General features: G+C 72.8%; 51 protein-coding genes, 3 tRNA genes and 2 rRNA genes. 27 read left to right on the top strand and 29 right to left on the bottom strand.

Annotated elements, in window-relative coordinates; translation table 11 throughout:
- Positions 1-23: 23 nt before the first annotated feature.
- Genes ABIB53_RS05300 through ABIB53_RS05290 form a run of 3 tightly spaced genes read left to right on the top strand, consistent with a single transcriptional unit; the run spans position 24 to position 2,919 of the window.
- Positions 24-1,277 (top strand): CitMHS family transporter, encoded by a 1,254-nt coding sequence (locus ABIB53_RS05300; protein WP_354587407.1) that lies wholly within the window; start codon positions 24-26, stop codon positions 1,275-1,277.
- Positions 1,274-2,599, top strand: a complete 1,326-nt coding sequence (locus ABIB53_RS05295) for an acyclic terpene utilization AtuA family protein (protein ID WP_354587406.1) — start codon at positions 1,274-1,276, stop codon at positions 2,597-2,599. The genes ABIB53_RS05300 and ABIB53_RS05295 overlap by 4 nt, the downstream gene beginning before the upstream one ends.
- A complete protein-coding gene (locus ABIB53_RS05290) occupies positions 2,596-2,919 on the top strand; it encodes an AtuA-related protein (protein WP_123091459.1) in 324 nt (107 codons plus the stop codon). Before ABIB53_RS05295 ends, ABIB53_RS05290 begins: the two co-directional genes overlap by 4 nt.
- 88 nt (positions 2,920-3,007) lie before the next feature.
- Here the strand turns inward: ABIB53_RS05290 and ABIB53_RS05285 are convergent, their stop codons facing one another.
- Positions 3,008-3,859 carry a class I SAM-dependent methyltransferase gene (locus ABIB53_RS05285; RefSeq protein WP_354587405.1) on the bottom strand — a complete coding sequence of 284 codons (852 nt, stop codon included), beginning with the start codon at positions 3,857-3,859 and terminating at the stop codon, positions 3,008-3,010.
- A 140-nt stretch (positions 3,860-3,999) separates the two neighbouring features.
- Between ABIB53_RS05285 and ABIB53_RS05280 the strand changes: the two genes are divergently transcribed.
- The 8 genes from ABIB53_RS05280 (at position 4,000) to ABIB53_RS05245 (ending at position 13,621) form a co-directional block, all read left to right on the top strand.
- Positions 4,000-7,020, top strand: a complete 3,021-nt coding sequence (locus ABIB53_RS05280) for a M36 family metallopeptidase (RefSeq protein ID WP_354587404.1) — start codon at positions 4,000-4,002, stop codon at positions 7,018-7,020.
- 142 nt (positions 7,021-7,162) lie between these two features.
- Positions 7,163-7,960, top strand: coding sequence for a GNAT family N-acetyltransferase (locus tag ABIB53_RS05275; RefSeq protein WP_354587403.1), 798 nt, complete (start codon positions 7,163-7,165; stop codon positions 7,958-7,960).
- A 464-nt stretch (positions 7,961-8,424) separates the two neighbouring features.
- Positions 8,425-9,156 carry a response regulator transcription factor gene (locus ABIB53_RS05270; RefSeq protein ID WP_354587401.1) on the top strand — a complete coding sequence of 244 codons (732 nt, stop codon included), beginning with the start codon at positions 8,425-8,427 and terminating at the stop codon, positions 9,154-9,156.
- A complete protein-coding gene (locus tag ABIB53_RS05265; RefSeq protein WP_354587400.1) occupies positions 9,153-10,604 on the top strand; it encodes a sensor histidine kinase in 1,452 nt (483 codons plus the stop codon). The genes ABIB53_RS05270 and ABIB53_RS05265 overlap by 4 nt, the downstream gene beginning before the upstream one ends.
- 42 nt (positions 10,605-10,646) lie before the next feature.
- Complete coding sequence (locus ABIB53_RS05260) at positions 10,647-11,051, top strand: TOBE domain-containing protein (protein ID WP_068272616.1); 405 nt, start codon at positions 10,647-10,649, stop codon at positions 11,049-11,051.
- Positions 11,048-11,806 (top strand): molybdate ABC transporter substrate-binding protein, encoded by a 759-nt coding sequence (gene modA, locus ABIB53_RS05255; protein ID WP_354587399.1) that lies wholly within the window; start codon positions 11,048-11,050, stop codon positions 11,804-11,806. Before ABIB53_RS05260 ends, modA begins: the two co-directional genes overlap by 4 nt.
- Entirely contained in the window at positions 11,763-12,578 is an 816-nt protein-coding gene (locus tag ABIB53_RS05250) for an ABC transporter permease (RefSeq protein ID WP_354587398.1), read from the top strand. The genes modA and ABIB53_RS05250 overlap by 44 nt, the downstream gene beginning before the upstream one ends.
- Positions 12,575-13,621, top strand: a complete 1,047-nt coding sequence (locus ABIB53_RS05245) for a sulfate/molybdate ABC transporter ATP-binding protein (RefSeq protein ID WP_354587397.1) — start codon at positions 12,575-12,577, stop codon at positions 13,619-13,621. Before ABIB53_RS05250 ends, ABIB53_RS05245 begins: the two co-directional genes overlap by 4 nt.
- A 17-nt stretch (positions 13,622-13,638) precedes the next feature.
- Here the strand turns inward: ABIB53_RS05245 and ABIB53_RS05240 are convergent, their stop codons facing one another.
- Positions 13,639-14,139 carry a hypothetical protein gene (locus tag ABIB53_RS05240; protein ID WP_354587396.1) on the bottom strand — a complete coding sequence of 167 codons (501 nt, stop codon included), beginning with the start codon at positions 14,137-14,139 and terminating at the stop codon, positions 13,639-13,641.
- Positions 14,140-14,323: 184 nt separating this feature from the next.
- Here ABIB53_RS05240 and ABIB53_RS05235 point away from each other — a divergent pair, with 184 nt between their 5' ends.
- Together ABIB53_RS05235 and ABIB53_RS05230 are read left to right on the top strand one after the other, a co-directional pair.
- A complete protein-coding gene (locus ABIB53_RS05235; RefSeq protein WP_354587395.1) occupies positions 14,324-16,405 on the top strand; it encodes a glycosyltransferase family 39 protein in 2,082 nt (693 codons plus the stop codon).
- Positions 16,402-17,652, top strand: coding sequence for a bifunctional glycosyltransferase family 2/GtrA family protein (locus tag ABIB53_RS05230; RefSeq protein ID WP_354587394.1), 1,251 nt, complete (start codon positions 16,402-16,404; stop codon positions 17,650-17,652). The genes ABIB53_RS05235 and ABIB53_RS05230 overlap by 4 nt, the downstream gene beginning before the upstream one ends.
- A gap of 77 nt (positions 17,653-17,729) precedes the next feature.
- Here the strand turns inward: ABIB53_RS05230 and ABIB53_RS05225 are convergent.
- The 5 genes from ABIB53_RS05225 to ABIB53_RS05205 form a co-directional block, all read right to left on the bottom strand.
- A tRNA-Ser gene (locus ABIB53_RS05225) sits at positions 17,730-17,819 on the bottom strand.
- A 48-nt stretch (positions 17,820-17,867) separates the two neighbouring features.
- The gene (locus tag ABIB53_RS05220) at positions 17,868-19,406 is read right to left on the bottom strand and encodes an LCP family protein (protein WP_354587393.1); all 1,539 of its coding nucleotides are present in this window, start codon (positions 19,404-19,406) and stop codon (positions 17,868-17,870) included.
- A 129-nt stretch (positions 19,407-19,535) separates the two neighbouring features.
- Positions 19,536-19,739 (bottom strand): cold-shock protein, encoded by a 204-nt coding sequence (locus ABIB53_RS05215; RefSeq protein WP_068272603.1) that lies wholly within the window; start codon positions 19,737-19,739, stop codon positions 19,536-19,538.
- Positions 19,740-19,937: 198 nt separating this feature from the next.
- Entirely contained in the window at positions 19,938-20,420 is a 483-nt protein-coding gene (gene aroQ / locus ABIB53_RS05210) for a type II 3-dehydroquinate dehydratase (protein ID WP_191564821.1), read from the bottom strand.
- Positions 20,421-20,429: 9 nt separating this feature from the next.
- Positions 20,430-21,851, bottom strand: a complete 1,422-nt coding sequence (locus ABIB53_RS05205; RefSeq protein ID WP_354587392.1) for a protealysin inhibitor emfourin — start codon at positions 21,849-21,851, stop codon at positions 20,430-20,432.
- Between the two features lie 81 nt (positions 21,852-21,932).
- Between ABIB53_RS05205 and ABIB53_RS05200 the strand changes: the two genes are divergently transcribed.
- A complete protein-coding gene (locus ABIB53_RS05200; protein WP_354587391.1) occupies positions 21,933-23,465 on the top strand; it encodes an MFS transporter in 1,533 nt (510 codons plus the stop codon).
- A complete protein-coding gene (locus ABIB53_RS05195; RefSeq protein WP_191681640.1) occupies positions 23,465-24,040 on the top strand; it encodes a TetR/AcrR family transcriptional regulator in 576 nt (191 codons plus the stop codon). Before ABIB53_RS05200 ends, ABIB53_RS05195 begins: the two co-directional genes overlap by 1 nt.
- A 29-nt stretch (positions 24,041-24,069) precedes the next feature.
- Here ABIB53_RS05195 and ABIB53_RS05190 read toward each other — a convergent pair.
- Positions 24,070-24,154 (bottom strand) — tRNA-Ser (locus ABIB53_RS05190).
- 109 nt (positions 24,155-24,263) lie between these two features.
- On the opposite strand from ABIB53_RS05190, the gene ABIB53_RS05185 reads away from it, so the two are divergent.
- Positions 24,264-24,554: a hypothetical protein gene (locus ABIB53_RS05185; protein WP_068272581.1), complete on the top strand. Its 291-nt coding sequence runs from the start codon at positions 24,264-24,266 to the stop codon at positions 24,552-24,554.
- Between the two features lie 83 nt (positions 24,555-24,637).
- On the opposite strand, the gene cysE is transcribed toward ABIB53_RS05185, so the two are convergent.
- Together cysE and cysK are read right to left on the bottom strand one after the other, a co-directional pair.
- Positions 24,638-25,279: a serine O-acetyltransferase gene (gene cysE / locus ABIB53_RS05180; RefSeq protein WP_354587390.1), complete on the bottom strand. Its 642-nt coding sequence runs from the start codon at positions 25,277-25,279 to the stop codon at positions 24,638-24,640.
- 4 nt (positions 25,280-25,283) lie between these two features.
- Positions 25,284-26,213, bottom strand: coding sequence for a cysteine synthase A (cysK, locus tag ABIB53_RS05175; RefSeq protein WP_229300404.1), 930 nt, complete (start codon positions 26,211-26,213; stop codon positions 25,284-25,286).
- Positions 26,214-26,444: 231 nt separating this feature from the next.
- On the opposite strand from cysK, the gene ABIB53_RS05170 reads away from it, so the two are divergent.
- Both ABIB53_RS05170 and ABIB53_RS05165 read left to right on the top strand, forming a co-directional pair.
- A complete protein-coding gene (locus ABIB53_RS05170) occupies positions 26,445-30,170 on the top strand; it encodes a (Fe-S)-binding protein (protein ID WP_354587389.1) in 3,726 nt (1,241 codons plus the stop codon).
- A 97-nt stretch (positions 30,171-30,267) separates the two neighbouring features.
- Positions 30,268-30,963 carry an MOSC domain-containing protein gene (locus ABIB53_RS05165; RefSeq protein ID WP_354587931.1) on the top strand — a complete coding sequence of 232 codons (696 nt, stop codon included), beginning with the start codon at positions 30,268-30,270 and terminating at the stop codon, positions 30,961-30,963.
- A 15-nt stretch (positions 30,964-30,978) separates the two neighbouring features.
- Here the strand turns inward: ABIB53_RS05165 and ABIB53_RS05160 are convergent, their stop codons facing one another.
- The 6 genes from ABIB53_RS05160 to ABIB53_RS05135 all read right to left on the bottom strand — a co-directional run bounded on the left by ABIB53_RS05160 (position 30,979) and on the right by ABIB53_RS05135 (position 36,897).
- Positions 30,979-31,974, bottom strand: coding sequence for an enoyl-CoA hydratase/isomerase family protein (locus ABIB53_RS05160; protein ID WP_354587388.1), 996 nt, complete (start codon positions 31,972-31,974; stop codon positions 30,979-30,981).
- Complete coding sequence (locus tag ABIB53_RS05155) at positions 31,971-32,897, bottom strand: ABC transporter substrate-binding protein (RefSeq protein WP_123091479.1); 927 nt, start codon at positions 32,895-32,897, stop codon at positions 31,971-31,973. The genes ABIB53_RS05160 and ABIB53_RS05155 overlap by 4 nt, the downstream gene beginning before the upstream one ends.
- The gene (locus ABIB53_RS05150) at positions 32,894-33,640 is read right to left on the bottom strand and encodes an ABC transporter permease (protein ID WP_123091480.1); all 747 of its coding nucleotides are present in this window, start codon (positions 33,638-33,640) and stop codon (positions 32,894-32,896) included. The genes ABIB53_RS05155 and ABIB53_RS05150 overlap by 4 nt, the downstream gene beginning before the upstream one ends.
- Entirely contained in the window at positions 33,637-34,287 is a 651-nt protein-coding gene (locus tag ABIB53_RS05145) for an ABC transporter permease (protein WP_068272559.1), read from the bottom strand. Before ABIB53_RS05145 ends, ABIB53_RS05150 begins: the two co-directional genes overlap by 4 nt.
- Complete coding sequence (locus tag ABIB53_RS05140) at positions 34,262-35,386, bottom strand: ABC transporter ATP-binding protein (RefSeq protein WP_354587387.1); 1,125 nt, start codon at positions 35,384-35,386, stop codon at positions 34,262-34,264. Before ABIB53_RS05140 ends, ABIB53_RS05145 begins: the two co-directional genes overlap by 26 nt.
- 83 nt (positions 35,387-35,469) lie before the next feature.
- Positions 35,470-36,897, bottom strand: a complete 1,428-nt coding sequence (locus ABIB53_RS05135; protein ID WP_354587386.1) for an amidase — start codon at positions 36,895-36,897, stop codon at positions 35,470-35,472.
- A 33-nt stretch (positions 36,898-36,930) separates the two neighbouring features.
- On the opposite strand from ABIB53_RS05135, the gene ABIB53_RS05130 reads away from it, so the two are divergent.
- On the top strand, positions 36,931-38,352 hold the full coding sequence (locus tag ABIB53_RS05130) for an MFS transporter (protein WP_354587930.1): 1,422 nt from the start codon (positions 36,931-36,933) through the stop codon (positions 38,350-38,352).
- A gap of 12 nt (positions 38,353-38,364) precedes the next feature.
- Here the strand turns inward: ABIB53_RS05130 and ABIB53_RS05125 are convergent, their stop codons facing one another.
- The 6 genes from ABIB53_RS05125 to dcd all read right to left on the bottom strand — a co-directional run bounded on the left by ABIB53_RS05125 (position 38,365) and on the right by dcd (position 42,817).
- Entirely contained in the window at positions 38,365-39,753 is a 1,389-nt protein-coding gene (locus tag ABIB53_RS05125; protein WP_354587385.1) for an LGFP repeat-containing protein, read from the bottom strand.
- A complete protein-coding gene (locus tag ABIB53_RS05120) occupies positions 39,750-40,247 on the bottom strand; it encodes a hypothetical protein (protein WP_354587384.1) in 498 nt (165 codons plus the stop codon). The genes ABIB53_RS05125 and ABIB53_RS05120 overlap by 4 nt, the downstream gene beginning before the upstream one ends.
- Positions 40,244-40,852, bottom strand: a complete 609-nt coding sequence (locus tag ABIB53_RS05115; protein ID WP_354587383.1) for a hypothetical protein — start codon at positions 40,850-40,852, stop codon at positions 40,244-40,246. The genes ABIB53_RS05120 and ABIB53_RS05115 overlap by 4 nt, the downstream gene beginning before the upstream one ends.
- 92 nt (positions 40,853-40,944) lie before the next feature.
- Positions 40,945-41,715, bottom strand: a complete 771-nt coding sequence (locus tag ABIB53_RS05110) for a hypothetical protein (protein ID WP_354587382.1) — start codon at positions 41,713-41,715, stop codon at positions 40,945-40,947.
- Positions 41,712-42,239, bottom strand: coding sequence for a MauE/DoxX family redox-associated membrane protein (locus ABIB53_RS05105; RefSeq protein WP_354587381.1), 528 nt, complete (start codon positions 42,237-42,239; stop codon positions 41,712-41,714). Before ABIB53_RS05105 ends, ABIB53_RS05110 begins: the two co-directional genes overlap by 4 nt.
- Positions 42,236-42,817: a dCTP deaminase gene (dcd, locus tag ABIB53_RS05100; protein ID WP_191682037.1), complete on the bottom strand. Its 582-nt coding sequence runs from the start codon at positions 42,815-42,817 to the stop codon at positions 42,236-42,238. The genes ABIB53_RS05105 and dcd overlap by 4 nt, the downstream gene beginning before the upstream one ends.
- 152 nt (positions 42,818-42,969) lie before the next feature.
- On the opposite strand from dcd, the gene ABIB53_RS05095 reads away from it, so the two are divergent.
- The gene (locus tag ABIB53_RS05095) at positions 42,970-44,094 is read left to right on the top strand and encodes an alkene reductase (RefSeq protein WP_354587380.1); all 1,125 of its coding nucleotides are present in this window, start codon (positions 42,970-42,972) and stop codon (positions 44,092-44,094) included.
- Between the two features lie 57 nt (positions 44,095-44,151).
- Here the strand turns inward: ABIB53_RS05095 and ABIB53_RS05090 are convergent, their stop codons facing one another.
- The 4 genes from ABIB53_RS05090 to ABIB53_RS05075 all read right to left on the bottom strand — a co-directional run bounded on the left by ABIB53_RS05090 (position 44,152) and on the right by ABIB53_RS05075 (position 46,994).
- Positions 44,152-44,865, bottom strand: a complete 714-nt coding sequence (locus tag ABIB53_RS05090; protein WP_354587379.1) for a hypothetical protein — start codon at positions 44,863-44,865, stop codon at positions 44,152-44,154.
- Entirely contained in the window at positions 44,865-45,419 is a 555-nt protein-coding gene (locus ABIB53_RS05085) for an RNA polymerase sigma factor (protein ID WP_354587378.1), read from the bottom strand. The genes ABIB53_RS05090 and ABIB53_RS05085 overlap by 1 nt, the downstream gene beginning before the upstream one ends.
- 76 nt (positions 45,420-45,495) lie before the next feature.
- Positions 45,496-46,125 (bottom strand): hypothetical protein, encoded by a 630-nt coding sequence (locus ABIB53_RS05080; RefSeq protein ID WP_354587377.1) that lies wholly within the window; start codon positions 46,123-46,125, stop codon positions 45,496-45,498.
- A gap of 203 nt (positions 46,126-46,328) precedes the next feature.
- The gene (locus ABIB53_RS05075) at positions 46,329-46,994 is read right to left on the bottom strand and encodes a hypothetical protein (protein WP_354587376.1); all 666 of its coding nucleotides are present in this window, start codon (positions 46,992-46,994) and stop codon (positions 46,329-46,331) included.
- 155 nt (positions 46,995-47,149) lie between these two features.
- Between ABIB53_RS05075 and ABIB53_RS05070 the strand changes: the two genes are divergently transcribed.
- Positions 47,150-47,698, top strand: coding sequence for a hypothetical protein (locus ABIB53_RS05070; RefSeq protein WP_354587375.1), 549 nt, complete (start codon positions 47,150-47,152; stop codon positions 47,696-47,698).
- Positions 47,699-47,821: 123 nt separating this feature from the next.
- On the opposite strand, the gene ABIB53_RS05065 is transcribed toward ABIB53_RS05070, so the two are convergent.
- Positions 47,822-47,892, bottom strand: a tRNA-Gly gene (locus ABIB53_RS05065).
- Positions 47,893-47,981: 89 nt separating this feature from the next.
- Here ABIB53_RS05065 and trxA point away from each other — a divergent pair.
- From trxA to ABIB53_RS05035, 6 genes are all read left to right on the top strand, one after another.
- On the top strand, positions 47,982-48,347 hold the full coding sequence (trxA, locus tag ABIB53_RS05060; RefSeq protein WP_354587374.1) for a thioredoxin: 366 nt from the start codon (positions 47,982-47,984) through the stop codon (positions 48,345-48,347).
- A gap of 49 nt (positions 48,348-48,396) precedes the next feature.
- A complete protein-coding gene (locus ABIB53_RS05055) occupies positions 48,397-49,824 on the top strand; it encodes a cytochrome P450 (protein ID WP_354587372.1) in 1,428 nt (475 codons plus the stop codon).
- 203 nt (positions 49,825-50,027) lie between these two features.
- The gene (locus ABIB53_RS05050) at positions 50,028-51,896 is read left to right on the top strand and encodes an acyl-CoA dehydrogenase (RefSeq protein ID WP_354587370.1); all 1,869 of its coding nucleotides are present in this window, start codon (positions 50,028-50,030) and stop codon (positions 51,894-51,896) included.
- A 156-nt stretch (positions 51,897-52,052) separates the two neighbouring features.
- Positions 52,053-52,886 (top strand): sigma-70 family RNA polymerase sigma factor, encoded by an 834-nt coding sequence (locus ABIB53_RS05045; protein ID WP_354587368.1) that lies wholly within the window; start codon positions 52,053-52,055, stop codon positions 52,884-52,886.
- Positions 52,887-52,953: 67 nt separating this feature from the next.
- A complete protein-coding gene (locus tag ABIB53_RS05040) occupies positions 52,954-53,190 on the top strand; it encodes a hypothetical protein (protein ID WP_354587367.1) in 237 nt (78 codons plus the stop codon).
- Positions 53,191-53,339: 149 nt separating this feature from the next.
- Positions 53,340-54,563 (top strand): MBL fold metallo-hydrolase, encoded by a 1,224-nt coding sequence (locus ABIB53_RS05035; RefSeq protein WP_354587366.1) that lies wholly within the window; start codon positions 53,340-53,342, stop codon positions 54,561-54,563.
- 168 nt (positions 54,564-54,731) lie between these two features.
- Here the strand turns inward: ABIB53_RS05035 and rrf are convergent.
- Both rrf and ABIB53_RS05025 read right to left on the bottom strand, forming a co-directional pair.
- Positions 54,732-54,848 (bottom strand): 5S ribosomal RNA (gene rrf, locus ABIB53_RS05030).
- A gap of 106 nt (positions 54,849-54,954) precedes the next feature.
- Positions 54,955-55,046, bottom strand: a 23S ribosomal RNA gene (locus tag ABIB53_RS05025); the annotation flags it as partial.

The raw sequence follows: 55,046 nt of genomic DNA, 5'->3' as shown, positions 1-55,046 counted from the left end.
TCGCCCTCACCTTCACCCGCTAGGTGTCGGTGCTGCTCGGGCTCGTCCTCGTGCCCGTCGTCTTCGGGGTCCTCGGCGGCTTCACCGGCGAGCTCGGCGAGTTCATCGCGAAGGGGCTGCTCACCGTCGCCCCCGTCGCGATCATGATCGCCTTCGCGATCCTCTACTTCAGCCTCATGGTCGACCGCGGGCTCTTCGACCCCGTCATCCGGGTCGTGCTGCGCTGGGCTGGTGCCGACCCGATGAAGATCGCGCTCGGCACGGCGGTGATCACCCTCATGGTCGCCCTCGACGGCGACGGCGCCTCGACCTTCCTCATCACGGTCTCGACCTTCCTGCCGATCTACCGTCGCCTCGGGATGAGCCCGCTCGTGCTCACCTGCGTCGTCGGTCTGGCCGCCGGCGTGATGAACATGATCCCGTGGGGCGGCCCCACCGCCCGGGCGATGGCGACCCTCGACCTCGACAGCAGCGAGATCTTCGTGCCGGTGATCCCGGCCATGGCCGCCGGCATCATCTGGGTCCTCTTCGCCGCCGCCTTCATCGGGCGCCGCGAGCGCGACCGCATCCGGGCCAAGGACGCCGAGGACGGCGTCGACCGCTCCGACATCACCGCCCTGCTCCAGCTGCCCGAGCGCCCGCAGGTCGGCCGTCAGGCGCGCTGGGTGCAGGCGGTCAACGTGCTCCTCACGCTCGGCCTCGTCGTCATCCTGCTGCTCCAGCTGCTCGAGCTGCACGTCGTCTTCGTCGTCGCCTTCGCCATCGCGCTGCTCGTCAACCTGCCCCGGTGGGAGGACCAGCAGGCGCTCTTCGAGCGGCACGGCGGCAACGTCGTCATGGTCGTCGCGATGATCTTCGCCGCGGGCGTGCTCACCGGCATCCTCAACGGCAGCGGCATGATCACGGCGATGGCCGAGTCGCTCGTCTCGGTCATCCCGACCTCCGCCGGGGGCTCGCTTCCGGTGCTCACCGCCATCACCTCGATGCCGGCCAGCCTCGTCTTCACCCCCGACGCGTACTACTTCGGCGTGCTGCCCGTGCTCGCCGAGACGACGACCTCGCTCGGCGGCGACCCCGCGGAGATCGGCCGGGCCGCGATCCTCGGCCAGATGACGACCGGCTTCCCCCTGAGCCCGCTCACGGCCGCGACCTTCATCCTCGTCGGGATGAGCGACGTCGACCTCGGGGCCCACCAGCGCCGGCTCTTCGGCTGGGCGCTCGGCACGACGCTCGTCATGACGACCGTCGCCCTGCTCACCGGGGCGATCAGCTGGTGAGCGCCGTCGACCGCACCCACGTCCGCATCGGCAGCGGCGCCGGATTCGCCGGTGACCGCATCGCCCCCGCCGTCGACCTCGTGCGCGACGGGCAGCTCGACGACCTCGTCCTCGAGTGCCTCGCCGAGCGCACCATCGCCCTCGGCCAGCGGAGGCGTCGCGCCGACCCGACGACCGGCCACGACGACCGGACCTCGCGCCGGCTGCGCGCGCTCCTGCCCGAGGCCCTCCCCCGTGGCACGCGCATCGTCAGCAACCTCGGCGCCGCGAACCCGGCGGCCGCCGCCCGCGAGACCGTCGCGGTCGCCGAGCAGCTCGGGCTGCGCTGCCGGGTGGCGGCCGTCACCGGTGACGACGTGCTCGCCGGGCTCGACCTCGAGCAGCCCTCCCTCGAGCACGGCCGCCCGCTGTCGTCCTACGGCGAGATCATCTCGGCGAACGCCTACACCGGCGCCGCCACGCTCATGGCCGCGCTCGACACCGGCGCGGAGGTCGTCCTCGCCGGCCGCGTCGCCGACCCCTCGCTCTTCGTCGCCCCGCTCGCCCACCGGCTCGGCTGGGACCTCGACGACCCGGCCCTCGCGGCCCACGGCACGCTCGTCGGCCACCTCCTCGAGTGCGGCACCCAGGTGAGCGGCGGGTACTTCGCGGACCCCACGTCCCCCTTCGGCGCGAAGGGGGTGCCCGACCTCGCCCACGTCGGCCTCCCCTGGGCCGACGTCAGCGCGGACGGCACGGCGACGCTCGGCACGGTCGACGGCACCGGCGGCCGGCTGGACCGCGCGACCGTGCGAGAGCAGCTGCTCTACGAGATCAGCGACCCCGGCGCGTACCTCACCCCGGATGTCACGCTCGACCTCTACGGCGTGCAGCTCGAGACGGCGGGGCCGAACCGCGTGCGGGTCAGCGGTGCCCGCGGACGTCCCGCCCCCGAGCAGCTCAAGGTCAGCGTCGGGTACGCGGCCGGCTACCGCGCGGAGGGCGGCATCTCCTACTCGGGGCCCGGGTGCGTCGAGCGCGCCCGGCTCGCCGGTGAGGTGGTCACGACGCGGCTCGCCGCGCTCGGCATCACCCCGCGCGTCGACGTCGTCGGCGCGGGCACGGGCGTCGACCTCTCCGACACCCGGCTGCGAGTGGCCGCCACCGCGCCCGACGCCGACACCGCTCGTGAGGTGTGCGACGAGGTCGAGGCGCTCTACGTCAACGGCCCGGCCGGTGGCGGTGGCGTGCGCACCCGCGTCGAGGAGGTCATCGGCATCGTCTCGACGCTCATCGACCGCTCTGCCGTCCGTACCCACGTCGACGTCCTGGAGACCCGATGACCGACGTCCTGCTCCACGAGCTCGCCCACGCCCGCGCCGGCGACAAGGGCGACACCTCGATCCTGTCCGTCTTCCCCCTCGACGACGCCGACTACGGGTGGCTGTGCGAGGTGCTCACCGTCGAGCGCGTCGTCGAGCACCTCGGCGAGCACCTGCGCGGTCACGTCACCCGCTACGAGGTGCCGCTCGTCCAGGGCGTCCAGCTCGTCTGCCAGCACGCGCTCGACGGCGGCGTCACGACATCTCTGGCCGTCGACACGCACGGCAAGGCGCTGAGCAGCCGGCTGCTCGCCATGCGCGTCCCCGCCCCGGCGCGGTGACCCGGCAGTAACGGGACCTGTGGGGGCCTAGCCCGCTCCATGCGGGGGCAAGGCCCCCACGGGTCCCGTTACTGCTGGGTAGCCTCGGTCAGCCGCGCCGGACGGCCTGCAAGGTGTACGTCAGCGGCAGCCGGTCGTCGCCCTCGGCGAGGCGGTACTCCCCCGGCAGCTCGGGGTCGGCCACCATCTGGTCGCCGAGCGCGAGGTAGGGCACGGTGCGGTGCTCCTCGAGCGCGACGACGTCCATGCCGTGACGGGTCAGCGCCGTGAAGATCTCGCCCAGCCCGTGGTTCCACTCGTGCGTCACGGTCGCGGTGATGCCCCCGTCGCTCCCCGGCGCCGGCTCGACGTAGGTCGAGGCGTCGTCCCACACCGTCGGCTCCGGCGTCTCGAAGTAGGGATACGCGAGGACGACGAGACCGTCCGGGCGCGGGTCGTCGCACGCCCACAGCACGGGGTGCGCCTCACGGATGAAGAGCCGGCCGCCGGGCCGCAGCAGCGCGGCGACCGTCCGGGCCCACCGGTCGATGCTCGGCAGCCAGCCGAGCGCGCCGATCCCGGTGTAGACGAGGTCGAAGGGAGCGTGATCGGCGAGCGCGCTCGGCGCCGAGTAGACGTCGGCCTCGACGTACTCGACGTCGGCCCCGGCGTCCGCCGCGAGGCGACGTGCCGCGGCGAGCGAGGAGGGCGAGAGGTCGAGCCCGACGACCCGCGCCCCGAGCCGGTGCAGCGACAAGGTGTCGGTGCCGATGTGGCACTGCAGGTGCACCGTGCGCAGCCCGCTGATGTCGCCCAGGCGCGGGCGGTCGAAGGCGACGACATGGCTCAGCTCGTGCTCACCGGACAGCAGCCGCTCGCGGTCGTAGCCCGGCGAGTGCTCGTGGATACCGGCCCGGTCGTCCCAGTTCGCGCGGTTCACCGCGAGGTAGTCGTCGCTCACGCCGCGAGTGTGCCACCGGCCCCTACCACCGGCAGATCCTGAACAAACCCAGACCAAGAGGTGATGCGCCTCATACCGCTTCCTGGATTGACTGACCGCACCGTGCAGCCGCCCCTACCGGGGCCGACCAGGGAGCATCCATGACCAGACACCCACGCCGTGGGCTGACCACGTCGGCAGCAGTCGCCGCCTCAGCAGCCCTCGTCTTCGCGATGGCCGTCGACGGGGCGAGTGCCGCCCCGAGCGAACCGCCCTCGCCCTCCACTCCGACCGGGGTACCGGCCGCCGGGGACGAGCACGCGCACGACCTCCTGCCCGACGTCGACAACCGCAAGGGCAGCGCCAAGCCGTCGAGCGCCCAGCGCTCCGCCGGCAAGGGCCTGTCGGCCAAGAGCGCAACCGCCCGCTCGGCCACCTCGGAGCCGGTCGTCACGTGGAACCGCTTCGGCTCCGTGGACACCGTGACCCCGACGTCGGCGAGCTCTCCCCTGGCCACCGGTCTCGGCTCCGACCCGGTCGACGCGGCTCGCGCGTACCTCGAGGACAACGCCACTGCCTTCGGGCTCACCTCGGCCGACATCTCGGCGATGGAGCACGTGACGACCAACGAGGTCGGCAAGAGCTCGGTGGTCATGCTGCGCCAGGTCATCGACGGCGTGCCCGCCGGCATCGACGGCATGGTCGTCGTCGCGGTCGACAAGGGCTCGGTCCGCTACGTCAGCTCCACGCTGGCCCCGGTCGACGGCGCCACCGGCGCCCGCAAGGCGGCCGCGCTCACCCCGGAGGAGGCGCTCGGCAAGGCCGCCGAGGACGTCGGCGCCGACGCGAAGGGGATCAAGCGCGCGGGCTCTGCGCAGCGCAGCTCCGGCAAGGGCTGGACCGACATGACCGCCTCCGGTCTGCACGGCACCCAGCAGGCCAAGCTCGTCGCCGTCCCGGTGCCGGGCGAGGACCCCCGCCAGGCCTACCAGGTCGTCGTCCGCGAGGACCAGGACAGCGGCTACTCCGTCTACGTCGACGCCCAGAGCGGCGAGACGATCGCCCGTGAGGCCCTCGTCGACTTCGACTCCGACAACCCGCGCTGGAAGGTCTTCACCGGCACCCCCAGCGGTGTCGAGGGAGCTCCCGACACCCGCGTCGAGTGGTGCTGGACGGCAGCCGCCGGCTGTGCCGAGACGGTGGCCAACCCCGCCTCTCCCCTCGCCTGGGACGTCGACCCCGCCACGAAGCTCAGCACGACGACGACGAGCGGCAACAACACCTTCGCCGGCGAGCGCTGGCTGGGCACAGGCCCCGTCACCCCCGCCGCGCTGCGCGGCGACCGCAACTACGTCTACAGCTGGACCAACCAGTGGGCGAACAGCAAGTGCGACCCGGCGAGCTACACGAGCGCGGCGCGCAACGACATCGACGCCGCGACCGCCAACCTCTTCGGCATGCACAACCGCATGCACGACTGGGCCTACAACCTCGGCTTCACCGAGAAGGCCTGGAACTTCCAGCGCGACAACTACGGCAAGGGCGGCATCGGCAACGACCCGACCCTCGGCTACTCCCAGTCCGGTGCGCTGCGCGGCGACCGCAACAACGCCAACTTCGGCACCCCGCCGGACGGCGTGAGCGGCTACAGCAACATGTACCTGTGGCAGCCGCTCGCCGGCGCCTTCTACGCCCCGTGCGTCGACGGCGACTACGACATGTCGGTCATCGGCCACGAGTACGGCCACGGCATCAGCAACCGCATGGCCGGCGGTCCCGACATGGGTCTGTCCGGCCTGCAGGCCGGTGCGATGGGCGAGAGCTGGTCGGACCTCATGGCGACCGAGTACCTCCAGGAGTGGGGCTACGCGCCGGTCGGCCCGAAGGCCACCCCGATGGGCTCCTTCGTCACGGGCAACCCCGACCGCGGCATCCGCAACTACAACTTCAGCGACAGCCCGCTGAACTACAGCAACGTCGGCTACGACCTCACCGGCCCGCAGGTGCACGCGGACGGCGAGATCTGGTCGGCCACGCAGGGCGACATCCGCAGCGCCTTCATCGGTCGCTACGGCGCCGGCACGGCCGAGGAGCAGAAGGCGTGCGCCTCGGGCACCAAGGCCGTCAACACCTGCCCGGGCAACCGTCGCTGGATGCAGCTCGTCTTCGACGCCTGGCTGCTCATGCCGTCGGGCTCGGTGAGCATGATCGACGCGCGCAACGCGATGCTCGCCGCCGACCTGCTCCGCTTCGGCGGGGCCAACCAGGACCTGCTGTGGGACGGCTTCGCCGGTCGCGGCATGGGTGACGGGGCCTCGTCGCGCAACGCGGCCGACTCCGACCCGGTCCCGTCCTTCCGCTCCCCGTACTCCCGCTCGGCCACGCTCACCGCGGCGCCGACCGACGAGGACGGCCGCCCGGTCCCCGGGACGAAGGTCTACGTCGGCGAGTACACCGCTCGCTCCACCCCGGTGGCCGACACCGACCCGGCGACGGCCCTGCCGGCGACCTTCGAGATCGGTGCCGGCGAGCGCACCTACACGGTTACCGCACCGGGCAAGGCGCAGACCCGCGTCACCTTCTCCGCCAAGGCCGGTCAGACCCGCAACATGCCGGTCAAGCTCATCGACAACCTCTCCGACACCACCGCCGGTGCCACCATCACCGGTGAGGGCACCGCGGTGCAGGCGATGGCCGACGGCGACGAGGGCACGACGGGCACCACCGTCACCACCCCGACGGCGGCGCAGCGGTCCTTCACCATCGACCTCGTCGGTGGCCGCCAGCAGGTCCGCAAGGTCCAGGTGAGCGCTCTCCCGCAGCCGGGTGTCGCCGGTCGCTTCCAGAACGTGCGTCAGTTCACGATCTCGACGTGCGACGCCAAGGGTCGCGTCACCTGCTCGCAGGACGCCGACTTCAGCGAGGCCTACACCTCGCCCGCGGACGCCTTCCCCGGGGACGCCCCGCGGCCGGTCGCCCCGGAGCTGAAGATGCGCACCTTCGAGATCCCGCGCACCCCGGCGACCCACGTCAAGGTCGAGCTGGTCACCAACCAGTGCTCGGGCGGGCCCGCCTTCCAGGGCGAGCAGGACAACGACCCGAACAACGCGACCGACTGCACCACCGCGTACTCCGGTGCCGCGAAGATGGCGGTGACCGAGGTCCAGGTGCTGCGTCGCTGACGCGGATCCGCATCGCATGACCGGGCGCGCCCGGGCCGACTCGGCCCGGGCGCGCTCGTGCGTCGCACCGGCGGGGCGAAGGGGGTGCACGCCGGGCCCTCCTCACCGCGCCGGGAGGCGTCGGTCGGGCTAGGTTCGACGCATGCTCGCCGGGCTGCCCATCTCGACTCGCACCGACATCGCCGTCGACGTGCTGGGCGGCGCCGACGTCGTCGACCACGGTGACCACCTCGTCGTGCGCACGCCGAGCGCGCCCGACTACCACTGGGGCAACTTCATCCAGGTGACGACGGGCGACCCCGATGACGCGGCGACATGGCTCGCGCGGTTCGCTGGTGAGTTCCCCCGGGCGCGTCACCGCGCGATCGGCCTGTCGCAGCAGTCCTGCGCGAGGGCCTGGCGCGAGGCGGGGCTGCGGCCCGACGTCGTCGAGAGCCTGACGACCGCGATCGCCCCGCCGACGACACCGCTCCCGACGGGCTACCGGGTCACCTCGCTCGAGAGCGACGCCGACTGGGGTGCCCGGCTCGTCGCCGAGCTCGAGCACAACGCCGAGACCGGTGAGCACCCCGCGCAGGAGTACCGGGCCTTCGTCATGCGCCAGACGGTGATCCGGCGGCGCCTCGTCGCTGACGGCGACGCGGCGTGGTTCGGCGCGTTCGACGAGGACGACCGGCTAGCCGCGTCGCTGGGCATCGTCGTGCTGCGTGACCTCGAGCCGACGACCGCGCGCTACCAGTCCGTCCTCACCGGCTCCGCCCACCGTCGGCAGGGTCTGGCCCGGCACCTGCTCGGGGTCGCGGCCCGCTGGGCGGTCCGGCGAGGGGCACGCGAGCTCGTCATCGTCGCCGAGGACGGCACCGCCGCCGCCCGTCTCTACGCCGAGGCCGGCTTCACCCCCGGCGAGCACGCCTACGGCTGGTACTCGCCCGGCAGCTGACCGCCACCGACGACGTGGTCTCGAGGCCGAGGGCTGACCGCGCACCCCGGCCCGGACCGGCTGACCCGCTGCTGACCGAGACACGTCCCGGCCCGTCTCGGGTATCCCGGCCCATCTTGGGTTCCCCGGCACACGCCGGGTCACCCGGCCCGGGAGACCCTCGCCCCTCGGCCGGCGAGATGCTCGTCATCCAGGCCGGCGACCCGGGCACCTCGACCCTCGACGCTCGCGCGGGTGGCGGCGACGGGGGGCTTCCTGCCCGACCACGACGGGCGGCGCAGAGCAGGTGCGGTCGACGGGGTCGTGGGCGTGGTCGTCGTGTCCATGACCGAAGGCTCACCGGCTCGGCTGTGGCGGGGCTGTCACTCCCCCTTCGCCGGGCTGAGGCTCCCTCCTTCGTCGCCCACAGGGATCGCACAGGTGAGCCATAGCGCACGCCCGGACCCCAGGTGTCTACTGGCCGCATGACGAGCTCCTCCGCCGCCCCGCGACTCACCCGACCCGACGGCTCTCCGGTGCGCGTCCTCGTCGTCGACGACGAGGCCAACCTCACCGAGCTGCTGTCGATGGCGCTGCGGTACGAGGGCTGGGATGTGCGCACGGCCGGCACGGGGACCGCGGCGGTGCGCGCGGCCAAGGACTTCGGGCCCGACGCGGTCGTCCTCGACATGATGCTGCCCGACTTCGACGGCATGGAGGTGCTGCGCCGGATGCGCGAGCACGACGAGGCGGTGCCGGTGCTCTTCCTCACCGCGAAGGACGCCGTCGAGGACCGTGTCGCCGGGCTCACCGCGGGGGGCGACGACTACGTGACGAAGCCCTTCAGCCTCGAAGAGGTGGTCGCGCGGGTCCGGGCCCTCATGCGCCGCACCGCCGTGAGCACCGGAGAGGGCAGCCCGCTGCTCGTCGTCGGCGACCTCACCCTCGACGAGGACAGCCACGAGGTGACCCGGGGCGGCGAGGAGATCTCGCTCACCGCGACGGAGTTCGAGCTGCTGCGCTACCTCATGCGCAACCCCCGCCGGGTGCTCTCGAAGGCGCAGATCCTCGACCGCGTGTGGAGCTACGACTTCGGCGGGCAGGCCAACGTCGTCGAGCTCTACATCTCCTACCTGCGCAAGAAGGTCGACGCGGGCCGCGACCCGATGATCCACACGATGCGTGGCGCCGGGTACGTGCTCAAGCCGGTCGGATGACCACCGCCCGCCCCGGTCGCGGGACCTCGCTGACGACCCAGCTCGTCGCCTCCGTCGTCGCCCTCTTCGTCGTCGTCACCATCGTCACCGGCACCGCGACCGTCCTGCTCATGCGCCACCAGCTCATCGCCCAGATCGACGAGCAGGTCGCGACCCAGGTCGACACGCTGCGCCGCGAACCGCCGTACGAGGACCGTGACGGCGACGGCGACGGCGCCTACCCGGCCCCGTGCACCCGTGGCGGCCCCGGTCGCGGCGAGGGCTCGGTCCTCGTCTGCCTCGTGGACGGCCAGGCGACCGGGTACGTCGTCCGGCAGGGCGAGCGGGTGGCGCTGCCCAGCGCGGCGCTGTCCGCCGTGGCCGACGCCGGGATCGCCCCGGCGCCGCGCACCGTCGACGTCTCGGGGCTCGGCGACTACCGGATGGTCGCGCTGCGCACCGCGAGCGGGGCGACGGTCGTCACCGGTCAGCCGCTGGCCCCGGCCACCGACGCGACCCGCAGCCTCCTCGTCGTGCTCGGCTCCGCCTCGCTCGCCGGGCTGCTCGCGACGGTGGCGGTCGGCAGCTGGCTCATCCGCCGCTCCCTGCTGCCGCTGCGCCGCGTCGCGGCGACGGCCACGCAGGTCTCCCGGCTCCCCCTCGACTCCGGCGAGGTCGCCCTCGCCGAGCGGGTGCCCGAGGAGGACACCGACCCCCGGACCGAGGTGGGCCAGGTCGGCCACGCGCTCAACTCGATGCTCGACAACGTCGCCGGGGCCCTCGAGGCGCGCCAGCGCTCGGAGTCCCGGGTGCGGCAGTTCGTCGCCGACGCGAGCCACGAGCTGCGCACGCCCCTCGCCTCGATCCGCGGCTACGCCGAGCTCTCCCGGCGCGAGAGCGAGCCGGTGCCGACCTCGGTGCGCCACGCCCTCGGCCGGGTCGAGTCCGAGGCGCTGCGGATGCAAGGTCTCGTCGAGGACCTCCTCCTGCTCGCGCGGCTCGACGCGGGTCGGGCCCTCGAGCGCGAGCCGGTCGACCTCACGATGATCGCGATGACGGCCGTCGGCGACATCCACGCGGCCGCTCCCGAGCACCGCTGGCGCCTCGACCTGCCCGACGAGCCGGTCGAGGTCGTCGGGGACGAGGGTCGCCTGCGTCAGGTGCTCGTCAACCTCCTCGCGAACGCCCGCACGCACACCCCTGCGGGCACGACGGTGACGACGAGCCTGCGAAGGGAGGACGGCGAGGTCGTCCTCGTCGTCACCGACGACGGGCCCGGGGTCCCCGAGGAGCTGCAGCCCGAGGTCTTCGAGCGCTTCACCCGGGGAGACGATGCGCGCAACCGCGCCGGCGGCTCGACCGGCCTCGGCCTGAGCATCGTCGAGTCGGTCGTCGGCGCGCACGGCGGCCGCATCGAGCTCGCGTCGCGCCCGGGGCAGACCTCCTTCGCCGTGCACCTGCCCGGCTGATCCCGGCTAGAGCAACGCATGTGCGTCTGTAGAGTCGCACTCATGCCGCATCTGCGTATCCACGAAGCCGCCGACTTCCTCGCCGTGAGCACCGACACCATCCGGCGGATGGTCGATGCGGGCACGCTCGTCGCCGGCGAGGACGACGGCGGTCGCCGCACGGTCGACGCGGTCTCAGTAGCGCACCACGCCCGTGAGCACCTGCGCGCGCTGCCCGACCCGGTCGGGCGGCACACGTCGGCGCGCAACCGGCTCGTCGGCATCGTCACCGAGGTCGTCGCCGACACGGTCATGGCTCAGGTCGAGCTGCAGTGCGGCCCCTTCCGCGTCGTCTCGCTGCTCAGCGCCGAGGCCGTGCGCGAGATGGGTCTCGAGCCCGGCGTCGTCGCGGTCGCCGTCATCAAGTCGACGCAGGTCGTCATCGAGACCCCGGACGGTCGGGCATGACCCGCGCCGGCCTCGCGGCCCTGGCTGTCCTCGCCCTCGGGCTCTCCGCGTGCAGCAGCAGCAGCGACGACGCCGGGTCGAGCGAGCTCACCGTCTTCGCCGCCGCCAGCCTGCAGCGACCCCTCGAGCAGATCGCCGCCGACTTCGAGGCGGACCACCCGGGCGTCGCGGTGCGCTTCTCCTTCGCCGGGTCCTCGGATCTCGCCGCCCAGCTCGTCGACGGCGCGCCCGCCGACGTGCTCGCGACGGCGGACGAGCGGACGATGGGCACCGTCGAGGACGCCGACCTGGTCTCCGGCTCGCCGCAGACCTTCGCGACGAACTCGATGACCGTCGTCGTGCCGAAGGACAACCCCGCGAAGATCACCTCGCTCGCCGACCTCGAGGGCGACGTCGACCTCGTCCTGTGCGCCCCGCAGGTGCCCTGCGGGGCGGCCGCGGAGCGGGTCGAGGAGGCGTCGGGCCTCACCTTCGCCCCCGTCTCCGAGGAGGCCAAGGTCACCGACGTCCTCGGCAAGGTCGCCAGCGGCGAGGCCGACGCGGGCATCGTCTACGTCACCGACGCCCAGAGCTCGGACGACGTCGGCACGGTGGAGATCCCGGACGAGGACAACACGACGACGACCTACCCGGTCGCCACGCTCGCCGGCAGCGAGCACCACGACCTCGCCGACGAGCTCGTCGCGGCCGTGCTCGCGGACGCCGCGGGGGATGGAGCGGGGCACCTGGAGGCGGACGGCTTTGCCGCGCCCTGACGTCGCGACCGTGCCGCGCTGGGCGCTGCTGCCCGCGGTCCTCGGCGCGCTCGTCCTCGCCGCGCCCGTGGTGGGGATGCTCGCGAGCGTCGACGTCGCCGGGCTGCCCGCCCTGCTCACCTCGGACCGCGCGCTCGACGCCCTGTGGCTCAGCCTGCGCACCTCTAGCGCGTCGACCGTGCTCTGCCTGCTCCTCGGGGTGCCGCTCGCCCTCGCGCTCGCCCGGCTCCGGCTCTTCGACAACGTCGCCGTGCGCACCCTCGTGCTCCTGCCGCTCGTGCTCCCGCCGGTCGTCGCGGGCATCGCCCTGGTCACCCTCCTCGGGCGGCAGGGTCTGCTCGGGTCGCACCTGGACGCCCTCGGCGTCCGAGTCGCCTTCACGACGCTCGCCGTCGTCATCGCGCAGACCTTCGTCTCGCTGCCCTTCCTCGTCGTGAGCCTCGACGGGGCGCTGCGCTCGGTCGGCGGGCGGCACGAAGGGGTGGCCGCCACCCTCGGTGCCTCACCCTCCGTCGTCTTCCGACGGGTCACCCTCCCGCTCGTGCGGCCGGCGCTCGTCTCCGGCACCGTCCTCGCCTTCGCCCGCTCGCTCGGCGAGTTCGGGGCGACCCTCACCTTCGCCGGGTCCCTGCAGGGCACGACCCGGACCCTGCCGCTGCAGATCTACCTCGAGCGCGAGAGCGACCCCGACGCTGCGGTCGCGCTCTCGGTCCTCCTCGTCGTCGTCGCCGTCGTCGTCATGGCGCTCGCCCGGCCGGACGTGCGCCGATGAGCACGCCCGCCGGCCTCGAGGTCGAGGTCCGCGACCCCGACCGTGGGGTGGACGTGTCCTTCGTCGTGCCCGGGGGGCAGACGACGGCGCTGCTCGGACCCAACGGGACCGGCAAGTCGACCGTGCTCGCGACGATCGCCGGCGTGCACCGTCCCGCGGGGTCGAGCGTGCTGCTCGACGGTCGACGACTCGACCGCCTCCCGCCCCATCGTCGCCGGGTCGCGCTCCTGTCGCAGGACCCGCTGCTGCTGCCCCACCTCAGCGCGCTCGACGACGTCGCTTTCGGTCCGCGCGCGGCCGGTGCGAGCCGGCGCGCCGCGCGCGCGTCAGCGGGCCGGTGGCTCGAGCGGGTCGGCGCGGGGCACCTCGCCGACCGCCGTCCGGGCACCCTCTCCGGCGGCCAGGCCGCACGTGTGGCGCTCGCCCGGGCCCTGGCCGCCGAGCCCGACGTGGTGCTCCTCGACGAGCCGCTCTCCGCGCTCGACGTCGACGCCGCGCCCCAGGTGCGTCACGTCCTGCGCGAGGTGCTGCGGGGGCGGACGGCCGTCGTCGTCACCCACGACGTCGTCGACGCAGCGTTGCTGGCCGACCACGCGGTCGTCGTCGACGGCGGGCGGGTCGTCGAGCAGGGCCCGGTCCGCGACCTCGTGAGCGCCCCGCGCTCCCCCTTCGCCGCCCGGCTGGCCGGGGTCAACCTCGTCAGCGGTGTGCTCGGACCGCCTGGCGAGCTGCGGACCTCTGGCGGCGTCCTGCACGGGCTGCCCGTCGACGCGCCGGAGGGCACGCGGGCCGTCGCGACCTTCCGCCCTGAGACGGTCGCCGTGCACCGCCGTCCGCCCGGAGGCAGCCCGCGCAACGTCGTCGCCGGCACGGTCGTGTCCGTCGAGCCCTCGGGCTCGGCGGCGCGGCTGCGTGCGACGACGAGCCTGGGCCCCCTCGTCGCCGACCTCACCCCGGCCGCGGTGGCCGACCTCGGTCTCGGGCCGGGCGAGACCGTCCACCTCGTCGTCAAGGCGGCAGCGGTGCGGCTCGACACGGTCTGACGGCGCGGCGGACCGCGTCAGGGCAGCGGCGTCAGCCAGGTCGCGAGGACCGCACCGCAGAAGAGCAGCAGCGACACGACCCAGAGGCCCTGGCCGACCCGCAGGTCACGCCGCGCCCCGACGACCCGGCGCAGGTACCGCTGCGGGGTCGCCTCGTGCCCCACGAGCTCGCGCAGCCAGGTCGGGCCGTTCGCCGCGTTGACGAGCAGGAAGAGAGCGACGAGCGCGCTGAGCAGCGACCCCCCGATGAGCAGCATGAGCGCGACACGGGTGTCTCCGGTGTACTTCATGAAGCCCTCGCCCGGCTTCACGGCGAGGCTGGCCAGGACGAGCGTGAGGGTCGCCCCCACCCCGTTGCGCCACCCGTCAGCGCGCTTGCGCACGGCCTGGAGCATCGCCTCCGCCTCCTGCGCCGACGGCTCGTACGTCGTCGTGCCGATGAGCACCTCACCGCGCTCGGCGAGCTCCTCCGACATCGTGAGCACCTCGCGGTCCGCCCGCTTCCCCGGCACCTTCATCACCGTGTCCCCCGCTCTCGTCCCCCGAGCCATGACCGCCCCAGGCTAGGGCCGCCATCCGACGGTGGCGAGGACCGTGCGCTCAGCGAAGGGAGTCCCTGCACCGCCGGCGGCGTGAGGCAGTCAGGAGCGCACCTCAGGACCGCCACAGGCCGACCACAGCGGCGGGCTCGAGCGTGTCGGCATGCACTCGACAACCCTCCCCCGCACCGCCGACGGCGCCGCCGGCTCTCCCTTCGCCCGCCAGGTCGGCACCCGGCCGGCCGCGGCCCGCCACCGCCTCGCGCGGATGTGGCGCGGCCCGGTCGACGACCCGGCGTGGGCCCGCCCCGCCCTCGTCGCCCTGCTCGCCCTCACCCTCGCGACGTACAGCTGGCAGCTCACGGCGAGCGGCTGGGCGAACTCCTTCTACTCGGCAGCCGCGCAGGCCGGGAGCCAGTCGTGGGAGGCCTTCTTCTACGGGGCGTCGGACGCGAGCGGGTCGATCACCGTCGACAAGCCGCCGGCGTCGCTGTGGGTCATGGCCCTGTCGGTGCGCCTGCTCGGGCTGAGCAGCCTGAGCATCCTGCTGCCGCAGGTCCTCATGGGCGTCGCGACGACCGGTGTCGTCGCCGTGACCGTCAAGCGGGTCAGCGGTGCATGTGCCGGCCTGCTCGCGGGCGCCGTCCTCGCCCTCACCCCGGTCGCGGTGCTCATGTTCCGCTTCAACAACCCCGACGCCCTCCTGGTGCTCCTCATGGCGCTCTCCGCCTGGGCGACCGTCCGTGCCGTCGAGCGCGGCTCGGTGCGGTGGATGGGCCTCGTCGGCGTGCTGGTCGGCCTGGGCTTCCTCACGAAGACCCTGCAGGTCCTGCTCGTCGTCCCCGCGCTGGGGCTGGCCTGGCTCCTCGCCGCCCGGACGAGCGGACGGCGGCGTGCCCTCGGCGCGCTGGTCGCGTCGGCAGCCGCCGTCGTGTCCGCGGGGTGGTGGGTCGCGGTCGTCGAGGTCGTGCCCGCGAGCATGCGGCCCTACATCGGCGGCAGCCAGACCAACTCCTTCCTCGAGCTGACCTTCGGGTACAACGGCCTGGGCCGGATCAACGGCGAGGAGACGGGCGCGGTCGGGGGCGGTGGTGGGTGGGGCGAGACCGGCATCGGTCGCCTCTTCTCCTCGAGCATCGGCGGGCAGATCTCGTGGCTCGTCCCCACCGCGCTCGTCCTGCTCGTCGCCGGGCTGTGGCTGCGGGGACGCGCCCCGCGCACCGACCTGCGTCGCGCCGCCTACGTCGTGTGGGGCGGCTGGCTCGTCGTCACCGCCCTCACCTTCTCCTTCATGGCCGGGATCTTCCACGAGTACTACACCGTCGCTCTCGCCCCGGCCGTGGCCGCACTCGTCGGCATGGGCGCCGCGGACGTGTGGTCGGCTCGTGGACGCCTGGGGGGCAGGCTCGTCCTCGCCGGCGCGACCGCCGTCGGCGCAGCGTGGTCCACCGTCCTGCTCAGCCGCACCACCGCGTACGGGGACTGGCTGCGGGTGAGCGTCCTCGTCCTCGGCCTCGCAGCCGCCCTCGGTCTGCTCCTCGCCGACCGGATGAGCCGCCGGGCAGCCGCGGCCGTCGCGAGCGCCGCCGTCGTCGCGCTCCTGCTCGGCCCGACGGCCTACTCCGCGACGACGATCTCGCAGGCGCACACCGGGTCGATCGTCACGGCAGGCCCGAGCACCGCTGGCCGGGGCGGGCCCGGGGGTCAGGGAGGTCCGGGCGGGCAGGGCGGACCTGGGAACCAGGGAGGTCCCGGGGGCCCGGGAAGACAGGGCGCTCAGCCTCCCCAGGCCATGCCCGGGCAGGGCACCGCGCCGGGTGCAGCACCAGGCGGCGCTCCGGCCGGTGGCGGTGCCGGTGGCATGGGTGGGCTGCTCGACGCCAGCACCCCGAGCACCGAGGTCGTCGCAGCCCTCTCCCAGGACGCGTCCCGCTACCGCTGGGTCGCGGCGGCGGTCGGCAGCCAGAACGCCGCGGGCCTGCAGCTCGCGACCGAGCTGCCCGTCATGGCGATCGGAGGCTTCAACGGCTCAGACCCGAGCCCGACCCTCGAGGAGATGCAGCAGCTCGTCGCCGACGGCGACATCCACTACCTGCTCGCCGGCAGCGGGATGGGTGGGTCGGGCTCGGGGTCGGCCGCGCAGATCCTCGAGTGGGCCTCGAGCCGGTACGAGCAGGTGAGCATCGACGGGACGACCTTCTACGACCTCACCGCGCCGCTCGCCACGACGCAGGCGGCGTCATGAGCACCCTCGTGCGCACCGAGCCGACGCCCGAGGTGACAGGTCCCCCCTTCGCCCCGGCGACGACCCCCGACCCGGTGACCCGGGTGCAGCAGGAGCGCCCCGGGCCGCCGCCCGTGCTCGAGGTCGTCGTGCCGGTCTACGACGAGGAGGTCACGCTCGCGGCGTGCGTGCGCCGGCTGCACGCGCACCTGCGCGACACCTTCCCCTACCCCTACCGGATCACCGTGGCCGACAACGCGAGCACGGACCGCACGTGGCAGGTCGCGCTGGACCTCGTCGAGGTGCTGCCCGAGGTCGCCGCCGTGCACCTCGACGCCAAGGGGCGTGGACGCGCCCTGCGTGCTGTGTGGGCGGCGTCGGACGCCCCGGTGCTCGCGTACATGGACGTCGACCTCTCCACCGATCTCGACGCGCTGTGGCCGCTCGTCGCGCCGCTCATGTCCGGGCACAGCGATCTCGCGATCGGCACCCGTCTGCACCGCACGAGCCGTGTCGTGCGGGGGACGCTGCGCGAGACGACGTCGCGCGGGTACAACCTGCTGCTGCGGGCCGGTCTCGGGGTCGGGTTCAGCGACGCCCAGTGCGGCTTCAAGGCCGTGCGCGCCGACGTCGCCGCCGAGCTGCTGCCGCTCGTCGAGGACACCGCGTGGTTCTTCGACACCGAGCTGCTCGTCCTCGCCGAGCGCTGCCGCCTGCGCATCCACGAGGTGCCCGTGGACTGGTGGGACGACCCGGACAGCCGGGTCGACGTCGTCGGTACGGCGCTGGACGACCTGCGCGGGATGCGCCGGGTCCACCGGGCGCTGCGTCGCGGCGAGCTGCCGGTCGAGCAGATCCGGGAGCGGGTCGGGCGCAACGCCCCCGTGGGCGGTGTCGTCGGCGGGCAGGTCGTGCGCTTCGCGCTCGTCGGGGCGACCACGACGCTGCTCCACCTCGCGCTCTTCGCAGTCCTGGCGACAGCCTTCGCGCCGCAGCCGAGCAACCTGCTCGCCCTGCTCGTCGCGACCGTCGTCAACACCTCGGCCAACCGGAGGTGGACCTTCGGCCTGTCGGGGGCGAGGGGTGCCCTGCGTCACCAGGCCCAGGGCCTGGCGATCTTCGGTGCGACGTGGGCCATGACCGCAGGAGGGCTCGCCGCCCTCGGGGCGGTCCTGCCGCACGCGCCGACGCCCCTGCAGACTCTCGTGGTCGGTGGGTGCACCGTCGCGGCGACCGTGGCCAAGTTCGCCCTCATGCGTCGCTGGTGAGCGAGCGCGAAGCGCCCCTTGCGGGTCACCGCACATGACGGAGGGCCCCGCACCAGAGGTGCGGGGCCCTTCTGCTGCGGAGGCGGAGGGATTTGAACCCTCGATGGGCGGTTAGCCCAAACCGCATTAGCAGTGCGGCGCCATAGACCGGACTAGGCGACGCCTCCAGACAACCCGCACACACTAACCGGCGGAGTGCGTGGTCTCCAAAGCGATCAGCCGCAGATGTCCTCGGTGGCCGTGCGCGGGGTGATCTTGCCGGGCGCCGGGGGCGCGGAGACCGTCGGCGCCGGGATGTCCTTCGTGCCCGTGCGTCCCTCGACCTCGCGGGCCGTCGGCGCGCCCATGCCGAGCACGAGGACCACCGCGCCGGTGGCGCTGTCGTCCTCGACGAGCTTGGCCCCCGGGTAGGCGGCGGCGACGGTCCGGGCCGCCTCCTTCTCGCCCGGGGCGTACCGCACCTGGACACCGGTGACCCGCCCGGTGGGCCCGGTCCCGGCGACGGTGGCCCCGAAGCCCTGGACGCCGAGCGCCGTGGACTCCTGGGTCGCCAGGCCCTCGGCGCTCGTGTCGTTGACGACAGAGACCGAGATCTTGTCGGGGGTGACGGTGAGCGGCGTGGCGGGCGTGGTCTTCTTCTTCGCGCCGGGCAGCTCGGTGTCGTCGCGCACGGCGTCCCACAGCTCGGCCGCCGGCTTCTCCTGCCACTGCACGCGGTTGGAGTCGGCCGGGTAGGGCTCGGTCGGCACCGTGACGAAGGAGAGGTTGTCGATGCCGAAGCCGCGCAGGCTGCTCGCGATGTCCCGCAGGACGCCGAGGGAGAGGTCCTCGTCAGCGGTCATCGACTCCGTCGCGGCGTCGAGGAAGGAGTAGAGGCGGTCGGGGCGCAGGAGCAGCGAGCTCTTCGTCGCCTCCTGGGCCATCGAGGACATGAAGGCCTGCTGGCGCTCGATGCGCCCGAGGTCCGAGCCGTCGCCGAGCGACTTCCGGGCGCGGACGTAGCCGAGCGCCTCCTTGCCGTCGACCTTCTGCCGCCCGGCAGGCAGCGTGATGTGCGCGTCGGAGTCCTCGAGCGGCTGGGGCAGGCACACCTCGACGCCGCCGAGCGCGTCGACCATCTTCTGGAAGCCGGAGAAGTCGACGACGACGACATGGTCGACGTACACCCCGGTCAGACCCTCGAGGGTCTTGACCGTGCAGGCCGGGCCGCCCTTGTTGAAGTTGTAGTTCCACTGCCGCATCTCGCCGTTCTCCACGGTCGAGGCGGGGTCCTCGCAGTCCGTGGGCGCCATCGTCATCGAGTCGCGCGGGATGGAGACGACGAAGGCGGACCTGCGGTCGGCGGAGATGTGCACGACGAGGTTGGTGTCGGAGTGCGCCCCGCCCTCGACGGTGTCGGTGCCGTACTCAGTCGTCCCCAGCCCCTGGCGGGTGTCGGAGCCGACGACGAGGATGTTGAGCGGGCCCGCGGGTCCGCCGCTGTTCTCGGGGCGGGCGGTCGAGCCGGTGCCGATGTCGACCCGGGTGATGTTGCCGTTGAGGCGGTAGCCCGCGACAGCCACGCCGGCGCCGACGAGCCCGATCACGCACGCGACGGCGATGCCCGCGACACGCAGACGACGCCGCCGCCGGCGGCGCCGCTGGAGCCGCTCCTCGAGGCGCCGCGACCGGGTCGCGGCAGCGGACCCCTCGGACTCGGAGCCGTGGCCCTCGTGCTCGCCCTCGGGCTGCGTCCACTCGCTGTCATCCGTCATCGCCCGGCGACGATACCAACCCGTGACCATCCAGCCCGAATGCTGCGGGACGCAGACCGAGGCCCCCGGCAGTGCCGGGGGCCTCGGTGTGGTGCTGGTGGCGCGCTGCGCGCGCCGTACGTCAGATCCTCAGACGGGACGGACGCGGTCGGCCTGGGGGCCCTTGGGACCCTCGGTGACCTCGAACTCGACGCGCTGCGCCTCTTCGAGGCTGCGGTAGCCGGTGGTGTCGATGGCGGAGTAGTGAACGAACACGTCCGGGCCACCGCCGTCCTGGGCGATGAAGCCGAAGCCCTTTTCAGCGTTGAACCACTTAACGGTGCCCTGTGCCATGGGGTGAATCTCTTTCGTGTGATCTGTGGAGCAGGTAGCTCCTTGTGCTAGCTGCAAAGATCCCCTACCCGCGACAACAGACCGACTGGTGGGCCGGACCCGCGACAACGTGCGAAGTCGTACTGCAACTCAGCGACGACGCTATCAGCAATGCCGCTGACGTGCTCGCCCTGAGCGGAGCAGTGAGACGAGACCGCCTCAGGCCGGGGGCCTGGACGGGGCCACCCGGGCGCGGATGGCGTCGAGCGCCTCGAGGTACCCGGCGGTGCCACGACCGACGATCACGTCGTCGGCGATGTCGGAGATGTAGGAGTGGCGCCGGAAGGCCTCGCGGGCATGGATGTCGCTGATGTGGACCTCGACGACCGGGCCGCTGACGCTGGTGAGCGCGTCGCGGATGGCCACCGAGGTGTGGGTCCACCCGCCGGCGTTGATGACGACGCCGACGGCGTCGTGACGGACCTCGTGGACGGCGTCGATGAGGACGCCCTCGTGGTTGGTCTGGCGGAAGTCGAGCGCCCACCCGAGCTCGTCGGCCCGCGCGGCGCACATCGCCTCGACGTCGGCCAGCGTCTCGTGCCCGTAGATGTGGGGCTCGCGCTCGCCGAGGAGGTTGAGGTTCGGCCCGTTGAGGACGACGACGGCGCGCCTGCCCGTCTGCGTCTGCCCCTGCTCGCTCACCCGGGCACCCTACGACTGCCCGACGGCGGGCTCGCCCGGCGGCTCGCTCTGCGGACCGCCCGCGGCGATGGTGCGGTCGAGGAGCGCTCGGGTCGAGGGCGGCAGCACCGGCTCGGGGACCTGCACGTCGAGCGGAGGCTGGTCGCAGGAGAGCCCGTAGCAGAAGGAGTCCGGTCGGCTCGGCTCGGCGGCTGCGTAAACGGCGAGCTCGGGGTCGGCGAGCAGCGACGCCAGCGCGGTGCGGTCGTCGTCGGGCAGCTCGCCGAGGGTGACCGTGCGCCGACGCACGAGGCCGGCGACACCCCCGGACCGGGTGAGCGTGAGCTCCGTCGTGTGGGTCGGCGCGGGCTGCTGCCCGCCCGCCGGCTCGTCCGCAGGCCCCTGGGTGCCCTCGCCCTCGGCCGGGACGACACCGACACCCTGCCAGGCGGCGAGCACCTGAGCAGCGACCTCGTCGTCGTAGCGGGCCCGGGCGGCGACCACGGTGAGCGCGGCGAAGCGGGCGAAGTCGCAGTCGGCCCGGATGTCGCCGAGGATCGTGTCGACCCAGATCTGGCCGGCGCGCTCCCACGCGGGCCCGCCCAGCGCCGTGGCGAGCAGGTAGAAGGCGCGGTTCGGGATGCCCGAGTTGATGTGGACGCCGCCGTTGTCGGCGCTCGTCACGACGAAGTCGTCCATGTGACCCGGCTGCGGGTCCTTGCCCATGCGGGGGTCGTCGTAGGCCGTGCCCGGCTCCGACATCGAGCGCAGCGCCCGACCCTGCACCCCCGGGGCGAGCAGCTCGGCACCGACGAGCCAGTCGGCCGCGTCGGCGTCCTGGTCGAGGTGGTGCTGCTTGACGAGCACCCCGAAGACGTCGGAGACGTGCTCGTTGAGCGCACCCGACTGGCCCTGGTAGACGAGGCCGGAGGTGAGCTCGGTGACCCCGTGGGCGAGCTCGTGGCCGATGACGTCGAGGCTCGCGGTGAAGCGGGTGAAGATCACGCCGTCGCCGTCGCCGAAGACCATCTGCGAGCCATCCCAGAAGGCGTTGTCGTACTGCTGCCCGTAGTGGACGGTGCCGACGAGGCCCATGCCGCGCCCGTCGAGGGAGTCACGGCCGTACACCGTCCGCCAGAAGTCGCGGGTCGCGCCGAGCCCGTCGTACGCCTCGTCGACGGCCGCGTCACCCGTCGCGGGGTCGCCCTCGCCGCGCACGAGGTCACCGGGCAGCTGCTGCTCCCCCTTCGCGTCGTGGACGCTGCGGGCGCCGCCCACGGCAGGTGCGTCCGGGGTCGCCCCCTCGTCCGGGAGCGCGCCGCGCGTGCGCCGGGCCCGGCGCAGCTCGGCGTCGACCGCCCGCACGTGCCTCGCACGGGCGGCCAGCTCGGGGTCGCCGGAGGCGGCGAGGGCGTCGAGGAGGTGCGGCGGGACGATCGCGCAGTGGCTCATGGACCCATGTAACTCCCGTGCACCGACACCCACAACAGGGACGAGTGGATTACTGCACCGACCAGTCGGTATAGTAATTGGGTGAGCACCGCCGCACCCCTCTCCCCCCGACGCCGCTGGGCGGCCCTGTCCGTCCTCGTCGGGGCCGTGCTGCTCCTCGCGATCGACAGCACCGTCCTCTACCTGGCGGTGCCGAGCCTGACGCGCGACCTCGCGCCCAGCGGGACCCAGGTCCTGTGGATCGGCGACATCTACTCGCTCGCCCTCGCCGGGCTGCTCGTGACGATGGGCACGGTCGCCGACCGCTTCGGGCGGCGCCGCACCCTGCTCGTGGGTGCAACTGCGTTCGGGGCGGCCTCGGCGGCAGCAGCGTTCGCCCCCACCGCAGGTGCCCTCATCGCCGCCCGCCTGCTCCTCGGCGTCGCCGGCGCGACGATCATGCCGAGCACGTTGTCGATCATCCGAGACCTCTTCGTCGACCCGGTCGAGCGCAGCCGCGCCATCGCCGTCTGGGCAGCGGCCTCGGGCGGCGGGCTCGCCCTCGGCCCCCTCGTCGGCGGCGTGCTGCTCGAGCGCTTCTGGTGGGGCTCGGTCTTCCTCATCAACGTGCCGGTCGTCCTCGCCATCGTCGTCGGCGGCCTGCTCCTGCTGCCCGAGTCGCGCAACCCCGCACCGGGTCGCTTCGACCTCGTGAGCGCCGCGCTGTCGGCCGTGACCGTGGTGCCGGTCGTCTACGCGGTCAAGCACGCCACGACGCACGGGCTCGACCTCACCACGGTCGGGCTCGTCGCGCTCGGCGTCCTCGCCGGTCTCGCCTTCGTCAGCCGGCAGCGCCGCAGCCCCGACCCGACGATCGACGTCAGCCTCTTCCGCAACCCAGCCTTCACCGGCGCGGTGCTCGCGACCCTCATCTCGATCTTCGCCCTCACCGGGCTGCTCTTCTTCTTCTCGCAGTACCTGCAGCTGGCCCGCGGGATGCGCCCGCTCGTCGCCGGGCTGGCCGAGATGCCGGCGACCCTCGCGTCCATCGCCGTCGTCGTGCTCGTCGGCGCGGCCCGACGCCGCCTCGGCATGGGCCGCGCCATCGCCGCAGGCCTGGCCGTCGCGTCCGTCGGCCTCGTCGCGGTCGCGGTCGCCGAGGCCGCCCCCGGGTACCTCTGGCTCGGCCTGGCCCTCGTGCCGATCGGGCTCGGCGTCGGGCTGGCGATGACGCTCGCGACCGATGCCGTCGTCTCGGCGGTGCCACGCGCCCGGGCCGGCGCCGCCGCGTCGGTGTCCGAGACGGCCTACGAGCTCGGGGTCGCCCTGGGCATCGCGGTGCTCGGGTCCGTCGTCACCCTCGCCTACCGCTCCGGCCTGCACCTGCCCGGCGAGATCACCCCGTCGGCCCGAGCCACGGCGCAGGACTCCTTCGCCGGGGCCACCGGCGTGCTCGAGGCCGGCTCGCCCGCGGGCGAGGCCGCGCGCGAGGCCTTCGTCGGGGCCATGCAGGTGGCCTCGCTGTCCGCAGCAGCCATCATGGCCGTGGCGGCGCTCGTCGCCTGGCGCACCATCCCGTCCGAGACGGCCCCCGAGGCCGCACCCGTCCCCGAGCCCCTGGAGACCCGAGCCTGATGCCCCGCACCGCCGGCCGCAGCCCTGAGCAGACCCGACGTCTCGTGCTGGACGCAGCCGCCGCCGTCGTCCGTCGCACCGGCCCCGGCGCCACGCTCGACGCGGTGGCGGCCGAGGCGGGCCTGTCCAAGGGCGGGCTCGTCTACCACTTCGCGAGCAAGGAAACCCTCCTGCTCGCGCTCGCCGAGGACCAGACCGAGCGCTTCCGGGCGGCGGTCGAGGCCGCGGACGACCCCGACGACGGGGCCCCGGGCCGGCTCACCCGCGCCTACGTCCGCACGTGCCTCGACGAGCCGCTCGACCCGCACGGGCTGCGCGACGACATCCTGCTCACCGCCCAGCTCATGACGATCCCCGCGGTGCGCGAGCTCGCGCACGCCGACCAGCTGCGCTGGGAGCGGGACCTCGCTGCCGACGGCCTCCCGCAGGACGTCGTCGAGCTCGTGCTCGCCGCAGCCGACGGGGCGAGCGCGGCCCTGCTGTGGGGCGGCGAGGTCGACGCGGCCCGTCTGCGCCGGCTGCAGAGCCGGCTCGTCGAGATGACGCGCGAGCCGACCCGGTGGAGCGCGCCGTAGGACCTGGCGCCGAGCCGGCCCGTCCAGGGCGGCGGGTGTGGGATTTGAACCCACGAGGGGTCTCCCCCTGGTCGCTTTCAAGGCGACTGCACTCGGCCACTATGCGAACCCGCCAGAGGCCCCACGAGGGGGCCGCCGGGGCTCACCGTAACCCGAGGCGGCGGGTAGTGTCGCAGCACATCCGAGCGGGCCCCGCCCGCCCGGGAGCGACGAGAGGACCTGCATGGCCAAGCTGACCTTCATCGCCGGTGCCGCGGCCGGGTACGTCCTCGGCACCCGCGCCGGACGAGAGCGCTACGCCCAGATCAAGGCCGGCTCCGGCCAGCTGTGGCGCTCACAGCCGGTACAGCGCCAGGTCGCCTCCGCACGCCACGTCGCGAAGACCCGGGTCGCCCCCGCGGCGCTCGACGCCGTGAGCACCGCGGCCACCGCCGCCGGGGACCGCCTGCGCGAGGGCGCCGGCCGGATCAGCGCCGACTCCGAGCGCGACGTGCGCTCGAGCGTCGAGCGCTAGCCCGGACGCAGACCCGCCCCACGCACGACGAAGGGGGTGCGACCACCTGGTCGCACCCCCTTCGCCATGCCTCGTGACGGTCCTCAGATGAAGATCGCCGGGTCGAGGAAGGGCAGGTCGAGCGGGTCGACGTCACGCTCGGTGACGGCGCGCCGCTCCTCCACCTGCGGGAAGCGGTAGACCGCGGGCACGCCCGTCGCGACCGCGCCGGTCGGCACGTCCTTGACGACGACCGAGTTCGCGCCGACCTTGACGTTGCTGCCGACGTGGACCGGGCCGAGGATCTTCGCCCCGGCGCCGACGAGCACGGAGTCGCCGAGCGTCGGGTGCCGCTTGACCCGTGCGTGCGACGTCCCGCCGAGCGTCACGCCGTGGTAGAGCATGACGTCGTCACCGATCTGGGCGGTCTCGCCGATGACGACTCCCATCCCGTGGTCGATGAAGAAGCGACGCCCGATGTGCGCCCCCGGGTGGATCTCGACCCCCGTCACCGCCCGCGAGACGTACGCGAGCAGCCGCGCCGGCCACCTCGTCGCGGGCCGCTGCCACCAGCGGTGGGCGATCCGGTGCAGCCAGATCGCGTGCAGCCCGGCCGAGGTGAGCAGGACGACCAGCCGCGACGTCGCCGCGGGGTCACGCCGCATCGCCGCGTCGACGTCCTCACGGACGGTCATCCACGGGGTCGGGTGATCCGGCATCGGCGAAGGGGGAGCGAGCAGGTCCATGGGGTCAGTCGAGCAGATCCGAGAAGAGGATCGTCGACAGGTATCGCTCGCCGAAGCTGGGGATGATGACGACGATGGTCTTGCCGGCGTTCTCCGGGCGCTTCGCGAGCTGGTCGGCCGCGGCGAGGGCGGCACCGGAGGAGATGCCGACGAGCAGGCCCTCGTCGGTGGCGGCCTTGCGGGCCCACTCGACGGAGGTCTCGGCGTTGATGTCGATGACCTCGTCGTAGACCTCGGTGTCGAGGATCTCGGGGACGAAGTTCGCGCCGATGCCCTGGATCTTGTGCGGGCCGGGCTGGCCGCCGTTGAGGATGGCGGACTCCTCGGGCTCGACCGCGACGATCTGCACGCCGGGCTTGCGCTCCTTGAGGACCTGACCGACACCGGTGATGGTGCCTCCGGTGCCGATGCCCGCGACGACGATGTCGACCTGACCGTCGGTGTCGGCCCAGATCTCCTCGGCCGTCGTGCGGCGGTGGATCTCGGGGTTGGCCTCGTTGGCGAACTGGCGGGCGAGGACGGCGCCCTCGCGCTCCGCGGCGACCTCGTTGGCCTTCTCCACCGCGCCCTTCATGCCCTTCGGGCCCTCGGTGAGGATGAGCTCGGCGCCGTACGCGCGCAGGAGCGCGCGACGCTCCTTGCTCATCGTCTCGGGCATCGTCAGCACGACGTCGTAGCCACGGGCGGCGCCGACCATCGCCAGCGCGATACCGGTGTTGCCGGAGGTGGCCTCGACGATGGTGCCGCCGGGCTTGAGCTGACCGGACGCCTCCGCGGCGTCGACGATCGCGACGCCGATGCGGTCCTTGACCGAGCTCGCGGGGTTGTAGAACTCCAGCTTCGCCGCGACGGTCGCGTCGCTGCTGATGATCCGGTTGATCTTCACCAGCGGGGTGCGGCCGATGAGCTTGGTGACGTCGTCGTAGATGGGCACGGCGGTCCTTCCGGGAGGGGTCGGTGATGCTCGTCGCCATAACGAACATCGCGTTATGGCTATTCCAACACCCTGTTATTGATCGCGACAACCTGGTCCGGCCCCCAAGACTGCGGCACGGCAGGCCGTCGGCGTCGAGCCCCGAGCCGGCCGACGCCGGCCACGCCGGGGGCGGCGAGCAAGGTCACAGCCGGGGCGACGAGCCCGTTACCCGCCCGTAGGATTCGCGACATGTCCGCTCTGGAGATCGTCGCCCTCGTCATCGGGCTGACCGTGACCGTCGTCGGGTGGGCCATGCTGGCCCGCGCCGTGCGGCACTTCGTCAGCACCTTCAAGCTCGGCCAGCCCGACTCGAGCCGCACGGACCGCCCCGCGGTCCGCACGACGACGCTCTTCCGGGAGTTCCTCGGGCACACCCGCATGGCCCGTCTGCCGGTCGTGGCGATCGCCCACTGGGTGACGATGCTCTCCTTCGGGATCCTCTTCCTCACCCTCGTCCAGGCCACCTTCCAGCTGGCCGACCCCCACTTCGTGCTCCCGCTCATCGGGCACTTCTGGCCCTACGAGTGGGTCACCGAGCTCTTCGCCGTCGGCGGTCTCGTCGGCATCGTCGCGCTCATCGCGATCCGCCAGAAGAACCACCCGCGCTCGGCGGCGGGCGAGGACGGCCGCCGCTCGCGCTTCTACGGCTCGACCTTCTGGCAGGCGTACTACGTCGAGGCGACGATCCTCGGCGTCGCGCTGTGCATCACCCTGCTGCGCGGTCTCGAGTACGCGCTCCTGCGCAGCACGGGCGAGGCCGAGCAGGCCACGCTGCTGCACTTCCCGCTCACCGCATGGTTCGGCGCGATCTTCGGCGGTCTGTCCGTCGGGGCGCTCGAGGCGGCGATCGTCGTCGTCGCGCTCGTCAAGCTGCTCATCTCCTACGCGTGGATGATCACCGTCTCGCTCAACCCGACGATGGGCGTCGCCTGGCACCGCTTCCTCGCGTTCTTCAACATCTACTTCAAGCGGCACGCGGACGGCGCGACCTCGCTCGGGGCGCTCCAGCCGATGACGGTGGGCGGCAAGCCCTTCTCCATGGAGGTCATGGAGGAGATGGAGGAGACCGAGGACGAGATCAGCCTCGGCGTCGGCAAGGTCGAGGACTTCACGTGGAAGGGCCTGCTCGACTTCTCCACGTGCACGGAGTGCGGTCGCTGCCAGAGCCAGTGCCCCGCGTGGAACACCGACAAGCCGCTCTCGCCGAAGATGCTCATGATGACGCTGCGTGATCACGCGCACGCCAAGGCCCCCTTCGTCGCCGCCGCCCGCGACGTCTCCGGGATCATCTCGAGCGGCTCGGCCAGCCCGCAGACCGCGAAGGGGGCGATCCCCGCCTCGGCCTTCGCCACCGGGCCGGACGAGACGGCCACCGACGGTGGATCGGTAGCCACGGCGACCGCGATCGACTGGGACGCGATGTCGCTCGTCGGCCAGACCGGCTACGACGTCGACAACCCGCTGTCGGCCTACAACCCGCACGGGCCCGACGCCGTCATCGACGAGGACGTCCTGTGGTCGTGCACGACGTGCGGCGCCTGCGTCGAGCAGTGCCCCGTCGACATCGAGCACGTCGACCACATCGTCGACATGCGCCGCTACCAGAACCTCATCGAGTCGGCCTTCCCGAGCGAGCTCGGCGGCCTCTTCAAGAAGCTCGAGAGCAAGGGCAACCCGTGGGGCATGGGCGCGAAGGCGCGCATGGACTGGGCCAAGGACTTGCCCTTCACGGTCAAGGTGCTCGGCGAGGACGTCGAGTCCGCCGACGAGGTCGACTACCTCTTCTGGGTCGGCTGCGCCGGCGCCTACGAGGACCGCGCGAAGAAGACGACGCGCGCCGTGGCCGAGCTCTTCGACATCGCCGGGGTGGACTTCGCCGTCCTCGGCAACGGCGAGACGTGCACCGGTGACTCCGCCCGCCGCGCGGGCAACGAGGTCCTCTTCCAGATGCTCGCCGAGCAGAACGTCGCGACGCTCGACGAGGTCGGCGCGACGAAGATCGTCGTCACCTGCGCCCACTGCTTCAACACCATCAAGAACGAGTACCCCCAGCTCGGCGGCACCTACGAGGTGCTCCACCACACCCAGCTGCTCAACCGTCTCGTCCGGGAGAAGAAGCTCGCCCCGGTGCGCCGCCCGAGCGCCCCGGAGAAGTCGAGCCTGAAGAACGTCGCCTCCACGGGCACGACCGTGACCTACCACGACCCGTGCTACCTCGGTCGGCACAACCAGGTGTACGCCCCGCCGCGGGAGCTCATCGGGGCCCTGCCCGGTGTCGAGCTGCGCGAGATGGAGCGCACCAAGGAGAAGTCCTTCTGCTGCGGCGCCGGTGGCGCGCGCATGTGGATGGAGGAGCAGCTCGGCTCGCGGATCAACCTCAACCGCACGGAGGAGGCCATCGCGACCGGCGCCGAGCGCATCGCCGTCGGCTGCCCCTTCTGCCGCGTCATGCTCAGCGACGGCCTGACGGCCAAGCAGTCCGAGGGCGCGAGCGAGGACATCGAGGTCGTCGACATCGCCCAGATGCTCCTCGCCTCGGTCCGTGAGGCCCCGGAGACGACGGGGACGACCGAGTCGCAGGAGCAGGCGCAGGCCGAGCCCAAGACGGCCGTGCCCGCCCCGCAGGACGGCCAGGACGCGAAGGGGGCGACCCCCGAGCCCCCGAGCGCGGCCGAGACCGCCGCCACGGCTGCGGCCGTCGAGGAGGCCGGCGAGGACCCGGAGGCGGTCGAGGGTCGCGAGACCGTCGCCGACCAGAACTCCGCCCCGTCGTGGGAGTCCGAGGGTGCCGCGTCGGCCAATGCCGCTCCGTCCTGGGAGAGCGAGACCCCGCAGGCCGCCCCGGCCGAGACGAAGGAGGAGCCGGCCACGGCTCCCTCCGACGCTGCGGCCGCCAACGCCGCACCGTCGTGGGAGTCCGAGGGCGCCGCATCGGCCAACGCCGCACCGTCGTGGGAGTCCGAGGGCGCCGCGTCGGCCAACGCCGCTCCGTCCTGGGAGTCCGAGACCCCGCAGGCCGCCCCGACCGAGGCGAAGGACGAGCCGGCCACGGCGCAGTCCGACGCTGCGGCAGCGAACACCGCACCGTCGTGGGAGACCGAGACCCCGCAGGCCGCCCCGACCGAGGCGAAGGACGAGCCGGCCACGGCACCGTCCGACGCTGCGGCAGCGAACGCCGCACCGTCGTGGGAGACCAGCTCGCCCGCCCCCACCGGCGGGGGCGAGCCGGAGTCCCCGGCCGCAGGTGAGGCCAAGGAGCCCGAGGTCGGCGGTCAGGAGACCGTCACCGGCTCCGAGGAGCCCACCCAGGGCGAGGTCACCCCGGCCGAGCCCGCGGCGGACCAGCCCTCCCCTGCGAGTGACCAGGCCGCGGCCAACGCCGCCCCCTCATGGGAGACCGAGGTCGCCTCGGCGAACGCCGCGCCGTCCTGGGAGACCTCCTCCCCCGCCCCGGCCGCCCAGCCCGAGCCCGAGCCGGAGTCCCCGGCCGCGGGCGAGGCCACGGAGCCCGAGGTCAGCGGTCAGGAGACCGTCACCGGCTCCGAGGAGCCCACCCAGGGCGAGGTCACCCCGACCGAGCCGGCGTCAGATGCGCCGACCCCGGCCGGTGACACGGCGTCGGACGGCGACCTCGCGGCGCAGAACGCCGCCCCGTCCTGGGAGACCTCCTCCCCCGCCCCGGCCGCCCAGCCCGAGCCCGAGCCGGAGTCCCCGGCCGCGGGCGAGGCCACGGAGCCCGAGGTCGGCGGTCAGGAGACCGTCACCGGCTCCGAGGAGCCCACCCAGGACGAGGTCACCCCGACCGAGCCCGCGGCGGACACCCCTTCGCCCGCTGAGCCGTCCGCCACGGCCACGTCCGAGGACACCGATCTCGACGACCTGCGCCAGCAGAACGCGAAGCCCTCCTGGGAGTGACCACCCGATGACGAAGGGGGACTCGCGGATCGGCGGGTCCCCCTTCGTCATGTCTGCGACCCGGCCGGCCGGCACCCGATAGCGTCGTCGGGTGCCCATGACCCTGCGCAGCATCCGTCGCTACCCGGTGAAGTCAATGGGCGGCGAAGACCTGGAGCACGTCGACGTCGACCGACGAGGCCTCGTCGGGGATCGCTGGTACGCGGTGGTCGACGACGACGGCAAGCTCGCGTCGGGCAAGAGCAGCCGCCGCTTCCGCCGGCGCGACGCGGTCTTCGAGCACCGGGCCACCACGCGGTCCGACGGCACCGTCGAGGTGTCGTGGGGTGGTGGGTCCGCGTCGGCCGAAGACCCGGTCCTCGATGCTCACCTCAGCGAGGCGATGGGGGCGATGGTCCGGGTGCTCCCCGAGACGAGCACCCCGCACTTCGACTCGGGTCACGTCTCCCTCGTCGGGACCGCCACCCTCGCCTGGTGCGAGGAGCGCTGGGGGGTGGCCGCCGACCCGCGTCGGCTCCGCGCCAACCTCGTCGTCGAGACGGACGAGCCCTTCGTCGAGGACGACTGGGTCGGCCGCCCGGTCGCCGTCGGCGAGGTCACCCTCGTCGTGGCCGAGCGGATCCCCCGGTGCCGCATGATCGACATCGACCAGGACGGGGCGATCGCGCCCGGCGACGGATGGCTCAAGCGCCTGGCCGCCGAGCGCGAGACGTGCGCAGCCGTCTACCTCGACGTCGAGCGCGGCGGGGTGCTGCGGGTCGGCGACGAGGTCGTCGTCGGCCCGCTCGGGTGAGCGCGCGGGTCCTCGTCAGCCGAGGTAGGCGGCGACCTGCTCGGGGGTGACGTCCTCGACCCGCTCGTGCTGCCAGTGGGGGGTGCGGTCCTTGTCGACGAGCTGGGCGCGGACCCCTTCGGCGAAGTCGGAGCCGTCGAGCATCGCCGCGGCGAGGGCCGCGTCGGCGTCGAGCACCTCGGCGAGCGAGCCCGCCGACGCCGCGCGGCGCAGGTGCGCCAGGGTGATGGCGACGGCGAGCGGAGATCGCGACCGGATGACCTGCGCAGCCTCATGTGCCGCCTCGACGCCGCTCTGCTCGAGCCGGGCGACGACTGCCGAGGCGTCGTCGCCCGCGTAGCACGCGCGGGTCCAGCTGCGCTGCGCGTCGAGCGACGACGCGACCTCGCCCGTCGCCGGGACCTCGACGGGCGCTCCGTCGGCGATCGAGGCCAGCAGCCCCACCACCTCACCGGAGTCGACGACGACGTCGGCGAGCCCGAGCACGACGGCGTCCGGCCCGTCGAAGGTGGCGCCCGTCAGAGCCACGTGCGTGCCAAGCTCGTCGGGCGAGCGCGACAGGCGGTAGGTCGCGCCGACGTCGGGGAAGAAGCCGATCCCCGTCTCGGGCATGGCCATCCGCGTGCGCTCGGTGACGAGCCGCAGGTCGGCGTTCATCCCAAGCCCCACGCCGCCGCCCATCGTGATGCCGTCCATGACGGCGACGACGGGCTTGGCGTACTCGGCGAGGGCCAGGTCGACCGCGTACTCCTGCGCGAAGAAGGCGGCCGCGTCGTGGCCGTCGAGGTGGGCCTGACGCACCGCGCGGACGTCGCCCCCCGCGCAGAACCCCCGCTCCCCCGCCCCGACGAGCGCGACCGCGTGCACCGCGTCGTCGTCACGCCACCGGTCGAGCACCTCGGTGACCGACTGCATCATCGACAGGTCGAGCGCGTTGATCGCGCGCGGCCGGTTGAGCGTGATGACGCCGAGGACACCTCGGACCTGCGTGAGGACCGAGGGCTCGCTCACGCGAGACCCTGCTCCTCGAGGAAGGCCTGCGCGACGTCCTTCGGGTCCTCCTTGTCGATGTCCGTGCGCTTGAGCAGGTCCGCGACGACCTCGGTCGTCAGCTTCTCCGAGACCGCGTTGAGCGTCTCGGCGACGGCCTCCTCCTGGTCCTTGCGCACGAGCGGCACGATGTTCTGGCTGCCGTAAAGCTTCTTGTCGTCCTCGAGCACGACGAAGTCGTTCTCGGCGATCGAGGGGTCGGTGCTGAAGATGTTCGCCGCGTCGACCTGGCCGTTCTTCAGCGCCTGCACCGTGGCCTGACCGGGCTTGAGCGGCCGGAAGCTGCCGAAGGTGATGTCGTAGGTCTTCTTCAGCCCGGGGATGCCCTGCGCGCGGCTCTTGAACTCCGGCGGCGCGGCGAGGGTGAGGTCACCGGCGATCGGCTGGAGGTCCGAGACCTTCGTCAGCGACTTGCTGTCCGCGGTCTCCTTGGTGACGACGATGGAGTCGTTGTCCTCGGCGGCCGACTTGTCGAGGACGGCGAGGGTGTCGGGCAGGGCGGCCTCGAGCGCCTCGTAGGTCTTCTCCGGGTCGGTCTCGGCGAAGTCCTTGTCGTAGTACAGGGCGAGCGCGCCGGTGTACTCGGGCACGACCTGGACCGAGCCCTCCTCGAGCGCCTTGAGGTAGACCTCGCGGGCGCCGATGCCGGTCTTCGTCGAGGCGTCGACGCCCTTGGCCTTGAGGGCCCCGGCGTAGATCTCGGCGAGCAGGATCGACTCGGAGAAGTCGGCGGAGCCGACGACGACGCTGCCCGAGCCGCCGCCGCCCTCCTGCGAGGTGGACGAGCTGGCCAGCGGGTCGTCCCCGCCGCCGCAGGCGGCGAGTCCGGTCAGGGCCGCGAGGCCGGTGAGGGCGAGGGCCGATCGGCGGGTCACGGTGCTCATGCGATGTCTCCTGTGGTGGGTGCCGTCGAGCGGCGAAGGGGGGTGCGCCGATGGGTGGCGCGGGTGGGGTCGGCCCGAAGGCCTGGTGAGACGACGAGCCGGCCGACGCTCGAGGCGACGAGGTCGAGCAGCACGGCGAGGAGGGCGACGAGGACGGCGCCCCCGGCGGTCTGCGCGTAGTCCTGGACGGCGAGGCCGTCGATGATGAAGCGGCCGAGACCGCCGAGGCCGACGTAGGCGGCGATGGTCGCCGTGGCGACGACCTGGAGCAGCGCGGAGCGCAGCCCGGACAGCATGAGCGGCAGCGCGCAGGGGATCTCGACCTGGCGCAGCACCTGCCCGGAGGACAGGCCGACCCCCTTCGCCGCGTCGCGGGCAGCCGGGTCGACGGCCTCGACACCGGCGTAGGTGCCCGAGAGCAGCGGGGGCACGGCGAGCAGGACGAGCACGATGACGCTCGGCAGGAGGAAGTACAGCTCACCGCTCAGCCGCGGTCCGAGCCACAGCACGAGCGCGAAGAGCAGACCGAGGGTCGGCACAGCGCGCAGCGCGTTGGCCAGCGACACGAGCCACCGGCCGCGGCCGGTGTGCCCGACCCACAGACCGAGCGGGATCGCGATGGCAGCCGCGAGGACGAGGACGATCGCCGTGTACATGAGGTGCTCGAGCAGACGGGCCCCGATGCCGCCGTCACCCTGCCAGGACGACGCGCTCGTCAGCCACTCGATGATCGAGGAGGTCATGCGCGCGCCCCCTTCGTGCTCTGGCGCCAGGGGGTGAGCAGTCGCTCGGCGAGACGGATGATCGCGTCGAAGAGCAGGGCGAGCACGACGCAGCCCAGCACGCCAGCCACGAGCTCGCCGCCGATGGCGCGGTTGAAGCCGTCGACGAGGAGGTCGCCGAGCTGGGAGACGCCGACGAGCGAGGCGACGCTGACGATGCTCACGTTGCTCACCGCGGCGACGCGCAACCCTGCGGCGATGACCGGCACGGCGAGCGGCAGCTCGACGGAGAGCAGCCGGCGCACCCGGCCGTAGCCGATCGCGGTCGCCGCCTGGGTCGCCTCGGCGGGCACGGAGTCGAGCCCGTCGACGACGGTGCGCACGAGGAGGGCGATCGTGTAGATCGTCATCGCGACGACGACGTTGACCGGCGAGAGGATGCTCGTGCCGAGCAGCAGCGGCATGAGGACGAAGAGGGCCAGGGACGGGATCGTGTAGAGCAGCCCGGAGCCGGTGAGCGCGACCGCGCGCAGCCAGGACAGCCGGTGGGCGAGCCAGCCGAGGACGAGCGAGATGGCCAGACCGATGATCAGGGGCAGCCCGGCGAGCCAGGTGTGCCGCAGCGCGAGCCGGGCGATGTCGTCAGGATGCTCGAGGATCCACTCCATCGTCGCCTCCCTCGGGACGCTCCTGCTCCTCGATGACGCGGACGACCTCGGGCGCCCGGCACGTGCCGACGAGCACGCCGTCGGCGTCGACGACGACACCGCGCCGGCTCGGCGAGGACAGCGCCGCGTCGAGCGCGGAGCGCAACGAGCCGCCCTCGCGGGCGAGCGTGCCGCCGAGCGCGAGGTCGGCCTCGACGAAGGAGTCGCCGAGACGCTCGGGCTGCACCCAGCCGAGCGGGCGCGACTCCTCGTCGACGACGAGGGCCCAGCCGCCGACGCCGACCCGGCGGGCCGCGTCGCCGGAGTCGCCGAGGACGACGCTCGCCTCGTCGTGCAGCGGGATGCGGGCCCCGTCGAAGCCGAGCGCGCGGTAGCCGCGGTCCTTGCCGAGGAAGTCGGCGACGAAGGCGTCGGCCGGGTGGGTGAGCAGCTGGTGGGGCGTGGCGAGCTGGGCGATCTGCCCGCCGACGCGCAGCACCGCGATGTGGTCGCCGAGCTTGATCGCCTCGTCGATGTCGTGGGTGACGAGGACGATGGTCTTGCCGAGCTCGTCCTGCAGCCGCAGGAACTCCTCCTGCAGCTGCTCGCGCACGACCGGGTCGACGGCGGAGAAGGGCTCGTCCATGAGCATGACGGGCGGGTCCGCGGCCAGGGCGCGGGCGACACCGACACGCTGCTGCTGGCCGCCCGAGAGCTGGCTGGGGTAGCGCTTGGCCAGCGCGGCGTCGAGGCCGACGAGCTCCATGAGCTCACGAGCGCGGCTCAGCGACTGACGCTTGTCCTGCCCGAGGAGCATCGGCACCGTCGCGATGTTGCGCTCGATGGTGCGGTGCGGGAAGAGACCGCCGTGCTGGATGACGTAGCCGATGCCGCGGCGCAGCTCGGCGGCGTCCATCGACATGATGTCGGCGTCGCCGACCGTGATCGTCCCGCTCGTCGGGTCGATCATGCGGTTGATCATCCGCAGCGTCGTCGTCTTGCCGCAGCCGGACGGCCCGACGAGGACGGTGATCTTGCCGGTCGGGGCGACGAGGCTGAGGTCGTCGACCGCGGTGGTGCCGTCCGGGTACTGCTTGGTGACTCCGTCGAGCCGGATCATCTGGGGCCTCCTGCCCTTGGCTCGCCAAACTTAACCGAGGACCACCGACAGCGCCGCGCACATGTCGAGGCTCTTTGCCCAGGTCAGTCCTGGATCCGGGCGAAGGGCCGAGCGGCCTCGAGCTCGAGGGCGAGCTCGAGGAGCAGGCGGTCCGCGCCCCGCCGTGCCTGGACCATGACGCCGACGGGCGTGCCGTCCTCGGTGCGCCCGAGCGGCAGCGAGATCGCAGGTGCCCCGGTGACGTTGTGCAGGGGCGTGAAGCCGACGTACGCGGAGACCCGCTCGAGATGGGTCTCGAAGTCGAGGTCGGCCGCGAGGTAGCCGATCGGCGGGGTCGTGTGCGTGAGCACCGGGCTGACGACGACGTCGACGTCGCCGAAGGTGCGGTCGTAGACAGCACCGGCCGCGGCGACGCGAGCCAGCACGTACGGCGTCTGCCAGATCCTGCGGGCGAAGCGGCGCGACAGCCCGAGGGTGAAGGGGTCGAGCCGGTCGCGGTCGAAGCCCGCGCCGAACATCCGCGGCCCGTTCCGGTGGATCCCGAAGGCGAGCATCGACCAGTAGTGGAGGAAGTCCTCCTTGAAGCGCAGCGGCACCGCGGCGTCGTAGTCCTCGACGTCGTGCCCGAGCCCGGCGAGCAGCTCGCCGGTCGCGCGCACCGCGGCCGCCGTGGGGGCGTCGGTCGCGGGTGCGAGCGGGCTGTCGACGAGCACCCCGACGCGCAGCCGTCGCTCGACCGGCCCCTCGACGAGCCCGACCGGCTCGAGCGAGCGCGGGGGGCGGTGCCGCTCGGCGGCGGCGAGGTAGCGCGCCGTGTCGCGCACGGTGCGGGTGAGCACGCCGTCGACGACGATCGGGACGGGCATCCCCTTCGTCGTCTCGTCGCCGGCCAGCCGGCCGCGGGTCGTCTTGAGACCGACGAGACCGCACGCGGCGGCGGGGATGCGGATCGAGCCGCCGCCGTCGTTGCCGTGGGCGAAGGGAAGCGCCCCGGACGCGACGAGCGCGGCGGTGCCCCCGGACGAGCCGCCGGCCGACAGCGACGTGTCCCAGGGGTTGCGGGTGACGTCGGCGATGCGCTCGGTCGTCGCGGTCCAGCCGAAGGGAGGGCACGTCGTCTGCACGACGGGGACGGCCCCGGTAGAGAGCAGCTGCGTCGCGACGTCGCCGTCCCGGCTGCTGCGACGCTCGGGGACCGCGTCGGACCCCATCCGCAGGGGCAGACCGGCGGCGACGACGTTCTCCTTGATCGCCGTCGGCACGCCGTGGAAGGCGCCCGGCCCGCCGGCCCCGACCGCGTCGGCGCGGCGACGGGCGCGCTCGTCGTCCCACTCGGCCACGGCGCCGAGCACCTCGACCGAGCGGATGCGCGCGACCGCGGCGTCGACCGCCTCGCGCGGGCTGATCTCGCCGGCGCGCACGCGCGCGGCCACCCCGGTCGCGTCGTCGTCGCGCAGTGCGTCGTCGGCGAAGGCGTGGACGCGGGTCTGGGTCGCGGACGTCGTCGTCATGACCACCACGTTACCCGCGGGTAGGAGCGCATGATGGTCGTCGTGACCGAACCCTCCCCCGAGCTCGTCAGCCGCACGTCGGCGCAGGGACGGCTCGCGCTCACCGCCGTGACCCTGGGCTCGGGCATCGCCCTGCTCGACGGGACGATCGTCGGCATCGCGCTGCCGACGATCGGGCGCGACCTCGGCAGCAGCCTCTCCGGCCTGCAGTGGGTCAACAACGGCTACGTCCTCGCGCTCGCCTCGCTCATCCTGCTCGGCGGCAGCCTCGGCGACCGGCTCGGCCGGCGCCGGGTCTACCTCGTCGGCGTCGTGTGGTTCGCCCTGGCCTCCCTGGGCTGCGCGCTCGCCTGGTCGACCGAGTCGCTCGTCGTCGGGCGGGTCGTCCAGGGCGTCGGCGCCGCGCTGCTCACCCCGGGCGCGCTCGCGATCATCCAGTCGAGCTTCCGCCCCGAGGACAGGGCGCGGGCGATCGGCACCTGGGCCGGCGTCTCAGGCATCGCGACCGCGATCGGCCCCTTCCTCGGCGGATGGGTGCTCGACCACCTCAGCTGGCACTGGCTCTTCGCCATCAACGTGCCCCTGTGCGTCCTCGTCGTCGTGCTCACCCTGCGGGCGGTGCCGGAGAGCCGGGACGTCTCGGTGACCGGCGGCTTCGACGTCGCCGGGACCGTGTGCGGTGCGGTGGCGCTCGGGGCGACGACCTGGCTGCTCATCAGCGGGCCCGAGGCGAGCGCCGCCCTCGTGCTCGTCGGGCTCGTCGTCGCGGTCGGGTCGGCCGCTGGCTTCGTCGTCGCCGAGCGCCGTGCCGCCCAGCCGCTCGTCCCCTTCGGCCTCTTCGCATCACGGGTCTTCGCGACGGCGAACCTCATGACCTTCCTCGTCTACGGGGCGCTCGGCGCCATCATGTTCGTCCTCGTCGTGCAGCTGCAGACCTCCGCCGGGTGGTCGCCCCTCGAGTCCGGTCTGGCGACCCTGCCGGTCACGGTGCTCCTGCTCGTGCTCTCACCACGCATGGCCGAGCTCGCGCAGCACACCGGTCCTCGCCTGCCGATGTCCCTCGGGCCGCTCCTGTGCGCCGTCGGCGTCCTCGTCCTGTCGGCGATCGGGCCGGGCGCCGGCTGGGGTCTCGTCCTCGGCGGGATGGTCGTCTTCGCCCTCGGCCTGGCCACGCTCGTCTCCCCGCTCACCGCGGCCGTGCTCGCGGCGGCACCGGACCGCCTCGCCGGGTCGGCCAGCGGCATCAACAACGCGGTCGCGCGCACCGGCACGCTGCTCGCGGTCGCGGCCATCCCCCCGCTCGTCGGGCTGTCCGGCGACGACTACACGGACCCGACGGCGATGACTCAGGGCTACCGGCTGGCGACCTTCGTCGTCGCGGGGCTGCTCCTCGCCGGCGGCCTCGTGTCGTGGTTCGGCCTGGCCGGCACCCGCGGCACGACGACGCAGCGCTGACTCCCCCGTCGCTCAGGCGACGATCGTCCCGCCCTCGAAGGTGCCCTCCCACTGGCCGTCGCTGCGCTGCTGGACGTGACCGGTCGGGTAGCCGTAGCTGCCGACATGGCTGCGCGCCGCCTTCCACGCGTCGAGGACGGGGCCGTAGACCGCCCACGCCTCGCCGGTGCCGAGCGACCAGGTCTCACCGCGCTGGAAGCGCTGGCGGGTGCCTCGCGCGAGCGTCGAGGCATCGGTGGTCGGCATGCCGAGCGCCGTGCCGTTGCCGCGCCCGAAGGTCGTCCACGCGGTGAAGTGGACGCCGGTGACCGCGCGGGTCTCGCCGCCCGACCAGTTCTGGCACACCGCACCACGCTCGAAGATCTGCTGGTAGCCGTTGGCGACGGCCTGCCGTCCACCGGTCGGGTAGCCGAGCGTGCCGCCCGCGCGCCCGAGCCGCTCCCAGACCTCGTATGCGGTGCCGTGGACGGCGACGACGGGCTTGCCCTTCGGCGCGGTGATCGCACCCTTCTGGAAGCGCTGGGTGCTGCCGGTGCTGCCGATGAACTCCGTCGCCACCGGGTAGCCGAGGGTCGGGATCGAGCCGACGGTCGACATCGCCTTGACGACCCCCTCGCGCACCGGGACCGCCGCTGCCTTCGAGGTCGCCTGGTAGATCCGGCCCCCGCTGTAGCGCACGAAGCGGCCGGTGCCGACGCCCCCGGGCCGCACGGGGCCGATGGAGTAGCCGAGGTAGGACTTCTGCTCGCCCATCGCGAAGTACTTCGCGCTGATGGCGCCCCACTGGGGCAGCTTGTCCGAGCTGTGCTCGGAGGTGCGGTTGTCGACGAGCGAGAGCGAGGTGCAGCTCTCCCACTCGTAGGGCGGGGTGCAGCTGACGAGGCGGCAGCGCACGCCACCGCTGCAGGCGACGTGGGTGTTGCACTGCCCGTAGCGGAAGGCGCTGCAGCAGTTCCGGCGGTCGTCGCAGCTGCCGGAGACGCCGTGCGAGCACGAGCAGTTCCAGCACTTGCTGTCGCAGATGCCGTCGGAGCAGCCGGTCGTGCACTTCGTGCACCGGGCGTTGCAGTCGACGATGTAGCGGTAGCGCCCGCCGCACCACGACGAGTCCGCGGCCTTCCACCACCCGGCGGCGAAGCTGCCCTCGGGGCAGGCGTTCTTGCCGTTGTTGATGCTCGCGCAGAAGACGGTCCAGCCCGCGCCGGGGCCGGTGCCCGGGCCGCAGATCGAGGCGTACGCGGTCTGCGGGCGCAGCACGTACCCCTTCGGGTCGGTGGCGATCGCGCTGCCGGCGACGGCCGTGCCGAGCAGGACGCTGCGCCGGTCGACGCCGCGGCCGCCCAGGCGGCGGGCGATGGCCTCGACGACCCGGACGCTCGCGGGCTGGCGCTCGGCGCTCATGAGACCACCGCGCGGATCTTCAGTGTCGAGGCGACGCGCGAGAGCCGGGGCACGGTGATCATCCGGCGCGAGTGCGAGCCGACGACGGCGTAGAGGCAGAAGCCCCGGCCGCCGGCGGTGAAGAACTTCTGCGAGGCGCTGCGACCGGGCACGTAGCGGGCCATCCTGTTCTGGGCGAAGTGGGACGGCGCGAGGGTCGGCACGCCACGGGCGGCGAAGAGCGCGGTGTCGGCGCACTCCTCGCCGTAGTCGACGAGCGCGAGGAAGACGTCGTCGGCGCGCATGCCCGGCACGACGTCGCCGCCGAAGTCGGACAAGGCGCTCGGCAGGGCACGGTTCGACACGTGCAGGACGGGGCGGCTGACGTCGCGCGCCCCCGGCGCCGCGCGACCGTCGGTCATCGGTGCGGGCTGCAGGACGGGTCGGCGCTGCACCCGGCCGTCCCAGTCGTCGGGGAGCTGGAGCTCGATCCCGTGACGGTCGATGGACCTCATGCGGGGACCCCTGTCAGTGCGGCGGCGAGCAGGACAGCACCCGAGAGGACGAGCGCGATGGCCGCGACCCTAGCAACGGGCTGCGCCCACCGCCTCAGGGTACGGAAGGTGTCGTGGAGGTCAGAGGGGGTCTGCGCCCGGCGGACCCGCAGCAGCGGGAGCGCCCGCACGAGCCCGAAGATCAGCCCGACCAGCCCGCCGGCCCACCACGTCGAGGCGAGCAGCGCGAAGAGGTAGACGGCGTACGTCGTCGTGCTCGTGATGATCGTGACGAAGCCGAGCCCGAGCTGCGCCCCGAAGCCGAGCCCCGTGACCCACCCGCGGTAGCGCCCGATCCACGCCTCGTCGACCTGCCGGCGCCAGGACGGCACGGCGTGCCCGCCGGCGCGCAGGTCGAGGACGGCACCGAGCAGGAGCAGGAGCGCGAGCAGCCCGAGGACCGCCGGCGAGCCGAGCACCCCGTCGGGCACGACCGAGCCGACCGCACCCAGGAGCACTCCGACGAGGGCGCCCGCGAGCGCTGAGGAGATGACGTAGGCGGCGGCCGTGACGGACCACCGGGAGGCGCGTCCCCGCTCACCGAGCGGGGTGATGCTCGAGAGCATCGACTCGCCTCAAGGCGACCACGTGGCGCGCACGGCCGCGACGATCGCCACCGGCACCCCGAGCGCGAGCCCGAGGAGGGTGGGGTCGGGGCTCACGCGCCGTCCCGCCCGGAGGGGTCGGGGTAGAGGCTCGGGTGACCCGGGCCGAGACCGGCGGCGCGCAGCTCGGCGTCGACCGACGTCGGGTCGTCGCGCTCGCCGCGGTCCTCGAAGGGGGTGGCGGTGCGGTGCTCGTGGTCGGCGACGGCCTGGCCCATGAGGTCGCTGACCTGCGGCCAGGACGAGGCCGAGCCCTCGCCGACGATGTCGCCGTCGACGAGGTAGACGAAGTACGGCGAGCCCGGGACGACGAAGTCGTCCCACGCGGCGGAGGAACGGACCAGCTCGGCGCCTCCCTGTGCCAGCTCGGCGAGGGCGCTCGGGGACTCGCCGTCGTCCCCCTTCGCCACGACGAGGAGGCGGGCCTGACCGGGCACCTCCGTCTCGGTGCGGAAGGCCTGCCAGAAGGCGCCGCACACCGTGCACCCGGTGCTGAGGAAGGCGAGGAGGTAGCGGCCGCTCGTGAGGTCGACCTGGGCGGGGGCCCCGTCGAGGGTCGCGCCGGAGATGCCGGCGACCCGCACGTGCTGGGAGCGTGCCGGGGCCATGACACCGCGCTCGATCTCGACGGGGACCGGCCCGCCGGTGCCGCCCGCCGCGCTCTCCCGCTCGGCCTGACGGTCGAGCTCGAGGCCGGCCCCGAGGTCGTGCAGGGCCTTGAGGATGAGGGCGTGGCTGCGCAGCAGGCCGAGGACGAGCATCCCGAGGAGCACGACGGCGATGAGCAGGACGACGACGAGGGTCGTGAGGACGGGGGTGCTCATGAGATGGGTCTCCCGGCGGATCGGGCAGCGGCGGCGGTGGCGGTGGGCAGGACGGCGATGACCTGCCAGAGCAGGAAGCCCAGGACGGCGGCGAGCACGACGACGAGCGCGGGCTGCACGGACCACCAAGGCTGGGCGGGCGGGGAGACGGCGAGCGCGCCCGCGGCGAGCGCGACGAGACCGGTCGCGATCGCGTGCGCCCGGGTCGGCGGGGTGTCCGCGCGGCCGAGGCAGCCGCACGACTCGACGACGCCGCCGCGGGCGAGCGCGAGCAGGACGAAGCCGGTGAAGCCGGCGTAGAGCAGGGCGACGGCGGCCGCGGCCGGACGGCTCGGGCCGACGAGGGCGGCGATGCCCGCGACGACCTCGACGACGGCGAGGACCCGCACGAGCGCGGGACTGCCGGGCAGACCGGCCGAGCGCAGCCCGCGCACGGTGTCGGCGGGGTCGAGCACCTTCGGCGCCCCGGCGACGACGAGGAGCACCGCGGCCGCGAGGACGAAGGGGACGAGCGCGTCGGTCATGGGGTGAGACCGCTGCGGTGGAACTTCTCGAAGCTGCGGCTGGCGGTCGGCCCGCGCTGGCCCTGGTAGTGCGACCCGTAGGCGCCGCTGCCGTAGGGCACCTCGGCGGGCGAGGTCAGCCGCATGAAGCAGAACTGGCCGATCTTCATCCCCGGCCACAGCATGATCGGCAGGGTCGCGACGTTGCTCAGCTCGAGGGTCACGTGCCCGGAGAAGCCCGGGTCGACGAAGCCCGCCGTCGCATGGGTCAGCAGACCGAGCCGGCCCAGGCTCGACTTGCCCTCGACCCGCGCGGCGAGGTCGTCGGGCAGGGTGATCGTCTCGAGCGTCGAGCCGAGGACGAACTCGCCCGGGTGCAGCACGAAGCCCTCGGCGGGGTCGACCTCGACGAGCCGGGTGAGCTCGGGCTGGTCCTGCGCGGGGTCGATGACCGGGTACTTGTGGTTGTCGAAGAGCCGGAAGTACCGGTCGAGCCGCACGTCCACGCTGCTCGGCTGGACCATCGCAGGGTCCCACGGGTCGAGCACGACCCGGCCCGCGTCGACCTCGGCGCGGATGTCACGGTCGGAGAGCAGCATGGCGCACACCCTAGTTGGCGCCCTGACGGCCGGCACCGGACGTCCGGGAATCCCCGGCGCCCTCGCACGGTTGCGCCCTGGGTGAGACCCGTGCGACGACCCGCTGCCGCGTCGTCGACCCCCGACATCCCCCCTTCGCGAAGGAGGCTCCTGTGAGCCGCACCCCCTCCCCCTTCTCCCCCGTCACAATCGGTCGCTGGGACCTGTCCAACCGTCTCGTCATGGCGCCGCTCACCCGCAACCGCGCCGGCGAGGGCCAGGCCCCGACCGAGCTCAACGCCCGCTACTACGGGCAGCGCGCGAGCGCCGGCCTCGTCATCACCGAGGGCAGCCAGCCCAGCGCCGTCGGCCAGGGCTACCTCGCGACGCCGGGCGTCCACAGCAAGGAGCAGGCGAAGGGGTGGCGCCTCGTCGCCGACGCCGTGCACGAGGGCGGCGGCCACGTCGTCGTCCAGCTCATGCACGCCGGTCGCGTCGCCCACCCGGACAACAAGGACGGCCTCGAGACGGTCGCGCCGAGCGCCGTGCGCGCCCCCGGTGAGATCGTCACCGCCGACGGCTCGAAGCCCTTCGCCGAGCCCCGGGCACTCGAGACCGACGAGCTGGCGAGCGTCCGCGACGAGTTCGTCGCCGCCTCGCGCCTGGCCGTCGACGCCGGTCTCGACGGGGTCGAGCTGCACGCCGCGAACGGCTACCTGCTCCACCAGTTCCTCGCGCCGAGCACGAACCAGCGCACCGACTCCTACGGCGGCTCCCCCGAGGCCCGCGCCCGCTTCGTCGTCGAGGTCGCCCAGGCCGTCGCCGACGAGATCGGGGCCGACCGCGTCGGCATCCGGATCAGCCCCGGGCACCCCGCGAACGGCGTCGAGGAGCCCGAGGCCGCCGACGTGCGTGCGACGTACACCTCATTGCTCGAGCAGCTCGCCCCGATGAACCTTTCGTACCTGTCGATCCTCGCCTTCGACGCCGCGTCGATGGCGCTCACCGGTGAGCTCGCCGAGATCTTCGGCGGGCCGGTCCTGCTCAACACGGGCTTCTCGAAGATCACGACGTACGCCGAGGTCGAGGAGCTGCTCGCCGGCGGCGTCGCCGACGCCGTCGTCGTCGGCCGCCCCTTCCTCGCCAACCCCGACCTCGTGCGGCGCTGGCGCGAGCACGGCGACGACGCGCAGCTCAACACCCCGGACCAGGCCACCTTCTATGGCGGTGGCGCCGAGGGCTACACCGACTACCCGACGCTCGAGGAGATCGAGTCGCAGGAGGGTCGCACCGCCTGAGCGGTCGACCGGCGTGGCGAAGGGGGAGGGCAGGTGCCCTCCCCCTTCGTCGTCGGCTCACCAGTTGGTGACGATGCGGATCAGCACCGGCTCGGTCGGGACGGAGTCGAAGGTGAGGTATCTCAGCTCGCTGCCCGGTCCGTCGACGTGCTCCGCGGTGATCCGTGACCTCGGGTAGGCCGCGGCTGACTCGTCCTCGTACTCGTTGATGATCAGCCCACGAGCGGGGTCGATCTTCCAGGCCCGCTCCGTGCGCCAGTCACCGGTCTCACCGTCGTCGCCCCAGAATCGCACCGGGATCCCCTCTGCGTTCGTCGCCCGGGTCAGGGTGCCGAGGTCCAGGCCCTCGAGGCTGACGTCGATGCGCACCCGGCCGTCGGGGAGGCGCTCGACCCGCTCGGAGCGGTACTCCGCGAGCCTCGCCGTCTCCTTCGCCCCGTAGGGCTCCCAGACACGACCGGTCCGGTAGGGCGTCGGTGCAGCGCTCGTCGCGCTCGTGCTCGTGCTCGTGCCCGTCGTGGCGGGGGCGGCTCCCTCGTCACGGGTGAGCGCCGGGATCGCGGCCAGCGCCGCGACGAGCGCGGCGGCTGCCGCGACGGAGACGAGCAGCGCGGCGCGGCCGTGACGCCGGGGCGACGGTGCGGGCGTGACCGATGCGAGCTGCCACCGCTCCTGCGCGGCACGTCGCTGGTCCTGCGTCGGTCCCTCCACGTCCGCTCGCATCTCGCGCAGCGCGCGCAGCTCCGGCGCGTCCTCGATGTCCAGGTCCATCACTGCTCCCCCTTCGGGTCGTCGGTCGACAGCGCCGCACGCAGGTCGCGGCGGGCGCGGTGGAGACGGGAGCGCACGGTGCCGACGGGGATGTCGAGCGCCTGCGCCACCTCGGGGTACGACAGCTCGGCCAGGGCGACGAGCAGCAGCACGTCGCGGTCGCCGTCGGTCATCGCCGCCAGGGCGCTCGGCAGGCCGCTCGCGCGACGGCCGGCGTCGACGCGGGCGTCGACGTGCTCGGTCTCGTCACCGGTCGTCACGGGGTCGACCCCGGTCCGCGCCCAGGCCCGGTAGGCCCGCACCTCGTCGCGGTGGTGGCGCGAGAGCAGGTGGGTGGCGATGCCGAAGACCCAGGCTCGCGCACTCCCTCGCCCCGGGTCGAAGCCGCCGGGTCGGGCGGCCGCCTGCGCGAAGGTCTCGCTCGCCAGGTCCTTCGCCACGGCACGCGGCACGCGTCGCGCCAGGTAGCGGTAGACCTCGGCGTAGTGGCGCTCGAAGACCGCTGCCAGCGGGTCCGCGCCCAGAGCCAGAGGCGGGCTGCTGCTCGCTGTCATGACGAGTCCTCGTCTCCCCTCGGGTGTCCTCACACCACTAGTTGCCCGAAGCGGACCGAGGGGTTCACGAGACGGGTCAGCGGGTCGTCGTGCTCGACACCTTGCCCCACGTCGAGGGGGTGTCGGCGGTGACGACGCGCCACGAGCGCGCGGTCGAGGCGTAGGCGGTGAGGGTGAGGACCCCCTTCGTGCTCGTCGTGCCGGTCTTGACCGGGGTCCACGCGCACGTGGAGCACTTGCGCGACTCGAGGGTGGCCTTCGCGCCGGCCCACGGGCGGAAGGCGGAGGCGCTCCACGCGTACCGGCTCGTCGTCGCGGTGACGGAGACGGTGCTGCCGGAGCGGGCGCTCGTCACGGCAGTGCGCGAGGCGAAGCGGACCGACATCGACGTGGAGTTCTGCGGGACGAGGTTGTGCGCCTCGTCGTACGCCTCGTCCGCCTGGACCCGGAAGGTCCCGGTGCGGTTGACGTCGTACCACTCGATGGTGTCGGTCCGGGCGCCGTCGAAGTGGAACATGTCGGCGTACTCGCCCGCGGGCGTCATGACGCCCCACCACGCGTCGACCGCGTATTTCGAGCAGCCGGCGCTGAAGGTCGCGGTCAGGTCGCGCGTCGGCGAGCTCACCGAGACCTTGCTCGGCACGGAGATCGAGCAGCTGCCGGCGGCCTGGGCGGGCGCTGCGACGGAGAGGGGGACGAGGGACACGGCGGCGAGGGCCGCGAGGCGCGTGAGGATGAGGGTCCTGTCGGGCGAAGGGGGTTCAGACCCCGGCCCAGCACCGGTGGCTAGCGCAACCTAGCGCCGATCTGCCTGCGGCGGAGGCGGATTGGCAACATACGGGGTCGGGGTTCGAAGAAGGATCGTCACCTCGAGGTGACGATCCTTCTTCGAACCAGCGGGCTCCCCCGTCAGCGCTTCGTGTAGCTGGAGGCTCGGCCCCAGGTGGAGGAGGTGTCGGAGGTGACGACGCGCCAGTAGCGGCTCGTCGAGGCGTAGGACTTCATCGTGACGACGCCCGAGCCGTTGGTGGTGCCGCTCTTGACGTACTTCCACGAGCACGACGAGCACGACTTCATCTGGAGGCTGGCCTTCGCGCCCGACCAGGAGCGGTAGCCGCCGGCGCCGGGCGAGTAGCGCTTCGCCGTGCCCTTGACGGTGACGTACTTCCCGGAGCGGGTGCTGCTCGCGGACGTGCGCGAGCCGAGCTTGACGGTCATCGTCGTGGAGTTCTGCGCGAGCTCGTCGTAGTCGTGGTCGTACGCAAACTCCGGCCGGACCTTGAAGGTCCCCATGCCCTCCCAGTCGTACCAGTCGTAGCTATCGCTCGAGCTGGTCCCGTCGTAGTAGAACGAGCCGGAGTGTCCCTGCGTCGGATGGACGATGGACCACCACGCCGACTCGGCGTACCGCACGCAGCCGGCGCTGAACTTCGCGGTGATCTCGCGGTACGGCGAGTAGATCGAAACCTTGCTCGGCACGCTGATCGAGCAGCTGCCGGCGGCCTGCGCGGGGGCGACGGCGACAGCCGTGGGGACGAGAGAGATGGCGGCGACCGCCGCGACGCGCGCGAGCATGGCGAGTCCTTCGTGAGAGGTGGGGCGCCGCGACCCTGCACCGCAGCAGGTGAACCGTAGCGAAGGTGCCGCACCTCACGTGCCGCTTCGGGCCAACCTGACGACGTGCTGCACCTGGGAGACTGCCGAGTCACGACTGCGCGAAGGGAGATCCGATGGCCATCAGGGTGGGTCGAGCGCTCGTCGTCGCCGTGCTGGTCACGAGTGCCTGCGGCATCACCTCTCCGCCACGGGGCGACGAGATCCGGCTCAGCGGCGAGGAGGACGCCGTAGAGCTGTGCCTGCCCGGGGGTGACGACATCGCAGACATGTCGTTCGGGATGGAGACCGTGCGGGTGACGGGCGACGTCCCGGTCGAGCTCGTCGCCGTCCACCTGGTGGAGCCCCAGGACTTCGAGCTGGTCCAGGCCTACGTCGCACCCGAGCGGGTCCGAGGCAGCTTCGGCGGCGTCACCGGCTGGCCCGGACAGGGCGTGTCCCGGCAGACGCTCGACGCGTTGCAGCCCATCCCCGGGGCAGTGCTGCCCCCGGCCCAGGACCTCCCCGAGGACGAGAGACGGCCCGGGCTCGTGCTGCACCTGCGAGGCGCGGCAGGCGCGCGATTCGAGGGGTTCACCGTCGACTACCGCCTCGAGGGGTCGGACAAGGTGCTGCGCACCGACCGCTCGCACCAACGGATGTCGGTCGGCGACTGCGGCGGGTGAGGCACCTGGTTCGAAGAAGGATCGTCACCTCGAGGTGACGATCCTTCTTCGAACCGACGGGCTCGCGGGAGCGGGGACGGCGAAGGGGAGGCGGCCGGTGGCCACCTCCCCTTCGCGCTGCTGAGCCGGTGACGGGAATCGAACCCGCGTGTCCAGCTTGGGAAGCTGGCGCTCTACCATTGAGCTACACCGGCGCGCACCCGACCAGCGGGTGCGGCGGCCATCGTAACCCACCCCCTAGCGCCCCCCGGACCCCAGTCGCGTCCCGGCGGACAGGAGCGTCATGAGCACCACCGACCTGACCACGGAAGACTTCGAGAAGACCATCACGAGCAACGACATCGTGATCGTCGACTGGTGGGCGGAGTGGTGCGGACCGTGCAAGCAGTTCGCCCCGGTCTACTCGAAGGTGAGCGACGCCCACCCCGACGTCGTCTTCGGCAAGGTCGACACCGAGGCCGAGCAGGAGCTCGCCGCCGCCGCGTCGATCACCTCGATCCCCACGACGATGGCCTTCCGTGACGGCATCCTCGTCTTCTCGCAGCCGGGCGCCCTGCCCGAGGCCGCGCTCCAGGAGGTCATCTCGCAGGTCCGCGACCTCGACATGGACGACATCCGTCGCCAGCTGGAGACCCAGCAGCAGCAGTGACCCTGTCGGCGCGGCGACCTCGACGTCGCCGCGCCGATATCGTGGCTCGATGAGCCCGACCACGGCGAGGTCGCAGGCCCTGCCGCGCTTCGCCCGCACGACCTTCCCTCACCCCCCAGGTCGTCGCCCGCTCGTGGGCGACCTCAGCGGGCTGCCCCGAACGCCGGTCCAGACGATCCTGCGCGGGGTGGAGGGGCTCGGCGACATCTGCGAGTTCAAGGCCTTCCGCAACCGCTTCGTCCTCGTGACGACCGGCGAGCTCATGGCCGAGCTGTGCGACGAGCGTCGCTTCGTCAAGGCGCTCCCGCCCGGTCTCGTCGCCCTGCGCCGCAACGCCGGCGACGGGCTCTTCACCGCCTACAACGACGAGACGAACTGGCGGCTCGCGCACGACCTGCTGCTCCCCGCCTTCGCCCGACCCGCGATGCTGCGCTACCACGCGACGATGCTCGGCGCCGCGGACGAGCTCGTCTCGAAGTGGGACGCCGCGGCCGCCGCCGACGAGCCCGTCGACGTCCCCGGCGACCTCACCCGGCTCACCCTCGAGACGATCAGCCGCTGCGCCTTCTCCAAGGACATGGGCTCCTTCACCTCCGCGGAGGTCCACCCCTTCGTCCAGGGCATGGTGCGCACCCTCGGCGCGGGTCAGCGGATCGCCGCCGTCGGCTCCCTCCCCCTCGTCGGCCGGCGTCTCGCCGACCGGGTCGACGCGCGCATGTCGCAGCACCGGGAGGAGGTGCACGCGATGATCGACGGGTGGGTCGCCGAGCGGCGCTCGTCCGGCGAGGTCGACGACCGTGACCTGCTCGGCATCATGCTCGGCAGCGCCCACCCGGAGACCGGCGCGATGCTCGACGACGAGAACATCCGTCACCAGATCCAGACCTTCCTCGTCGCCGGGCACGAGACGACCTCGGGCGCGCTCTCCTTCGCCCTGCACTACCTCTCGCGGGACCCGCAGGCCCTGGCTGCTGCCTACGCCGAGACCGACGCCGTCCTCGGTCCGGACCGCGACGCCCGGCCGACCTTCGAGCAGGTGCCGAAGCTGCGGCACCTGCGCCGCTGCCTCGACGAGGCGCTGCGGCTGTGGCCGACCGCCCCCGCCTTCGCCCGCGGGCCGCGCAAGACGACGGTGCTCGGCGGGCGCTGGCAGATGGAGCCCGGTGACTGGGCGATGGCGCTGCTGCCCGCGGTGCACCGCGACCCGGCGGTCTGGGGAGACGACGCCGAGGAGTACCGCCCCGACCGCTTCCTCCCGGTCGAGGTCAAGGCCCGCCCCGCACACACGTACAAGCCCTTCGGCACCGGCGAGCGCGCGTGCATCGGGCGCCAGTTCGCGCTCCACGAGGCCGTCCTCGTCCTCGCGCGCGTCCTCCACCGCTTCGAGATCGAGGCCGACCCGGGGTACGAGCTGGAGATCACCGAGCGGCTGACGCTCATGCCGCGGCACCTGCGGCTGTCCCTGCGGCCGCGCTGACGAGAGGCGAAGGGGGGAGGTCGGGTCGTGGTCTCGAGGCTCGCCGGCGCTCGCACCTCGACCATCGAGGCGAGCGAGCCCGTGTGCGCCACATCACCAGGCCCTGCCTTGCAGCAGCGCGGGCCTCGGACGGACCATGGCGGTAGGTAAGCAAGCGCTCACCTACCTCACGTCCCCGAGCACGTCCAGGAGCACAGCCCGCGATGGGTCACTACAAGAGCAACCTCCGTGACATCGAGTTCAACCTCTTCGAGGTCCTGGGCCGCGACGAGGTCCTCGGCGTCGAGCCCTACCAGGTGGACGGCGAGACCGCCCGCGACATGCTCAAGGAGGTCTCGCGCCTCGCCGAGAACGAGCTCGCCGAGTCCTTCGCCGACGCCGACCGCAACCCGCCCGTCTTCGACCCCACGACGTCGTCGGTGACGATGCCGGGCTCCTTCGCGAAGAGCTACCAGGCCTACACCGAGTCCGGCTTCTGGTCCGTCGACGTGCCGGCCGAGCTCGACGGCACCCCGGCGCCCCCGTCGCTGAAGTGGGCGATGAACGAGATGGTCCTCGGCGCCAACCCCGCCATCGGCATGTTCTCGGCGTCGTACTCCTTCGCCAACCTGCTCTACATCCTCGGCACCGACGAGCAGAAGAAGCTCGCCCGTTGGATCATCGAGCGCGGCTGGCACTGCACGATGGTCCTCACCGAGCCCGACGCGGGCTCCGACGTCGGCGCCGGCCGCACGAAGGCCGTCGACGCCGGGGACGGCACGTGGCACGTCGAGGGCGTCAAGCGCTTCATCACCTCGGCAGAGTCCGACATGACCGACAACGTCATCCACTTCGTCCTCGCCCGCCCCGAGGGTGCCGGCCCCGGCACGAAGGGCCTGTCCCTCTTCATCGTCCCGAAGTACCACGTCGACCTCGAGACCGGTGAGCTCGGCGAGCGCAACGGCGCCTACGTCACCGGCCTCGAGAAGAAGATGGGTCTGAAGGTCTCGACGACCTGCGAGGTGACCTTCGGCGAGAAGGAGCCGGCGATCGGCACCCTCCTCGGCGGCACCCACGACGGCATCGCGCAGATGTTCCGCGTCATCGAGAATGCCCGGATGCTCGTCGGCACGAAGGCCATCGCCACCCTGTCGACCGGCTACCTCAACGCCCTCGAGTTCGCCAAGCAGCGCGTCCAGGGCGCCGACCTCACCCAGATGAGCGACAAGGCCGCGCCCCGCGTGACGATCACCCACCACCCCGACGTGCGCCGCAGCCTCATGCTGCAGAAGTCCTACGCCGAGGGCCTGCGTGCGCTCGTGCTCTTCACCGCCACCCAGCAGGACGTCGTCGACCTCGAGCAGCGTCGCACCGGCGCCGAGCAGATCGCGCCCGACTCCCCCGCCGCGATGGCCGGCCGGGTCAACGACCTGCTCCTGCCGCTGGTCAAGGGTCTGGGCTCCGAGCGGGCCTGGGTGCTCCTCGGCACCGAGTCGCTGCAGACCTTCGGCGGCTCGGGCTACCTCCAGGACTACCCCGTCGAGCAGTACGTCCGCGACGCGAAGATCGACACCCTCTACGAGGGCACGACCGCCATCCAGGGCCAGGACTTCTTCTTCCGCAAGATCATCCGGGACCAGGCCCAGGCCCTCGGCCACCTCGCCACGCAGATCCAGCAGTTCGCCCAGGACGTCGACGCCCAGGGCGGTCGGCTCACCCAGGAGCGCCAGCTCCTCGCCCAGGCGCTCGAGGACACCCAGGGCATCCTCGGCGCGATGGTCGGCCCGCTCACGGCGTCCGACCCGCGCCAGGAGGGCGGCGACGTCACCAACCTCTACAAGGTCGGCCAGAACACGACCCGCCTGCTCCTCGCGGCCGGTGACCTCGTCATCGGCTGGCTGCTCCTGCGCCAGGCCGCCGTCGCGGTCGACGCGCTCGATAGCGCGCAGGGCAAGGACGTCGACTTCTACACCGGCAAGATCGCGGCCGCCCGCTTCTTCGCCACCCAGGTGCTCCCGCGCCTGGCCTCCGAGCGCGCCATCGCCGAGGCGACGGACAACGCCCTCATGGAGGTGCCCGAGGCGGCCTTCTGAGCCACCTCCCCCCACGACGAAGGGGGTGCCGCCGGGTTGACCCGGGGGCGCCCCCCTTCGTCGTCCCCCCGTCACCGGGCGAAGGAGTCCCCCTCCCCCGCGTCACATCTCGCCCGACGCGTGCGTCATCAGGGCATGAGACGAGACGATGAGTGGATGGACACGACGGCGGCGTTCGAGGCGGAGCGGCCCCGGCTGCAGCGCATCGCGACGAAGGTGCTCGGCGACCCGGGCGAGGCCGAGGACGTCGTCCAGCAGGCGTGGCTGCGACTGCACGGCAGCGCAGCCGAGATCGAGAGCCTGCCCGCGTGGCTGACGACCGTGACGACCCGGCTGTGCCTGGACCGCCTGCGCGCTCGCACCCCGGTGCCGGTTGAGGACCTCGGCGTCACCGACGTCGCGCCCGACCCCGCCGACGACGTCGCGCTCGCCGACACCGTCGGGGTGGCCCTCCAGGCGGTGCTCGACCGGCTCTCCCCCCGCGAGCGGGTCGCCTTCGTCCTGCACGACAGCTTCGCCGTCGACTTCCCCGCGGTCGCCACCATCCTCGGCACGACCCCCGCCGCGGCCCGTCAGCTCGCGTCCCGGGCCCGGGCGAAGGTCAGCCGGCCCGCACCCGCCGACCGGCTCGACGACTGGCAGGTCGTCGACGCCTTCATGGCGGCGGCGCGCGAGGGTGACTTCGCCGGGCTCCTGCGCCTGCTCGCGCCCGACGCCGTCGTCGAGGGCGACGCGGCCGCGGTGCTCGTCGGCACGCCCGCGCGGATGACGGGGCGCGAGAGCGTCGCAGGCTTCTTCGACGGCAGCGCCCATGCCGCCCTGCCCGCGCTCGTCGAGGGCCGCCCGGGGTACGCGTGGTACCACCGGGGCGCGGCCATGGTCGCCTTCGACTTCACCGTCGTCGACGGCGTGGTGACGCGGGTCGACTTCCGGGCCGACCCCGACGTCCTCGCCGCGGTGGTGCGCCGCGAGGAGGACCGGGAGCGATGACCTGTCACACCTGCGCGATCCCGCTCGTCATCTCGACGACGGACCCCACCCACAGGAGGAGCACGAGATGAAGACCATGACCTGCAGCCAGCTCGGCGGCCCGTGCGACCTCGCCCACCGGGGCGAGAACGCGGACGACGTCATCAACGCCCAGGACCAGCACCTCAAGGAGATGGAGCGGGCGGGCGACGTCGCGCACCAGCCGGCCCGCGACGAGATGAAGGGCCGCTGGCGCCACCCGAAGAAGTCGCTCGGCTGGTACCGGGAGATGAAGCAGACCTTCGCGGACCTGCCGGAGAGCTGAGCGGCACGGCGGGGCGAAGGGGCCGGGAGACGCGAGCGTCCTCGCCCCCTTCGTGCGTGCCGAGGACGGTTCGTCGCAGGGGAACGTCGTCCCTGGGGCGCCTGCTCCACCCATAGCGTCACGCGCACCCACTGGACGAAGGAGTTCTCATGGTGCGCGCACCGCATGACCATCACGACCACGGAGCCGAGTGCCTGTGCGACCGGCTGCCCGTCGAGGCGGTGACGAGCGAGCGTGACGAGGCGATCGACCAGGCCCGCTCCGGGCTGTCGCTCTCTCGACGCAGCATCGTCGCCGGGGTCGGCCTGGCCGCCGCGGGCGCCGCCCTCGCCCCCGCTGCCGCGGCGAGCCCGGCGCACCGCCCGCCCGCTGCCCCGGGCACGCGGGGTCTCGAGCTCGTCCTGCTCGGCACGCGCGCCGGCCCGCCGGTCGACCTGCACCAGGTGGGCGCCGCGACCGCCCTCGTCGTCGACGGCCAGACCTACGTCGTCGACTGCGGCCGCGCCTCGGTGACCCAGTTCGTCAAGGCCGGGCTGCGGCTGGACTCGATCCGGGGCATCTTCCTCACCCACCTGCACGCCGACCACATCGCCGACTACTACAACTTCTTCATGCTCGGCGGGCACATCAAGAACCAGAACGGCGACCACATCGAGCGTCGGGTGCCGGTCCTCGGCCCCGGCCCGGCCGGCGGCCTGCAGCCCAAGTTCGGCGGCGGCACCGCACCCACGGTCAACCCCGCCGACCCGACGCCGGGCACGAAGCAGATGACCGAGTCGCTGCATGCGGCGTACGCGTACAGCATGAACGTCTTCCTGCGGGACATGAACGTCGTCGACATCCGCACGCTCATGGATGTTCGCGAGATCCAGCTGCCCGGCACCGTGACGGCCGACTACCTCAACACCTCGCCCGACATGTCCCCCTTCGAGATCTACCGGGACGACAAGGTGACGGTCACCGCGACGCTCGTGCCGCACGGCCCGGTCTTCCCCGCGTACGCCTTCCGCTTCGACACCGCGTACGGGTCGGTGACCTTCTCCGGCGACACCCGCTACTCGACCAACCTCGTCGAGATGGCCCAGGACACCGACATCCTCGTCCACGAGGCGATCGGCGTGGAGGGTGCCGGCCTGCCGGACGCCACCCTGGACCACATGCTCCAGTCGCACGTCCTCATCGAGAAGGTCGGCGAGGTCGCCCAGCAGGCGCACGCGAAGCACCTCGTCGTCTCGCACCACGCCGACCTCGGGGCACCCAAGGTCGACGTGCGACGGTGGACGCGACTGGCGCAGCGCGGCTACCGCGGCCGCACCACGGTCGGCTGGGACCTCGACCGCTTCACGCTCGGGCGTCGACCCGGGCGTCGCTGAGCGAACCAACGGCCCACCTGGCCGGCGTGCCCCAACCCGGGGCGCGCCGGCCCGTCGATCGTGGCCCTGACCGCCCAACCCATCAGGACGCGAGAAACGCCCCGACGAGAACATCGCTGATCTCGTGGGGCGTTTCTTGTCCACCCGCAATGGGGGTGGTGAATGGTTGTCCGGCTGCGTCCTACTCTCCCACACCGTCACCAGTGCAGTACCATCGGCGCTGAAGGGCTTAGCTTCCGGGTTCGGAATGGAGCCGGGCGTTTCCCCTTCGCTATGACAGCCGAAACTCTATGGAGATGTATCGGTTGTTTGTTTCCCGACCGTATCTCGGGAACTGGACAGTGGACGCGAAGACTTCTTCTTTTACACCCACCCACGAGGGGTGAGAGTGTGTATCAAGTTATCGGCTTATTAGTACCAGTCAGCTCCATGCATTGCTGCACTTCCACATCTGGCCTATCAACCCAGTAGTCTACTGGGAGC

This window comes from Janibacter sp. UYMM211 (assembly GCF_040547045.1).
Lineage (GTDB): Bacteria > Actinomycetota > Actinomycetes > Actinomycetales > Dermatophilaceae > Marihabitans > Marihabitans melonis.
Note: the sequence above shows the minus strand (reverse complement) of the source record. Positions and strands in the feature narration are given on the sequence as shown.

Bases quoted from the DNA above. Each gene is read 5' to 3' on its own strand.
- ABIB53_RS05155 (WP_123091479.1), bottom strand. From the start codon at position 32,897: ATGAGCACCGTGACCCGCCGATCGGCCCTCGCCCTCACCGGCCTCGCG.
- ABIB53_RS05290 (WP_123091459.1), top strand. From the start codon at position 2,596: ATGACCGACGTCCTGCTCCACGAGCTCGCCCACGCCCGCGCCGGCGAC.
- ABIB53_RS05045 (WP_354587368.1), top strand. From the start codon at position 52,053: ATGGACACGACGGCGGCGTTCGAGGCGGAGCGGCCCCGGCTGCAGCGC.
- ABIB53_RS05250 (WP_354587398.1), top strand. From the start codon at position 11,763: ATGGAGCGGGGCACCTGGAGGCGGACGGCTTTGCCGCGCCCTGACGTC.
- ABIB53_RS05035 (WP_354587366.1), top strand. From the start codon at position 53,340: ATGGTGCGCGCACCGCATGACCATCACGACCACGGAGCCGAGTGCCTG.
- trxA (WP_354587374.1), top strand. From the start codon at position 47,982: ATGAGCACCACCGACCTGACCACGGAAGACTTCGAGAAGACCATCACG.
- ABIB53_RS05130 (WP_354587930.1), top strand. From the start codon at position 36,931: ATGGTCGTCGTGACCGAACCCTCCCCCGAGCTCGTCAGCCGCACGTCG.
- ABIB53_RS05245 (WP_354587397.1), top strand. From the start codon at position 12,575: ATGAGCACGCCCGCCGGCCTCGAGGTCGAGGTCCGCGACCCCGACCGT.
- ABIB53_RS05150 (WP_123091480.1), bottom strand. From the start codon at position 33,640: ATGACCTCCTCGATCATCGAGTGGCTGACGAGCGCGTCGTCCTGGCAG.
- ABIB53_RS05220 (WP_354587393.1), bottom strand. From the start codon at position 19,406: ATGACGGATGACAGCGAGTGGACGCAGCCCGAGGGCGAGCACGAGGGC.
- ABIB53_RS05140 (WP_354587387.1), bottom strand. From the start codon at position 35,386: ATGATCCGGCTCGACGGAGTCACCAAGCAGTACCCGGACGGCACCACC.
- ABIB53_RS05265 (WP_354587400.1), top strand. From the start codon at position 9,153: ATGACCACCGCCCGCCCCGGTCGCGGGACCTCGCTGACGACCCAGCTC.
- ABIB53_RS05165 (WP_354587931.1), top strand. From the start codon at position 30,268: ATGACCCTGCGCAGCATCCGTCGCTACCCGGTGAAGTCAATGGGCGGC.
- ABIB53_RS05075 (WP_354587376.1), bottom strand. From the start codon at position 46,994: ATGCTCGCGCGCGTCGCGGCGGTCGCCGCCATCTCTCTCGTCCCCACG.
- ABIB53_RS05215 (WP_068272603.1), bottom strand. From the start codon at position 19,739: ATGGCACAGGGCACCGTTAAGTGGTTCAACGCTGAAAAGGGCTTCGGC.
- ABIB53_RS05270 (WP_354587401.1), top strand. From the start codon at position 8,425: ATGACGAGCTCCTCCGCCGCCCCGCGACTCACCCGACCCGACGGCTCT.
- ABIB53_RS05145 (WP_068272559.1), bottom strand. From the start codon at position 34,287: ATGGAGTGGATCCTCGAGCATCCTGACGACATCGCCCGGCTCGCGCTG.
- ABIB53_RS05040 (WP_354587367.1), top strand. From the start codon at position 52,954: ATGAAGACCATGACCTGCAGCCAGCTCGGCGGCCCGTGCGACCTCGCC.
- ABIB53_RS05070 (WP_354587375.1), top strand. From the start codon at position 47,150: ATGGCCATCAGGGTGGGTCGAGCGCTCGTCGTCGCCGTGCTGGTCACG.
- ABIB53_RS05115 (WP_354587383.1), bottom strand. From the start codon at position 40,852: ATGCTCTCGAGCATCACCCCGCTCGGTGAGCGGGGACGCGCCTCCCGG.
- ABIB53_RS05235 (WP_354587395.1), top strand. From the start codon at position 14,324: ATGCACTCGACAACCCTCCCCCGCACCGCCGACGGCGCCGCCGGCTCT.
- cysE (WP_354587390.1), bottom strand. From the start codon at position 25,279: ATGGACCTGCTCGCTCCCCCTTCGCCGATGCCGGATCACCCGACCCCG.
- ABIB53_RS05280 (WP_354587404.1), top strand. From the start codon at position 4,000: ATGACCAGACACCCACGCCGTGGGCTGACCACGTCGGCAGCAGTCGCC.
- ABIB53_RS05120 (WP_354587384.1), bottom strand. From the start codon at position 40,247: ATGAGGTCCATCGACCGTCACGGGATCGAGCTCCAGCTCCCCGACGAC.
- ABIB53_RS05195 (WP_191681640.1), top strand. From the start codon at position 23,465: ATGCCCCGCACCGCCGGCCGCAGCCCTGAGCAGACCCGACGTCTCGTG.
- ABIB53_RS05135 (WP_354587386.1), bottom strand. From the start codon at position 36,897: ATGACGACGACGTCCGCGACCCAGACCCGCGTCCACGCCTTCGCCGAC.
- ABIB53_RS05185 (WP_068272581.1), top strand. From the start codon at position 24,264: ATGGCCAAGCTGACCTTCATCGCCGGTGCCGCGGCCGGGTACGTCCTC.
- ABIB53_RS05170 (WP_354587389.1), top strand. From the start codon at position 26,445: ATGTCCGCTCTGGAGATCGTCGCCCTCGTCATCGGGCTGACCGTGACC.
- ABIB53_RS05260 (WP_068272616.1), top strand. From the start codon at position 10,647: ATGCCGCATCTGCGTATCCACGAAGCCGCCGACTTCCTCGCCGTGAGC.
- modA (WP_354587399.1), top strand. From the start codon at position 11,048: ATGACCCGCGCCGGCCTCGCGGCCCTGGCTGTCCTCGCCCTCGGGCTC.
- ABIB53_RS05105 (WP_354587381.1), bottom strand. From the start codon at position 42,239: ATGACCGACGCGCTCGTCCCCTTCGTCCTCGCGGCCGCGGTGCTCCTC.
- ABIB53_RS05240 (WP_354587396.1), bottom strand. From the start codon at position 14,139: ATGAAGGTGCCGGGGAAGCGGGCGGACCGCGAGGTGCTCACGATGTCG.
- ABIB53_RS05055 (WP_354587372.1), top strand. From the start codon at position 48,397: ATGAGCCCGACCACGGCGAGGTCGCAGGCCCTGCCGCGCTTCGCCCGC.
- ABIB53_RS05230 (WP_354587394.1), top strand. From the start codon at position 16,402: ATGAGCACCCTCGTGCGCACCGAGCCGACGCCCGAGGTGACAGGTCCC.
- ABIB53_RS05125 (WP_354587385.1), bottom strand. From the start codon at position 39,753: ATGAGCGCCGAGCGCCAGCCCGCGAGCGTCCGGGTCGTCGAGGCCATC.
- ABIB53_RS05050 (WP_354587370.1), top strand. From the start codon at position 50,028: ATGGGTCACTACAAGAGCAACCTCCGTGACATCGAGTTCAACCTCTTC.
- dcd (WP_191682037.1), bottom strand. From the start codon at position 42,817: ATGCTGCTCTCCGACCGTGACATCCGCGCCGAGGTCGACGCGGGCCGG.
- ABIB53_RS05205 (WP_354587392.1), bottom strand. From the start codon at position 21,851: ATGAGCCACTGCGCGATCGTCCCGCCGCACCTCCTCGACGCCCTCGCC.
- ABIB53_RS05085 (WP_354587378.1), bottom strand. From the start codon at position 45,419: ATGACAGCGAGCAGCAGCCCGCCTCTGGCTCTGGGCGCGGACCCGCTG.
- ABIB53_RS05275 (WP_354587403.1), top strand. From the start codon at position 7,163: ATGCTCGCCGGGCTGCCCATCTCGACTCGCACCGACATCGCCGTCGAC.
- ABIB53_RS05110 (WP_354587382.1), bottom strand. From the start codon at position 41,715: ATGAGCACCCCCGTCCTCACGACCCTCGTCGTCGTCCTGCTCATCGCC.
- ABIB53_RS05090 (WP_354587379.1), bottom strand. From the start codon at position 44,865: ATGGACCTGGACATCGAGGACGCGCCGGAGCTGCGCGCGCTGCGCGAG.